Here is a 54755-nt window from a genome sequence, read left to right as displayed (position 1 = left end):
ATTTCGTGCCGCGCATCCGCTCCCATTCGAAAGAAACGGCGGAGGCAGCCTCCATGCTTTCCGGCCGGATGGTGGATGCATACAGCAATATCCAGACGCTCAGGCTGTTCGGGCGCGACGATGCCAACGACCGCTACATGCGGCAGGGCTTCGATATCTTCCAGAACGCCACGATGACGTTCACGCGGTTCATCACCGGTGTGCGCGCCTCGATGGCGCTGCTGTCGGGTGTGATGATCACGTCGATGGCGGCGCTGTGTATCGACCTTTGGCTGTCCGGCAAGATCAGTTCCGGCGCTGTCGCCTTCACGCTGGCACTGGTTCTGCGCCTCAACTTCCTGCTCGGGCGATTGATGACGCAGTTCAACGGCATCATGCGCAATTTCGGCACGGTGCAGAATGCGGCGGAGCTGATTTCGCAGCCGATCGGCCTTGTGGACGCGCCGGATGCGACAGTGCTGGACGTGAAAAGTCCAAGTATCCGCTTCGAAAACGTCAGCTTCCATTATGGGCGGGCGAACGGGGTCATCGACAATCTCAATCTCGATATCAAGGCGGGGGAGAAGGTCGGCATCGTCGGACGCTCCGGCGCGGGCAAATCCACCCTCGTCAATCTGCTGCTGCGGTTTTACGATGTTGAGAAAGGCCGCATCCTCATTGACGGGCAGGATATCGCCAAGGTCACCCAGGAATCACTGCGCGCCCATATCGGCATGGTCACGCAGGATACGTCGCTGCTGCACCGTTCTATCAGAGACAACATCATGTTCGGGCGCACGGATGCCACCGAAGCGCAATTGCTGGAGGCGACGCGCCGGGCCAAGGCGGATGAGTTCATTGCACGGCTGGAAGACCAGCGCGGCCGCACGGGTTTCGACGCGCATGTCGGCGAACGTGGCGTGAAATTGTCCGGAGGCCAGCGCCAGCGCATCGCCATTGCCCGCGTGATGCTGAAGGATGCGCCGATCCTCGTCCTCGACGAGGCGACGTCTGCGCTTGATTCGGAAGTAGAAGCGGCGATCCAGAGCAATCTCGATGAGTTGATGCAGGGCAAGACAGTGCTGGCCATCGCCCACCGTCTTTCAACAATTGCTGCTCTCGACCGGCTGATCGTGATGGATCAGGGCCGTATCGTCGAGCAGGGCAGCCATTCAGATCTCGTCTCGCAGGGCAGACTTTATTCGGAACTCTGGGCGCGACAGTCGGGCGGTTTCCTTGCTGTGGACGAGGCGGCCCAATAGGGTCTTTTGGCAGCTATTTCCCGATCATGAAATCCGCCATCAGGCCGAAATGATTGGAACCGAGGCTGTCGGGGAGACGGGTGGTTTTCAAGAGCGTGGCCGGTTCGCGGGCGAAGATATGGTCAATCGCGATGCCGAAGCGACCTGCCTTCGTCGGCCATGTGGCGGGTTCCCATGGCGCTTTCTTCAGGTCGTTGGCGGCGAGGAAGTCGCGCATGTCGGGAGCGATGCTGGCCGAATTGAAATCTCCGGCCAGAATGAGCGGCCCGGTGACACGAAAGAGAATTTCGCTGACTTCGTCCAGCTCGTCCCGGTGATAGTCGTCGAAATAGGGTTTGGTGATGTGACCTGCAGCGAGCGTCAGCTTCGTGCCGTCGAAATCGATGCTGGCGATGGCGAAACGGTCGCGGCGCAGATCGCTGAGGCTATGGAAACGGCCCTCCAGCAGCGGCCGCTTCGATAGGATCAAGAGATCACAGGTCGGTGTTCCCGCATAGCAGCCAAGCCTGTGGGGGTAGGTTTGCTGCAGACGCGGCAGAACCGATTCCAGCGCAGCCGCCTCAAACAGATAGACCGCATCCGCGTCTGATTCGAGAATCCTGTCGGCAACCGCATCCGCATTGGCGGCGTTATCCATCAATACGTTGAAGGACAACAGCCGGAAGGGTCTGGCGCCAGGTGCCGCATTGGCGCTTGTCGAGAATTCCATGAGCATGGCGACGGCGTGGATGGCGAGTGCAAGCGACCAGATGATGAGGAAAGCGGAAATCGCGTCACGCGTCAGCCAAAATACCAGGCATGACAGCAGGATACAGACGAAGGCGATGTGAAGCTGGAAACTGGTGACGAAGGCTAAAAGCCAGAAATCCGTCACATAACGCAGGCTGGCGATGAAAAGTACGGCAGCCACGACCGTGGAGACCATGCACGAGAGCTTCGCCGTCATCCGAATCCCTGCTTTCCAAGCTCTCCCTTGATGTCTCGTAACATGCCGCAAGGGTGGGCACAATGTTGCCCGCTTGCCGGGGCTTAGGAAAAAAACAGAAACAAATCCGCCCCTTCTGGCAGAATTACGGCAGCTTTGTGTGCTTTGCTCTTGCCAAGTCAGTCAATATTTTGCGATCAAACAGAATGACGCGGTTTCTCAAACGCCGCGAGGATGACCGAGACGGTGGGACGGAGATTGTCTTGGATCAAATCATAGCGGGAGGACTCATGCGATTTACGGCAAAAACAGCGCAGAGGATGGTGTAGCGGTGAGCGAGCACGTAACCAATCACGACGCCTCGGGTGAACCGACCCGTCGCGATTTTCTTTATCTAGTAACCGGAATGACGGGCGCCGTTGGTGCCGCCGCAGTGGCATGGCCCTTTATCGACCAGATGCGTCCAGACGCATCGACGCTGGCGCTTGCCTCCATCGAGGTGAATGTCGCGGCGGTCGAGCCGGGCATGTCGCTGACCGTGAAGTGGCGCGGCAAGCCGATTTTCATCCGTAACCGCACGGAAAAGGAAATTGGCGAAGCCAATGCTGTCGCTCTTGCCGATCTCAAGGATCCGGTGGCGCGCAACGCCAACATTGCCCCCGACGCGCAGGCGACGGACATTGACCGTTCCGCCGGTCAGGGCAAGGAGAACTGGATCGTCATGATCGGTTCCTGCACCCATCTCGGTTGCGTTCCGCTCGGCCAGGCCGGCGATTTCGGCGGTTGGTTCTGTCCCTGCCATGGCTCGCATTACGATACGGCGGGCCGCATACGTAAGGGTCCGGCGCCGCAGAACCTCGCCATCCCGACATTTGCATTCACATCCGATACCGTGATCAAGATCGGATAAGGGGACAGATATTTATGAGTGGTCATTCCAGTTATCAGCCGTCCACCGGCATCGAGAGGTGGATCGATTCGCGGCTTCCCTTGCCGCGCATGATCTATGACAGCTTCGTTGCCTATCCTGTCCCGCGTAATCTGAACTACGCCTACACATTCGGCGCGATGCTGGCTGTCATGCTGATCGTGCAGATCCTCACTGGCGTCGTGCTTGCCATGCATTACGCCGCTGAAACGACGGTTGCCTTCAATTCCGTCGAAAAGATCATGCGCGACGTCAACCACGGCTGGCTGTTGCGCTACATGCACGCCAACGGTGCATCGTTCTTCTTCATCGCGGTTTACCTGCACATCGCCCGTGGACTTTATTACGGCTCCTATAAGGCGCCACGCGAAATCCTCTGGATTCTCGGCTGCGTGATCTACCTCCTGATGATGGCGACGGGCTTCATGGGCTACGTGCTGCCGTGGGGCCAGATGTCCTTCTGGGGCGCCACGGTCATCACCGGCTTCTTCTCGGCTTTCCCGGGCATAGGTGAGTGGATTCAGCAGTTCCTGCTCGGCGGCTTTGCGGTGGACAATCCGACGCTCAACCGCTTCTTCGCGCTCCACTACCTGCTGCCCTTCATGATCGCGGGTGTCGTCATCCTGCATATCTGGGCGCTGCATGTGACCGGCCAGACCAATCCGACCGGTGTGGAAGTGAAGAGCAAGACCGATACGGTACCCTTCACGCCCTATGCGACGTTGAAGGATGCACTCGGCGTTTCGGTGTTCCTCATCGCTTATGCGTGGTTCGTCTTCTACATGCCGAACTTCCTCGGACACCCTGATAACTACATCATGGCGGATCCGTTGAAGACACCGGCGCATATCGTGCCCGAATGGTATTATCTGCCGTTCTACGCGATGCTGCGCGCCATCACTTTCAATATCGGGCCGATCGATTCCAAGCTCGGTGGCGTTCTCGTCATGTTCGGCGCAATCATCGTGCTGTTCTTCCTGCCCTGGCTCGATACCTCGAAGGTTCGCTCCGCGGTATATCGTCCCTGGTACAAGCTGTTCTTCTGGCTGTTCGTGGTCAACGCCATCCTGCTTGGCTGGCTGGGTTCGCGTCCGGCGGAAGGCCTTTATGTCATCATGTCGCAGATCGGCACGCTTTATTACTTCGGTTTCTTCCTCGTCATCATGCCGATCCTCGGTCTGGTCGAAACGCCGCGGCGTATTCCGAATTCGATTACCGAGGCCGTTCTGGAAAAGAACGCCGCCAAGAAGACTGCCGCGCCAGCGGCCGCCCAAGTCTGAGCGCGAAGGAAGGATGACGACAATGAAGAAGCTTGTAACGAGCATCGCGCTTATCGCTGCCATCGGCTGTTCCGCCGCCGCTTTTGCGGCCGAGGAGAGCCACGATCTCGCCACCAAGACCGAGCATGCGATCGCCGGCGGTCACTTCCCGGTCATCAAGCCCGAGGAGCAGAGCTGGTCTTTTGCCGGACCTTTCGGCAAATACGACAAGGGCCAGCTGCAGCGCGGCCTGAAGGTCTACAAGGAAGTCTGCTCTGCCTGCCATTCGATGAGCCTCGTTTCCTTCCGCACGCTGGGCGATCTCGGTTATTCGGAAGAGCAGGTGAAGGCCTTTGCTGCGGAATATGAAGTGCAGGACGGGCCGAACGCCGACGGCGAAATGTATAATCGCAAGGCTGTGCCTTCCGACCATTTCCCCTCGCCATTCCCGAACCACGAAGCGGCTGCTGCTGCCAATGGCGGAGCTGCACCACCGGACATGTCGCTGCTTGCCAAGGCGCGCGGCGTGGAGCGTGGCTTTCCGCAGTTCGTCATCGACATGATTCCGATCATCGGCGGTTATCAGGAAGGCGGCCCGGACTACATCCATGCGCTGCTGACCGGATACCAGGACGCGCCTGCCGGCGTTGAAGTGTCGGAAGGCACGCATTTCAACCCGTATTTCGCCAGCGCCGTGGCGCTGAAGATGGCGCCGCCGATCAGTGCCGATCAGGTGACCTATGACGATGGTGCGCCGCAGACGGTGGATCAATATTCCAAGGACGTGTCCGCTTTCCTGATGTGGGCCGCAGAACCGCATCTGGAAGCGCGCAAGCGCACCGGCTTCATGGTCATGGTGTTCCTGTTCATCTTCACGGCGCTGATCTATCTCACCAAGAAATCGGTCTACGCCAACAAAGAACATTGAGCGGCTTCAAATGCCTGCAATCATTGGCCCCCATGGTCTTGCCCTGGGGGCCTTTTCATGTGTCGAAGGAGGATGAGAAATGGCGAAAGTCCGGAGCGGTGGCTGCCTGTGCGGTTCCGTCCGTTTCGAGGCCACGGGTGAACCCGGCAATCCGCACAGCTGCTCCTGCGATATCTGCCAGCGGCACTCCGGCGCTTCCAGCCTTGCCTGGGTGGAGTTTGCGAGCGATGCAGTGGTCTGGACGGGAGAGCGCGGTGCGCCCATGGTTTTCCGGTCTTCAGATTATTCCAGCCGTGCGTTTTGCGCGGTCTGCGGCAGCACGCTTGGCGCCATCGACGATGCACCGACTGTCGACCTCGTTTCCGGCTCTTTTGACGACAGAAATGACGAGGCGCTACGGCCTCTGTCGCATTCCTTCGCGGATGTATGCCCAGTCTGGGCGCGGATCGAGGGAATGTCGGGGCAGGAATGAGCGGCGGTCCTTTTTAGTTGGTCCGCAGCCACCAAGTTGATAGGGTGGCCCGAACCTTCTGATCCATTTCCCAATCTAACTGGAAATACCATGACCGTTATCGCTTCGGAGCTTTCCGCTGCCATCCGCTCCATTCCCGACTATCCGAAGCCGGGCATCATCTTCAGGGACATCACGACTCTGCTTGGCAATCCGCGCGCTTTCCGCCGTGCCGTGGACGAGCTTGTGCAGCCCTATGCGGGAACGAAGATCGACAAGATCGCGGGGATGGAAGCGCGTGGCTTCATTCTGGGCGGAGCGGTGGCGCACCAGCTTTCCGCCGGTTTCGTGCCTATCCGCAAGAAAGGCAAGTTGCCGCACACCACCGTGCGCGTGGCCTACAGCCTTGAATACGGCGTTGACGAGATGGAAATGCATGTGGACGCCGTGCAGCCGGGCGAAAAGGTCATTCTGGTCGACGACCTGATCGCGACTGGCGGCACCGCCGAAGGTGCGGTGAAACTCTTGCGGCAGATGGGCGCGGAAATCGTTTCGGCCTGCTTCGTCATCGATCTGCCCGATCTCGGCGGCCGCAGGAAGCTGGAAGACCTCGGTGTGGAAGTGCGGACACTGGTGGAGTTTTCAGGCCATTGAGGCCGGTTTCCGGCTAGGAATGTTGCGACAGGCCGGTGTTTTGTCCGTTCTTTCGTAGTGCGATCCATGTCCAGTGGACGCCCATGGCGCGATTACCCGCCTGAATGGAAGCAACTTCTACCTGTCGTATCAACGTGAACCCCAGACGGGCTGCATTGCCCGTCGTTTCCGCTGGTGAAATGGGAAAAGCACGGCGGCCTTTGGGTGCGGGGCCGTGACGCAGGGACATGATCAGCAATCCGCCTTCTGCCGTCATCTCCGAGAGGCTTTCCATGGCGGTCTGCCGTGCCTCGTCATCGATATGGTGCCAGACGCCGCACAGCGTAACCAGATCGAACGGGCCGTGGCGGCGCGCTTTCATCAGATCGGGCAAACAGTCGTCAAGCCAGGTTATCTTGTGCGAGAGGTGCAATCTCTTTCCGGGTTCACGCAGTTCCTTGACCGGCTCTATCGCCAGAACATCATGGCCGCATTCGGCAAACCAGGCGGCATCGCGACCGGTGCCGCTGCCAATATCCGCCACGCGGGCCGGTGAGACCGGCAACAGATCGATGACCGGTGCGTAGATTTCCCGGCAATCCAGTCCATCGAACCTGGCAATTAGGTCCGGCGTTGCCGCTTCAGCATAACCCTGTAGGATATCGTTCATTCTTGCCTTCCCGCCGCGACGCCGATTCCGAGGGTATCGCGCGCGGGCTATCTCGGCCAGCCGCTATTCGAACTCCAGAACCCCGCTCTGGAAGGTCATCACGGTTTCTCCGGACTGGTTCACGCCCTCGTTGAAGGTGGTGTTCAGCCAAACCCCGGCTCTTGATTCCAGTGGTCGGGCATCGAGCAAGGTGACGAAATAGGTCACGTCGTCTCCGGCGAAAACCGGCTTTTTCCATTTGAGTTCACGAAAGCCGGGGGAGGGGCCGAGTTTCGGCGGTTCAAGGCCAAGTTGTTTCAGCCTCTTCACTTCCTTGCCCCAATGGGAAAGGAAACATTTCATCCAGCCAGCGCCGGTGTGCCAACCGGAAGCGCAGAGCGCTCCGAAGACGCTGTTTTTCGCCGCTTCGGCATCGAGATGAAAGGGCTGCGGATCGAAATCGCGGGCGAAACGGACAATGTCTTCGGCGGAAAAATGCAATGTGTCGAGGGTGACGCGTTCGCCGATCGGGGAAAGTTCTGCCAGTCTCATGCCGCAAGGCCTCCGTCCGCACGCATCAGGAACATCACGGTGTTTTCGCCGTGCGATACCAGAACGCCGCGCTGGTTATAAAGCTCATGGCGAAACTTCACGAGGCCGATGCCGGGGCGTGAGCTGGAGGTGCGCTGTTCCAGAACAATGGATTTTCCCGAAAGCGTATCGCCAGCCAGAACCGGCTTTTTCCAGTCGACATAATCGATGCCGGGGCTGCCTTGCGATGTCGAATCGCTGATATAGCTCTCCGCCATCATTCGCATCAGCAGGGCGCAGGTGTGCCAGCCGGATGCCGCCAGCCCGCCGAGAATGCTCTGGCGGCCAGCCTCTTCGGACAGGTGCATGGGCTGGGGGTCGAACTCGCTGGCGAATTCGATGATTTGTGCTGCAGAAATCGATTGCGGTCCCAGGGGAAATTCCCGTCCAACGGAAAAATCCTCATAGGCATATGTCGCGACCGGCGCCATGGCTTCCTCCCTTGCCTAGTCGATGTCACCGGCATCTAAAATGATTTTTCCCTTTACGTAAAGGTCAAATCGAGAGTGCGTTTGCGGTGTACGTAGATGCTATTGAGAGAGCCAGTGCGGCATGCTGCCTTCTCCCAGAGGAGGAGAAGGTCGCGATAGCGGAATGAGGGGCAAGGGTCGTGTAATTCGCCAGCCTTGCCTCCTCATCCGATCCTCCGGGCTATCTTCCCCCGCCGGGGAGAAGAAACAAGCCACGGATGTGTGTCACTTCGGTCAACGAGTCAAAAGACGCGATGTGACCGCCGCCGCGCTCAAGACCAGATCAGGTATTAAAGCGGAAGTGGATGACGTCACCGTCCTGGACGACATATTCCTTGCCTTCGTCGCGTCCCTTGCCGGCTTCCTTGGCACCAACTTCGCCCTTGTAGGCGATGTAGTCGTCATAGGCGATGGTAAAGGCGCGGATGAAGCCGCGTTCGAAATCGGTATGGATGACGCCGGCGGCAGCGGGCGCTTTGGTGCCGCGCACGATCGTCCAGGCGCGCGTTTCCTTGGGGCCGACGGTGAAATAGGTGATGAGGTCGAGCAGGTGATAGCCGGCGCGGATCAACCGGTCGAGACCGGCTTCGGTGAGCCCGAGGGCCGAGAGGAATTCTTCGGCTTCATCGGCCGGAAGCTGCGCGACTTCGGCCTCGATCGCCGCCGAGATGATCACGCATTCGGCGCCCTGTTGCTTTGCCATCTCCGCGACAGCCGCGGTGTGCTCGTTGCCGGTGGATGCGTCGGCTTCAGAGACGTTGCAGACATAAAGCACCGGGTGCGACGTCAGGAGATTGAGGCCCTTGAGGATTTCGATTTCCTCGTCCGCCAGTGTCTTCAAAAGCAGACGTGCCGGTTTTCCGTCGTTTAGCAGAGCAATTACGGCTTCCATCACCGGCAGTTGGGCCAAGGATTCCTTGTCCTTGCTGGTGGCGCGCTTGCGCGTCTGCTCGACACGGCGTTCCAGGCTTTCGAGGTCGGCGAGCATCAATTCCGTCTCGATCGTGTCGGCATCGCCAACCGGATTGATGCGGCCTTCCACATGGGTGATGTCGTCGTCCTCGAAGCAGCGAAGCACATGCACGACGGCATCGACTTCGCGGATATTAGCGAGGAACTTGTTGCCGAGACCTTCACCCTTCGATGCGCCGCGCACCAGGCCGGCAATGTCCACGAAGGAAATGCGGGTCGGAATGATTTCCTTCGATCCGGCAATGGCCGCGAGCTGCTGCATGCGGGGGTCCGGCACGGCAACTTCGCCGGTGTTGGGCTCGATGGTGCAGAAGGGATAGTTGGCGGCCTGCGCGGCCGCCGTTTTCGTCAGCGCGTTGAAGAGGGTGGACTTGCCGACATTCGGCAGCCCGACGATACCGCATTTGAAGCCCATGGCTTGAAACCTGTCCGTTTGAAAGAATTCGTTGAGGAGCCTTTTGCGGAAAGGGCAGGGCAAGGTCAAGCCCGGGGGCCGATTTGGGCGGGCAAAGCCCCGCGAATGGAGCGGAATTTTGCGCGAGTGCGGGGCCGGGGTTGTCGATGCTGCGGTTGCGGCGCAATATGCGCCGGTCGAGCAACCGATCTTTCGTCATCAACGGGGATTTTCCCCATGGGCTACAATTGAGTGACAATCACGGGCGACAATGATGAGTGACAGTCCTGTTGATCTCAAACCGAAACCGAAAGTCAAACCGAAGCTGGAGCGGCCTAAGCTCTACAAGGTCATTCTGCTGAATGACGACTATACGCCGCGCGACTTCGTCACCCTGGTATTGAAGGTCGTCTTCCACATGGGCGAGGACACCGGCCACCGGGTGATGATGACGGCGCATCGCTTCGGGAGCGCGGTCGTCGTTGTCTGCGAGCGCGACATTGCCGAGACCAAGGCCAAGGAGGCGAACGATCTTGGCAAGGAGGCCGGGTTTCCGCTGATGTTCACCACCGAGCCGGAGGAGTGACGGTTTTATGCTCAATCCCGCCGGATCTGAAAACCCGTCTTGTTCTGAATGAAACCGCAGTTTTCGTAGAAGGCATGCACCTCAGGACGCTGCCGGCCGGTCAGCAGCATCACCTTGTAGCAATTTGCGGCAAAGGCGGTCTCGATGGCTTGGCGCACGACTGCGCGGCCATATCCCCGGCCGCGACGGCTTTCCAGCGTCACCACATTTTCGATGAAGGCATAGGGACGGGCAGCGCGCGTCAGGTTCGGGATGACGAGAAGCGTGGCGGTTGCAACGGGTTCCTGGTCTTCCATGGCAAAGAACACGGTGAGGCCGGGTTGGCCGAGCATGGCGGCGAAAACCGTGCTTGCCTCTTGCGTCGTCAGTTGCGGGTCCGAAGGGTTCAGCGCCTGGTAAAGTTCGAGCAGTTTCGGCAGATCGTCCGGGCCAGCTTTGCGAAGGCTCATGGTCTCTGAAGACATCTGCGCTCAATCCTTCTTGCCGAACATCCGCTTCAGCATCTCCGCCATCGGCCCGGTTTCCGGCAGTTTTTTCGGTTGGGCGTTGTTGCGCGCCTGATGGATGTGGGATTGCGCGGCGGGCTTGGCCGCCTTGGCCGGTTTTTCCGTTTCCGGCTTGCTGCCGGTGGCAAGCGCCAGCTTGTTCATCAGCTGCGAATCCTCTGATTTCACCAGCATCGCGGCATTGTCGGCAATGGCGTCCAGCAGCGGATCGAGCCAGACCCGGTCGGTCTTGGCGAAATCACCGAGAACGTGGCCATGCACCCGCTCCTTGTCGCCGGGATGGCCGATGCCGAGACGCAGGCGGCGGTATTCCTTACCGCAATGGGCGTCGATCGATTTCAGACCATTATGGCCGCCATGGCCGCCGCCGGTCTTGATGCGCGCCCGGCCTGCAAGCAAATCGAGTTCATCATGGATGACGATAATGTCTGCCGGTGCAAGCTTGAAGAAACGCATGGCCTCGCCGACGGATTCTCCCGACAGGTTCATGTAGGTAAGGGGCTTCATCAGCAGAACTTTCTCACCGCCTATTTCGCCTTCGGAAATCTCCGCCTTGAATTTCCGCGCCCAGGGCGAGAAGGAAGGCAGGCGCTGCAGCGCATCCACGGCCATGAAGCCGATGTTGTGACGGTTTCCCGCATATTGGGCGCCGGGGTTACCAAGGCCTGCGATGATCTTCATGGGGCATGTCCGCTTTTTTGCCTGACGATGCTGTTGTCACCACCCCGAAATGTTCCGGCTGTCAATCTTTTTATGGATTTTTTGATGTCGCGAGCGGGCGCTCAAGGGCTGACGAGTTTGTAGCGGTCGAATATGCTCTGTTGCGTTCCATCGGCGATCAGTCTGTCCAGGCGCGCTTGCAATTTTGCAATGACCTCGTCTGGAACGCTTTTGTTGCAGGCAAGACCCAGCTGTTGCCGCGCCAGCGTTATCACTTCCCTGAATTTGCCTGGGGGTTGGCTTTTGAAAGTGCTTTCCGACATGGGCATCAGGTCGATGCGGCCTGCGTTCAGCTTGTGAAGCGTGATCTGGAAATCAGCACCGACATCCACATGCTCGAAACCGAGGTTGCCAAGAAGGACCTCGGTGTAGTCGCCACGCTGGGTGCCGACCCGGTATTTCCTCGCGTCTTCCAGACTGGAGACGTTGATATCCGCATTCTGGCGCGCCACGAGGATGTTGCGGTCGCTATGGATCGGTGAGACCCATTTGAAAAGCTTTTCCCGTTCGGGCGTTCTCGCCGTGGCAAAGACGCAATGCATGGCCTTCGTTGTGGCCAATGCGATTGCCCGCGCCCAGGGCATGACGGCAACCTCGTAATCGGTGCCGGTATCCTCAAGTACGATCTTGAGCTGGTCGATATAAACGCCCGCCACGCTGCCGTCGTCGTTTTGCAGATTATAAGGTGGGTAAACCTCGGTGGTCAGGAAAAGCTTGGCTGCGCTGGCCGGGCCGGCAAGAGCAAGAAAGATCAGACAAAAGCGGATCAATCCCATGGCTGCTCCCACCCGTTTACGCCTGTCGCGCCGCGGCGCGGTCTGCGCCGTTATCCGCATTCAATGCAGCGATCAGCCGTTCGATGGGCTGCGGTCGCGCGAAATAATAGCCCTGTCCGTAATCCGCGCCTATCACTGTCAGAAGCTCCTTCTGCTCTTCCGTCTCGACGCCTTCGGCGATGACGGAGCAATTCATCTTGTGTGAGATTGCGGCGATACCCTCGACCAGCATGCGGCTGCGCTGCCTTATCTCCACCGTGTCGTCGCAGATCGAGCGCGTGAAGGACTGATCGATCTTGACGATGTCGACCGGAAAACGGCTGAGATAGCTTAGCGACGAATAACCGGTGCCGAAATCGTCCAGCGCGATGCGGCAGCCCAGCTGGTGAATGGCATTGAGGATCGCCCGGATTTGCGGATCGTCCTTCATGATGACCGCCTCGGTTATCTCGATAATCAGCCGTTTAGGAAGAATGCCGTAGCGGTGAAGGACGCCGGCGATACGGGTCGGCAATCCCGGTTCGAACTGCAGCGGCGAAAAATTCACCGCCACATAGGATTGCTCCATGCCGGGCAGGTGCGACAGTCTGGCCAGATTGGCGATTGACTGGTCGAGGATGACATTGCCGATGCGATGGATGGTGCCGTTTTCTTCCGCAAGGCTGATGATCGTGGCGGGAGAAAGCAATCCCTTGTCCGGATGGTTGAGACGCAACAGTGCCTCGAAACCCGCCGTCTGGCCCGTTGCAAGATCTTGAATCGGCTGGAAATAAGCCTCGAACCAATTGTCGGAAAGCGCCTGCGCGATATCCCTTTCCAGTTCCGCATGTTCGCGCGCCCGGTCCATGATCGAGCTGTCGAAGATCTGCGAGCCGTTCTTGCCCGTTCTCTTGCGGGTATACATGGCCATGTCGGCATTCTGCAAAAGTTCGGATGCGCTTGCGGCATGCAGCGGGTAGATCGCCATGCCGATGCTGGCGCTGAGACGGATGCTGTTGCCTTCGATCTCGAAGGGCGTGTCCAGCATGGTGCAAATCCGCTCGCAGAACAGCTGGGCGCGCTCCTCCACCTTGTCGCCAGCAAGCAGGATGGCGAATTCGTCGCCGCCCAGACGCGACGCGCTGTCCAGCGGTGTCAGCAGTGGTTCGATTTTCAGCGTGAATTCCCGCAGAACCGCATCGCCCGCCGCATGGCCGAGATTGTCGTTGATGGCCTTGAACCGGTCGAGGTCTATGAAAAGGCATGCCAGTTCGCTGCCGTTCCTGTCGGCGTCACGGATCTGCACGTCGAGAATGGCCTCGAAACCCTGGCGATTGAAGAGACCGGTCAAATGGTCGGAAATAGCCTGCTGGCGGTTGCGCTTTTCCGACTGGCGCAACTCCGTCACGTCAGTCATGACGCAGAGATATGTGCCCTGATGTGCGTTGCCGGAATCAAGGGCTTTTTCAAGGATGAGGGCGTCCATAACGCTGCCATCCATGCAATGAAAACGCACCGTGATACCCGCATGTGCGGCGTCGGGCGAATGTTGCGCCGCCTTGCGCTGCAGGAAAAGGGACCGGTCATCCGGGTGGATGAGGTCGGCGAAATTCAGGCCGAGTATTCTGGCCCGATCATAACCGGTCGCCTGCACCCAATAGTCGCTGACCGCGGCAATCCGGTCGTATCTGTCAAGCGAGAACAGCATGGCGGGTGTGCGATTGTAGATTTCCGTCTTCCGCTCATGGGCATGCTTGATTTCCAGCTCTTCCTTTTCAAGCTGGGTCTGCATTTCGTTGAAGCTTTTTGCCAGCCTGCCGATCTCGTCCTTCGAGCGCCAGTCGACATGGTGGCGCGAGCCGACGCGGCGTGTCGCTTCTATCGCTGCCGCCAGCCGCATCAGCGGGCGGATGACCATGAAGCGGTTGCCGGCGATGGCCGCAAGAACGGTGGTGAGAATGGCGAGAATGAAAATTGTGATGAAGGCCAGTTCGGTGCGGCTGAGAGAGGTCAGAAGACCGATATCGTCGTAATAGACTGTCAGTTGCCCGACGGTGACGACACCGTTTGTGGTTTTGTAGGTCACTTCGCGGGTCGTGGAGGCTGCATCCTGAATGATGTCGCTGCCGGCCGTCTGGATGATGTCCAGCTGGCCAGAGGTATCCTTGACCTCGACCATGCGGATCACGGGGTCGGAAACGAGGGTGCCGGTAATCTGATTTATGGTGTCGTCGTCGAGATCCCATAGCGGGCGGGCAAGCGCCTGCGCATTGGTTGACAGCAGGATCTCGAGGTGATTGCGCTGGCTACGGATAGCCTCGTGATAGGAGAGGGTCAGCAAAAGGGTGAAAAGCGGGGCGACCACTGTGAGAAGTGCACCGGAAACAATCGCGATAAAGCGACTTTCGACGGAATGAGCCATGTTCTATTGCAGTACCCTCTACCCCAGATAACTGCGCCCCGTTTCCGCCCCGTCCGGAGAGACATCCTTGAGGTTTTCGGCAACGGCCTTGTATCCTCACTGTATTTCTTCAACCCGTCCGGTGTTTTCACGATAACGCAATGGGCATCGTTTCATGGAATTGTTAATTCACGCTGAAACGGGACCGGCATCCTGGACGCGGCGAGAGGTTTTTGCTTTTAAAGTTCATAAAAACTAAAAGGCCCGTTCCGAAAAACGGAACGGGCCTTTTAGCTCAAATCTATCTGGCCTTATGGCCGCAGATTATTATTCAGAAGCTTCGCCGGCTTCTTCTTCTTCTTCAGCAACGCCGCCAGCCGGAGCAACGATCGTTGCGATCGTGAAGTCACGGTCGGCGATTACAGGCGAGATGTTCTTCGGCAGCTTCACATTCGAAATGTGAACGCTGTCGCCGATCTTCAGACCGGAGAGATCAACCGTGATGAATTCCGGAATGTCGTTGGCCGGGCAGTGGAATTCCACCGTGTGGCGAACGATGTTCAGAACGCCGCCGATCTTGATTTCCGACTTTTCTTCGTTTTCGAAGTGAACCGGAACTTCAACGTTGACGAGCGTGTTGCCCGAAACGCGCAGGAAGTCGACGTGCATGGTGAAGTCGCGGACCGGATCAAGCTGGTAGTCCTTCGGCAGGACCTTGATCTTCTTGCCGTCGACGTCGATTACCGCCACAGTCGTCATGAAGCCGCCAGCGTGGATACGCTTGGTTACTTCGTTGGTCGACAGAGCGATGGAAATGGGGGCCTGCTTGTCACCATAGATGACAGCGGGAATCAAACCGTTGCGGCGAAGTTCACGAGAGGACCCCTTACCAACTCGTTCGCGCGCCTCGGCCTTGAGCTCATACGATTCTTTGCTCATGGCAATTCCTTTCGAGGTTATATGGAGAGTTCATGCCCGCGGGCGCTGAACTGGAGAGGCTAAAAGCCATCTCGCCCGCGTTGCCTCCAAGGGTGTCTACACGGGTGCGGGCGCTATAATACAAACGGAAGACAAAGACAAGAGCGGCCGTTTTCCACGGATGCTATGCTGTGATTTTATTAGACTTGTCTAATTCACTCGTGCATTGCAACTTTTAATATATGCTTATCCATTCATATAAACCGGCTGCAAACTTGGCAAGTGATAAGGCTGCCTGGAATTCCAATTGCGTAGATGACAATGCTTAAAGTTCTCCAGTGCCTTACCGTCGATCATGACTTCCGATACACCACAGCAGCGGTCCTCGTCTGCATGCTGGGAAGCTTCGTCACGATGCGTCTTTTCTCGAGGGCGCGTCAGGCGAGGGGTTGGCAAAAGGTCAACTGGCTGTTTCTGGCTGGTGTCAATGGTGGGTCGGCGATATGGACCACCCATTTCGTGGCGATGCTGGGTTATGTCGCTGCCGGGGAGGTGGGGTACGATCCCTATCTGACCGGGCTTTCGCTTCTTATCGCCATTGCTACAACGACAACCGGCTTTGCCATTTCCGCCTATGGCGGACGCACAGCCCTGGTGGAAGCGGGTGGTGCGACAGTCGGTCTCGGTATTGCGGCCATGCATTATACCGGCATGGCTGCCTATCAGATACAGGGCATGATTTTCTGGAACCAGACCTACGTCATCGCTTCGCTGGTGCTCGGGGCTGTATTCGGTGCGCTCGCGGTCAATCGCATCGCGCGCCCAGTCAACCGGTTTTGCCAATATAGCTCGGTTGCGTTCCTGATCCTGGCCATCGCCTCCATGCATTACACCGGCATGGCCTCGATGTTGTTCGAGTTCGATCCGCGCATCGTCATTTCGGAAAGTCTGCTGCCGCCCGCCATCATGGGTGGGGGCGCCATCGCCGTGACGCTTCTCCTGCTGGCGCTCGGGCTTTCCACCTATGTCATCGACGCCCAGTCCACCCAGCAGGCGGTCGCCCGCTATCGTCATCTTTCGTTGCACGATCCGCTGACGGGCATTCCGAACCGCGCGGCATTTATCGAACATCTCAACCGCCGCACGCGCCATCTCTCCATGGGCGCGCACACGGCGCTTTTGTCCATCGATCTCAACCGCTTCAAGGAAATCAACGACGTTCACGGCCATGCGGCGGGCGATGCCGTGCTGCGCGCCATTGCCGACCGCGCAAGTTCCGTTCTGAAAGCCGGGGAGTTTCTGGCGCGTATGGGCGGGGATGAATTCGTGGCGATGACCCATTCCTATTATACCCGCGCCGATGGTGCGGAATTCGCCCAGCGGCTGATCGAGCAGATCAGCAGGCCGGTCGAATGGAATGGGCAGACATTTTCGGTCGGCGCGAGTGTGGGCATATCGGTGCGCAATACCGGCGCCATTGACGCCGACACGCTGATGGCGCAGGCCGATGTCGCCATGTATCGGGCAAAAGGCGGGAATTCCGACACGATCTGCTTTTACGACAAGTCCATGGATGAAGCCGCACGCGAACGCAACGCGCTTGCCGTGGCCATGCGCAGCGGTCTCGCCAACAGCGAGTTCGAGCTTTATTACCAGCAGCAGAATGATACCAAGAGCGGCAGCATCGTCGGTTTCGAGGCGCTGTTGCGCTGGAAACATCCGGAACGCGGTATGATCTCGCCCGTCGAATTCATTCCGATCGCGGAGCAGACCGGCTTTATCGTCGAATTGGGCGAATGGGTTCTGCGCGAAGCCTGCGCGCAGGCGGCTCTCTGGAAAAAATCGCTTTCCATCGCCGTCAATGTCGCCCCGCAGCAGCTTGCGGACAATGATTTCCCCGAGAAGGTCGAGAAGATTCTTAGGGAGACGGCGCTTGCGCCTGAGAGGCTTGAGCTTGAAATCACCGAAGGCAGCATCATCGCCGACCACCGCCACGCGCTGATCACGATCCGCAAACTCAAGGCGCTCGGCGTCAAGATCGCCATGGACGATTACGGCACGGGCTATTCCTCCCTGTCGACCCTGCAGAGCTTTCCCTTCGACAAGATCAAGATCGACCGGGCATTTATCGATGGCCTGTCGACCAATGTGCAGTCGGAGGCGATCGTTCGCTCCACGCTCATTCTGGCGCATAGCCTCAATATTCCGGTGCTTGCGGAAGGTGTCGAGACGAAGGCCCATATCGAGTTCCTTCGCCGCGAAGGCTGCCTGCAGGTGCAGGGCTTCTTCTTCGGCAGGCCCGGTCCCTTGACCTCCATCGCCAATCTCGTCGACGACACGTTCCTCTCGACGGAGGACGAGCCGGAGGTCACCACCACCGGCCAACGCTATTTCAAGGCGGTATGATATCAGGCGCAGCCCGCGGTTGCGCTGACGGATGCAGGTCGCAAAGTTTTTAGTTGAAACGTGAACGCTTCCAGCGCACCATTGCCGAAAAGCTTTGGGAGGAGCGAATGCCGACAGACATCGCCCATGCGGACCGCGTGTATGAAACAGCGCGCCAACGTTCCGCAGCCGCAAGTTCTCCGATTATCGCCTCATGGCGCCGTTGCATGGTCACGCACCGTCTTGCGCCGGAGGAAAACCGCAAGCCGATCTTTCTCACCGATGTCGAATTCCGCCGCGCACGCGAAAGTGCGGCGGGCCTGATTGCCGAAAGCACGGATGAACTCGACCGTATTTTTCATAGTGTCGGCAAATCCGGCTGCTGCCTGCTTTTGACAGACGCCCAGGGCGTCGCGCTGGAGCGCCGGGGTGCTGCCGGCGACGATCGTGATTTCCGGGCGCTCGGTCTCTGGTCCGGCGCCGTCTGGAGCGAAGCGAGCGTCGGAACCAACGGTATTGGAACGGCACTTGCCGACGAGCGTTCGGTGGTGGTCTATCGCGATCAGCACTTCTTCACATCGAACACGGAACTCTGCTGCACCACGGCCCCGATACGCGACCATACCGGCCGGGTGACGGGCGCTCTCGATATTTCCACGTGCCGCGACGATATCAACGAAATGACGTTTTCTTTCGTCACGCAGGCGGTGCGGGATGCGGCCCAGCGTATCGAGGGCAATCTCTTCCGCCGGGCCTTTCCCGGCGCGCGCATCGTCGTGGTGCCTACGGGTTTCAGTCCGGCACTTTCATTGCTTGCCGTCGATCAGGACGATCTCGTGCTTGGGGCGACGCGCGCGGCGCGGCTTGCGCTGAAGCTCGATGACCATCGCATTGCGCAGGGGCTGCCCGCCGCCGATGTCTTGCAGGAACAGCGTCACGACGGCGGTTCCGATCTTGAGGAGGCGGAACGTTCGGCTTTGCGCCGGGTTCTGTCGCGCACCAATGGCAATGTCACGCAGGCCGCGTCCCTGCTCGGCATCAGCCGCGCCACGCTTCATCGCAAGATGAAGAAATTCGACGTGCATTGAGGCTACCCGAGACCATACCCGCTCAATTCAGCGGGATCGGAGCGGGTTTGTCGCAGATGTGAGACAATGTGCGCTGCGGAACCGCGCGGTGCCACTACCCGCCACGATCATCTAGGCCCACCTTCCTGTCATGCGGTCCGTCGCGGATCGTTTTCATCAGGGAGGATGAAATCATGAATATTCAGGTTCAGCACAAAGCTGGCGAAGCGCCCTTCAAGCTGAAATACGGAAATTTCATCGGCGGCAAATGGGTGGAGCCGAAATCCGGCCGCTACATGGACAATCTGTCGCCGGTAACGGGTCACAAGATTTGTGAGGTTCCGCGCTCCGATGCGGCCGATATCGAACTCGCACTGGATGCCGCCCACCAGGCGCGGGAGAAGTGGGGCAAGACGAGCGTTACCGAACGTTCCAACATCCTGCTCAAGATCGCCCAGCGCATCGAGGACAATCTGGATCTCATCGCACGGGCCGAAACCTGGGATAACGGCAAGCCGCTACGCGAGACCACCAATGCGGATATTCCGCTGACGATCGACCATTTCCGCTATTTCGCGGGCTGCATCCGCGCGCAGGAAGGCACGATCGGCGAAATCGACAATGACACTGTCGCTTATCATTTCCATGAGCCTCTCGGCGTCGTCGGCCAGATTATTCCGTGGAACTTCCCGATCCTTATGGCCGCATGGAAACTTGCACCGGCACTCGCCGCCGGCAACTGCGTGGTACTGAAGCCGGCGGAACAGACGCCTGCTTCTATTCTGGTGGTGATGGAGCTTATCGAAGACCTGCTGCCGCCGGGCGTGCTCAACATCGTCAACGGCACTGGTGTTGAAGCGGGCAAGCCGCTGGCGCAGAGCAAGCGCATCGCCAAGATCGCCTTCACCGGCTCCACCCCGGTCGGCAAGGAAATCATGCGTTATGCGGCCGACAATGTCACAAACATCACGCTGGAACTGGGCGGCAAGTCGCCGAACATCTTCTTTGCCGATGTGATGAATGAAGACGACGCTTTCCTTGACAAAGCGCTTGAAGGTTTCGCCTTCTTCGCGCTCAACCAGGGCGAAGTCTGCACATGCCCGTCGCGTGCGCTGGTGCATGAATCGATCTACGACCGCTTTATGGAAAAGGCGATCAAGCGCGTTCAGGCCATCAGCCAGGACGACCCGCTCAATCCGTCGACCATGCTGGGTGCGCAGGCCTCGCAGGAACAGTTCGACAAGATCATGCGCTATCTGGATATCGGCAAGAAGGAAGGCGCAAAGGTTCTGACCGGCGGTGACCGCAAGACGCTCACGGGCGATCTTAAGGACGGTTATTACATTCAGCCGACGGTCTTCGAAGGCAACAACAAGATGCGGGTTTTCCAGGAGGAAATCTTCGGTCCTGTCGTTTCGGTCACCACCTTCAAGACGGTGGAAGAAGCGCTCGAAATCGCCAATGACACGGTTTACGGTCTTGGCGCTGGCGTCTGGAGCCGCGATACCAATATCGCCTATCGCGCTGGTCGTGGCATCGAAGCGGGCCGCGTGTGGACCAATTGCTACCACGTCTATCCGGCCGGTGCCGCCTTTGGTGGTTACAAGCAGTCGGGCATTGGTCGCGAGACCCACAAGATGATGCTCGATCACTACCAGCAGACCAAGAACCTGCTCGTATCCTACAGCCCGAACAAGGTTGGCTTCTTCTGAGTTCCTCCCCGGAAGCCGGCGACGGATCATCCTGATTTCCGGCCGCCGGCGAGTTCCCAGGGGCTTCGGTCCCTGGGAACCCGGATGAAGTTCAGCAAAATAAAAGGCCGGAGGTTTTGCCTCCGGCCTTTTTTTGCTGCGGACTATGCCGCGTAACGCTGGTCGCGGTTTCGGGTGGCACCTACGGAGAACTGGCCCACCTGTTCGGTCAGGCCATCAGCTTCGCTTGCGAGCGAGAAGGCCGCAGCCGTCGTTTCCTCCACCATCGCCGCGTTCTGCTGCGTCACATGGTCAAGTTCGTTGACGGAGGCGTTGATTTCGCCGAGGCGGCCGGATTGTTCGCGCGAAGCTGTGGCGATTTCACCGATCTGTTCGTTGACCGACTGGATGCGTTTCTGGATCTGCTCGAGGCTTTCCCCGGTTTTCAGCACCAGTGCCACGCCGCTTTCCACATCGCCCGCAGAGGTGGCGATGAGCGTCGTGATATCCCGTGCGGCAGCCGCCGATTTCTGCGCGAGTTCCCGCACTTCCTGTGCCACAACCGCAAAGCCCTTTCCGGCCTCACCGGCGCGGGCAGCCTCAACCCCGGCGTTCAGCGCCAGGAGATTGGTCTGGAAGGCGATCTGGTCGATGACGTCGATGATCTGGCGGATCTTGGACGACGACGTCTCTATACGCTCCATGGCGACGATTGCTTCTTTGACGACAGCGGTGGATTTATGGGCATCCTGCATGGTTTCCGCCGTCGTTCCGACTGCGACGTCGCAGCGGGAGAGGGAAACGTTGACGGCCTGCGTCATGTCTCCAAGTGCGGCGGCTGCTTCCTCTAGGGCGGCCGCCTGGCGTTCCGTGCGCCGCGACAGATCTTCCGATGCGCTTTTCAGCTCGCCGGAGCCGGAGCGGATGGCATTGGCGCTTTCGCCGATGCTTGAGATCGTCGTATCCAGCCCCGCTATGGAGTTGTTGAAATCGACGCGCAGATGGTCGAGCGACGGCACGAAAGGTTTTTCAATGCGAAGATCGAGCCTGCCCGCAGCAAGATTGGCAAGGCCGGTCGCAAGCGCATCGACTGCTTCTTCCAGCTCCTTCGCACTTCTTGCCTTTTCCATCTCACGCTGGGCGCGTTCCTCGTCCAGTTCCTCGCTTTTGCGATGGGACTCGGTTTCCATGCGCTGCTTGTCGAGAATGCCCTGGCGGAAGGATTCCAGTGCGCGCGCCATGGTGCCGATTTCGTCGCCACGGGAAACGGCCTTGATCTCAATATTATGGTCACCACCGTTCAGACGTTCCATCAACCCGGCAAGGCCGGTCAGCGGCTTGGTCAGGCTGGCGGAAACGAAAATGCCGATGAGTGTCATGACGGCAAGCACCGCAAGTGTTGCAAGCGTTGCCCAGAAGGCGAGATCATTGGCCGCTGCCAGCACCTTGCTCTCCTGCTGGCCGATGGCCAGAAGATGCTTCTGTCCGAAAACGGAGACCGGACGATAGGCGTAGAAGATGCTGCCCGCAGGGGTCTTCGCCATGACCGTTCCGGCTTCGCTGGCACCTGTAAGTGCCGCGAGACTTTCGGAAACGGCGACTCCAGCCCCACCGGAGAGCACGCCCGCGCGAAGTTTGCCTTCAGCGCTCAGAAGAACGGCGTCGTCGATGGACTTGCCGGTTTCCTCAGGTGTTACCACCGCACCGATACGGTCTGCGGAAATGCGCATGATGACGGCGCCCTTGCGCTGCAACTGGCCCCAGTTCGAGACCGCAAGCGGCATGCCGATCAGGGCCGAGTCATTGGTGCTGTCATCGTTGAACCCAGTTGTGCTGATGACACCGTCCTTGCCGGCCTCGATGCGGTCGAACAATTCCTTGATCGTGCTGTTTTGCGGTTCCGTCACATTGGTCAGGAAGTTCTTGCCCTTGGTCACGGAATAGATAATGAGGCCTGCCTTGTCGATGACGTAGATGTCGCTGACCCGGGTGTTGCGCCAGACGCTGGCAATGGCCGCGTTGATCGTGGCGTGGCGAATGGCATAGAGCAGCCGCAAACCTTCACCGTTGAAGGAGGCGCGCTCCTCCTCGGATACGCCCTCGCGGCGGAATGCCTGAATGATCGCATCCTTTTCCGTCGGTACGACCGTGGTCATGGTTTCCAGCGCCTGAGCGATCGCAGCGTTCTGCGACAGCTCGGAAATGCTTTGTTCGACGCGCAGCGTATAGGCATCAAGCTGTTTGGACTGGTTTCCCGCAACCGTCTCGAGCCTGATCTTGCTGGCGTCGATCAGGCCGGACTTGCCCATTTCGTATGACAGCAGCCCAACGGCCAGGCACGAAACCAGCGTCGCGCCCGTGACGAGCGCTGCGAATTTGGCCTTGATTGACAATGATTTAGCTTTGACAGCAGTCGGATTTGCACCCGGCATCCTGTTTCCTCCCCCCAAAAGAACGTTGCGGTACCGTCGCAACAATTGTTTACGGTCGCGTTAAGCTTGGCGGTGAATTGTATGATTATTTCCCGCATACCGTGAAAAAATCCAAGGCCCTGGCCGGCCATTCTCCGTAATAAAACTGCAATGGAACGGGCGCATACCGTGCGAAGTTCAACGGCTGTTCATATTCATGCAAGCTTTTCGCGCTCCTGCTCTTGCCACTATCGACGATGTTTGCGGAACACCCGCGGCTGGATATGACGGAGCCCCTTTGAGATCGATCCCGGATTTCGCGGTTATCGTACCCATGCACAATGAGGAAGCGAGCGTTGAAACGCTTGTCGCTGAGATCGTTGCTGCCTGCCAGCCGGTCGGTCCGTTCGAGATTATCGTGGTGGACGACGCATCTTCCGATCGCACGGCGGATGTGGCGCTTTCGCTTGCCGGGCGTTATCCGATGCTGCGGCTGGTGCGGCATGACCGGCAGGGCGGGCAATCGGCTGCGATCCACAGCGGTGTGCAGGCAGCGCGCGCGCCGGTTGTCTGTATGCTTGACGGAGACGGGCAGAACCCGCCGGACAATCTGCCGGCGCTTCTTGCGCCGCTTCTTGCCTCGAACGCGCCGAGCCGGCTTGCGCTTGTGGCCGGGCAGCGCGTCGGCCGGCGCGATACGCTTGCAAAACGTCTTTCCTCCCGCTTCGCCAATGGCTTGCGGGCGCGGATATTGAAGGACGGCACGCGGGATACCGGCTGCGGCCTCAAGGCTTTCCGTCGCGACGCCTATCTCGCCTTGCCCTATTTCGATCACCACCACCGCTATTTTCCGGCGCTCTTCAATCGCGACGGCTGGCAGGTTGCCCATGTCGACGTCACGCACCGGGCGCGCCTGCATGGCAATTCCCATTACACCAATATCGGCCGCGCGCTTGTCGGCATCCACGACCTGATCGGCGTTGCCTGGCTGTTGCGGCGGCGCAAGCGGGCAAGTTGGGCCGAAACCTTCAAAACGGAGACATCGCCGTGAACGCACCGGCCTTATGGTCCATGCTGCATGTGAACAGCTGGAAGGAATTTCTCTGGGTCTGCACCGGCTTTATGGGCCAGATGCTGTTCACCATGCGTTTTCTGGTTCAATGGATTTCGTCGGAACGGGCGAACCGCTCGGTCATTCCGGTAGCCTTCTGGTATTTCTCCATCGTCGGCGGCCTTGTGCTGCTATTATACGCGATCTGGCGTCGCGATCCGGTTTTCATTCTGGGACAGGCCTCCGGCCTGTTCATTTATGCCCGAAATCTCTGGTTGATCCATGCAGAACGCCGCCAGCATGCATGAGGCCGCAGCTCTGCCTTACGCGCAGGCGAATGAACAGCGCCAATGGATGACGTTTGCGCTTGCGGCAATCGTGCTCGTCACCGTGCTGCGCGTCGTCGGGCTTGCTTTCAACCGCACCGATCTTTTCGTTGATGAGGCGCAATATTGGCTGTGGGGCCGGGAGATGGCGTTCGGCGCCTATTCCAAGCCACCGCTGATCGGCTGGATCATTCGCGCCGCCACCACTCTGAGCGGCGGCGAGAGCACCTTCGACGTGCGGCTCGCCGCGCCGGTCATCCATGGCATAGTGGCCGCGGCGATCCTTGCGCTCGGGCGCATGATCTATGATGCGAAGCTCGCCTCGCTGGCTGCAGTCATCTATCTGACGCTGCCCGCCGTGACGCTCGGCAGTCTGCTGATCTCGACCGATACGCCGATGATGCTGTTCATCGTGCTGTCGATGATCTGCGTGCGCAAGCTTGCGGAAGCACGCGCTGCCGGTGTGTCCGCGATGCTCTGGAGCATTGCGCTTGGTCTAAGCTTCGGCCTCGGGCTGATGTCTAAATATGCGATGATCTATTTTCTGCCCTGCTTCATCGCTGCCGGCTGGCTGTGCGTGGGCTGGCGCATCCGTTGGCGTGACGCCGGTATTGCTGTAGTTGTCTGCGCCGCCGTCGTCGCTCCCAATCTGTGGTGGAATGCCGCACATGATTTCATGACCGCGCGCCACACGGCGGACAATGCCAACTGGCATGGCGTTAAGCTGAAAATCGGTCCGGCGCTCGAGTTCTTCTTCTCGCAGGCGGGTGTTGTCGGGCCGTTCGTCTTCATCGGCATGATCGTCGCGACGTTCAGGGCGAAAACCGCTGAAACCCGGGCGCTTGTTGCCCTTTCGATACCGATCGTGCTTCTGATCACGGCACAGGGGCTGATGTCGCGGGCGCTCGCCAACTGGGCGGTGGGGGCTTATGCCGCGGGCGTGCTTCTGGCGGTGCCTGTCCTGGCATCCCGGCGCTGGCTTACCGTCTCCACCCTTGTGCTCGGCGGCATCGTTGCCATCGCACTGCCGTTGATGACGATCGCCGGAACGGAATTGCGCTTGCCGAATGGCGACCTGGCGATGAAGCGCTATCTCGGCAGCTCGGAGCTTGTGTCGACCGGCCTTTCAAGGGCGCGAGAGGCGGGGGCGGATGCAATCGTCGCTGCAGATCGCTCCATTCTGGCCGAGCTTTTTTATCAGCTGCGGGACGAAAAGCTGCTCATGCCGCGCGCTCTGCCTGAAACCGGCGTTCCTTCCAGCCACTACGCGCTTCTTTACCCGCTGAAAGCCGGAGAGGCGACAAATCCCGTCTATCTTGCGAGGGCGGACAGCCTGCCGGGCTGTCTCGATGGCCAGGCGCCGCTGTCGACCTGGGTTGCCGGGCCGGGCTCGTTCGAGGGCAAGGAAATCGGTCTCTGGCGTCTGCCGCCACAATGCATCCCGAGGGTTGCCGATGGACAATGATCTTTCGCATATGCGGATCACGATCTGGGTTACGTTCGCCACATTGGCGCTCGTCATCCTGTTCGCGACCTTCCCGTCCATCGACCTCGAGTTTTCTTCCCTGTTTTTCTCGCCCGAAGCGCGCCTGTGGGCTGGAAGCCTGCCGGTTCCGGAATGGTTTCGCGATACGTTGCGGGAGTTAACGGAACTGGCCGCACTTCTGGCCTCCATCGTTCTGGTCGGCAACATCAGGCTGGGCGCGATGCAGCGCACCGGCTGGCGCGTCTGGGCCTTTCTCTGCGGGCCTGTGGTGCTCTGCGCCGGGCTTCTGGTAAACGGGGTGCTGAAGGCCAATATCGGCCGCGCCCGCCCGTTCAGCGTCAGCGATTTCGGTGGACATCAGCTTTTTACGCCGCCTTTCCAGTTCAGCACGCAATGTTATTCAAACTGTTCGTTTTCCTCCGGGGAAACGGCGCTCATAGCGAGCTTTTTCCTGCCGCTCTGCGCGCTTGTCTGGAACCGCCTGCAATGGGGCGGGCGTCTTTTCATGGGCAGCACTGCCGCCGGCGCCATCATCCTCATGTCCGGTCTGCGTATTGCGGCTGGCGGGCATTTTCTCAGCGATGTGGTGATGTCCGTGCTGTTTTCCGCACTGACGACGCTGTTCCTTTACCGGGCGCTGGCAATTGCCCGTCATCGTCATCTATTTACCGGCGATGCCGTTACGGCCGATGCCATCAGCCTTTGGCGCAATGGCAGCCATGCTGTTCGCACCCGCGCTCGGCGCTGGTGGCCGAAAATCAAGGCCGCCGCCACACGGCTGCAACGACCGCCGGATGCGGGCACGGCATCTTCCTGAGTGGTGCAGATGGAGTGCTGCGATCTGTGCGGATGCTGAGATAGCTGGCAAAATTGATAAGCTCTCTTCTCATCATGCCAATCTTTAACCACATCCAGCAACAGAGCGGACGCGCCGTAAGAAAGGATCTTACGGATCAAAGACTTGATCGCACTGGACCCCGGACTAAATCCGGGGTGACAGTATGCGGATGCAGTGATTTTGCAGATGTACGAGAGAAAAGACTGCTTCAGTCGAACAGGCCGGAAACCGACTGTTCCTGCGCGGTGCGGTTGATCGCTTCGCCCAGAAGGCCCGCAGTGCTGATCACGCGGATATTGTGCGCGGACTGGACGCTGGTGGTCGGCTGGATGCTGTCGGTGATGACGAGTTCGCGCAGCTTCGATGAGGCCACGCGGGCAACGGCGCCGCCGGAAAGCACGCCGTGCGTGATATAGGCGGTGACGCTGGTTGCGCCCTTTTTCAACAGCGCTTCGGCAGCATTGCAGAGCGTGCCGCCGGAATCGATGATATCGTCGATCAGGATGCAGTCCTTGCCGGATACGTCGCCGATGACGTTCATGACTTCGGATTCACCCGGACGGTCACGGCGTTTGTCGACGATGGCCAGCAGACAGTCCAGACGCTTCGACAGGGCACGGGCGCGCACCACACCGCCAACGTCAGGCGAAACGACCATGACGTTGTTGGTGTCGTAGTGGTCCTTGATATCGCGGGCCAGAATGGGCGCTGCGAAGAGGTTGTCGGTCGGAATATCGAAAAAGCCCTGGATCTGGCCGGCGTGAAGATCGAGCGTCAGAACGCGGTCGGCGCCTGCTTCGGTGATCAGGTTGGCGACGAGCTTGGCGGAAATCGGTGTGCGGGGGCCGGCTTTGCGATCCTGGCGGGCGTAACCGAAATAGGGAAGTACTGCCGTGATGCGTTTTGCCGAGGAGCGGCGCATGGCATCGATCATGATGAGCAGTTCCATCAGATGATCGTTTGCCGGAAACGAAGTGGACTGGACGAGAAAAACGTCCTCCCCGCGTACGTTTTCACTGATTTCTACGAAAATTTCCTGGTCAGCAAACCGCTTTACGGTGGCATTTCCCAAGGGAACGTTGAGATACTTGCAGATCGCTTCGGCAAGGTGCCGGTTCGAATTGCCTGCGAAAACCTTCATTGCGCCCGCCTGTTTCCATGCAATCGCCTTGCGCCACGGGAAAGTGTCTGCCGTAACCAAGCGTCGTTCAAGGGGAGGAACATCCGGCTGAAAAGCCTTTGCCGGATACGCCTTGTTGCCATGCGCGCCTTAATAGCGTTGTTGCTTCCGATTGCAAGAGGACTCCGTGCTTTCGCAATGATTTTCATGAAATCTCTGTGACTTCTCCCGCCGTTTCATCTCATCCCCTTTGAGACTGCTTCCATGACGAATACTCGTTGAGCGTTTTTGCGGCGATATCCTGCATGACCCTGTCGGTCGCGGCGGCCCAGGGATCGCTGCCCTTGGCTGCCACCGTTTCCTGCCCCTGCAGGCGATGGAGCCTGACACCATTGGCATCCAGAACGTCCCAGACGTAGATGATGTTGACCTTGCTGCCATCGGCGAAGGCGGAGAAATATCCCTTGAGGATGTTCTCTGCCGAATTGTCGTTGGAGGCGCGGATTGTCAGCCCCTTTGCCCGCGCCTCGGCGCCCAGTTGCCGCGAAAGCGGCGTGACGGCCTGAACGGGCGCGCCGATGATCGGCAGGAAGCGGATGGTATTGCCGGAAGCGGCGGGGGCAAGTGCGGCCGTCTGCTGTGGAGGCGGCGGCTGGGTGCTGGCGGGTGAGTGGCCTGCAGATTGTCCGGTAGACTGGGTCTGACCAAGAGGTTCGCCGTACTCATTGCCGTTGGAAAGCGCCTGTGCCTGCGCCTGCAGGGAGTTCTGCGGTGCATAAGCGGGCACGGAAGAGGCGGTTGCCGGTGCGCCTGCGGGCGCGCGGTCGGCGGCGGCAGCCATCTGGTCGAGATCGCCCTGCGTCACCGGTGTCGATTGCGAGCTATTGTGGCCGACATTCACCTGCGGCGTCAGCGCCTCCGTGGTGTTGCAGGCCGACAGGGTCAACGCCAGCGCCGGAATGACGAGGACCGAAACGACAAACGTCTGGAAAGGGCGGGTAAACCCCGTCCGGCTCATGCGACGTTTCCTCTCATGTTCCGCTCCTTCTTGCCCAAGGTGGCGGCAATGTAGGGCCGGTTTTCCCGCTCTGTCAAACCCGGTGCAGATTTAAGCTGTGAGAAGATCGAGGCTATGGCGCGAGAGCGGTTCCGGCGCGCCTTCCGTGGTGAGGTAGGTCTGGCCGAGGGTCATGGCGGTGCCGGAATCAGAATCCATCACGATCATGTGCACGAACAGGGTCATGTCGCTGGCGATTTCCTGAGAGTTGCCGGCATGGAACATCTGATGCTCCATCCATGACGGTGAGAAACGCGCGCCCAGCGAATAACCGCAGGAGTTCAGGCGATGGCGGGTCAGTCCACGCTCGTCCATGACGCGGGCGTGCACGTCGAAGACATCGCCGAAGGTCTTGCCGGGCCGCAGCACTTCCTCGATGTCGGTGAGGTTTTGCAGGCAGGCGCTGTAAAGCTCCTTCTGGCGGAAGTCCTGTTCGCCGATCACCACCGTGCGCATCATGGCGGCGTGGTAATGGGCGCTGACACCCGCCCATTCCAACGTCAGCTGATCCTTGTCATCGAGCCTGCGGCGCCCGGCCTTGTAACGGCACAGCAGCGCGTCCGCGCCGGAGCCGATGATAAATTCATTGGCGGGATAGTCACCGCCGCCGGCCAGAACCGCTCCCTGCATTGCCGAGAGGATCGCGGCTTCGTCCGCACCGGGCTTGATGAGCTCCATTGCAGCGTCCAGAGCCTCATCCGCAAGTCTGCCTGCCTTCCTCGCATAGGCGATCTCGGCTGGGCTCTTGATGAGCCGCAAGCTGCTGACCAGATAGGAGGCGTCGATCATCTGGCAGAAGCTGGCAAGCTGGTTGTCCAGCAAGCGGGCGACGCGCCCGGTCATGCCGTGGGTGTCGTATTCCACGCCGATCTTGGCGCCAAGGAGATCGAGATCGCTGAGGAGGTTCTTAAGATCGAGCGTCGGGTCGGCATTGGGCCGGTCTACCCAGACGAGAATATTTTCGATCGTCGAAGTATTCCGGGCCTGCCGCATATCCGCCGAACGGGTCAGAAGCATCATGGAGCCGTCCGACTTGACCACCAGCGTCTGGAAGAAGCAGTAGCCGAAGGTGTCATAGCCGGTAAGCCAGTACATGCTTTCCTGGGCGAAAAGCAGAATGGCGTCCAGCTTCTCTTCCGCCATCTTCGCAATCAGCCGTTCGCGGCGGGCATCGAATTCCGAGAGCTCGAAGTGCAGGGCCATTTAGTCCTCCAGAATTGCGATTGCGGAAATCTGCCGCCCGTAGTCGGGCTCGGCACGGTGGGTCGTGCGGCGGTAGGAATAGAAGCGTTCTTCATCGGGATAGGTGCAGAGGCCGAGGTTTTCCGCTCTCACGCCCGCATTGACCAGCCGGTCCACCGTAAATTGCTTGAGGTCGAATAGCGCATGGCCGCCTTTGTCCGAAGCGGTGAAATAGGCCGCATAGGCAGGATCGAAATCGGTGAAGCGCGCCATATACTCAGGCCCGACCTCATAATTGGCCTGGCTGATGGAGGGGCCGAGGGAGGCGGAGATGCGCTCGCGGCTGGCGCCCAGCTTCCTCATGGTCTCGATCGTGTTTTCGAGCACGCCGAACAATGCGCCCTTCCAGCCGGCATGGGCGGCACCCACAACGCCCGCTTCAGCGTCAGCAAAAAGGATTGGGCCGCAATCGGCGCTCAGAACGCCGAGCACGAAACCCGGTGTCGCCGTCACCATCGCATCGGCCTGCGGGCGGCTGCCGTCATAGCTTTCATCGACCACAAGGACATCAGGAGAATGGACCTGATGCACGGTGGCGAGACGTTCCGGAGACAAGCCGAACCATTGCGTGACGCGCCGGCGGTTTTCCTGCACCAGTTCCGGCTCGTCATTCGAACCGAGGCCGACATTGAGGCCCTGATAAAGCCCCTCGGAGACACCGCCTTGCCGGGTGAAGAAACCGTGACGGACACGGTTTTCACTCAAGGCGGCAAGCAGGGGGCTCTGGATGGGGAGCGGCAGCGTTTCGTTCTGCATGGTGCGGGAGTTCCTTGGAGAATGTCGCTGTTGGCCAGTGGGATGCGTTAAGCGAGATGTTTCCTGTTGCCGCGGCGTTGCGCGGCGTTTGTCTGGTGCAGTGTGTCTGCGTTCGCTTGCTTCGTTCTGGGCCGATGTTGGCCCAGAGGTGATTGCACTGTCAATCCACCGCGCGAAACGGCATGAGATGGAGCGCGGGACTTGAAACGGCGATGACCTTGAAAAGTTCCCCCATCCTGCCAGCCCCTTCGCCAGCGAGACGGTTGACCGCTTCGGCGATTTCAAGCGTCTGGTCGGGTGTAGCTTTTGCGGCAAGGGCGGTTGCCCGTTCCTTCAGGCCAAGACCATAAAGAAAGTCGCCCTGCCTGATGCCGCCATTGACATGAACGCCGTTTGCTTCAGCCGTCCTGATAAGGCTTTCGAAATCGACATGGCTGGTCAGATCGGCTTGCCCGGGATGAGAAAGCGGCGGGTCGAAGGCATGGTTGCGCATGGCCTGCAATGTGTCGCCATATCCGGCGACCAGATGGCCGTAGTCGATCGCGAGTGCGGTGCCGCCATATGCGGACAGGCGCTGGCAGATTGCGGTCATTACGGCTTCGCGGGCGGGTGAGATCTCGAATATGCTGCCTATCGGCTGCCGTTCCGGGCCGGGCGGCAGCAGCGTCGGGTCGATGCCGGCAAGCCCAGTCGAGAAGACCAGTTCACCATCGGTACCAAGACTGACCACCCGTTCGCGGAAACCCTGCGGCGTTTTCACGAATTGCCGGATTGGGATGGCGTCGAAAAGCTCGTTGGCGACGAGGAGCAGGAAACCTTCCGGCACCGCATCGAAACTGTCATGCCATGTCAGCCGTTCGGCATGCGCAGCGAGCGTCTCTTTCTGGATGGCGCAAAGGCGAGGGCTGGTCTCCACCAGATGCACCCGCATCGTCTCGTAAAGTGGTGGGGCGATGCGGCGGATGACGCGCAGCATGTCAGACATCATGGTGCCGCGGCCGGGGCCGATTTCCACCAGACGAATATCTGCGGGTGCGCCATGGCGCTGCCACGCGTGAACCACGAAAACGCCGAGCATTTCGCCGAAAAGCTGACTGACTTCCGGAGCGGTGATGAAATCACCCGATCTGCCAAAAGGCTCGCGGCTCCGGTAATAACCGTGTTCAGGATCGGCGAGGCAAAGCGAGAAGAAATCGGTGACGCTGAGCGGGCCGTTCAGGCGGATGAGGGATTTGATGCGTTGCGCAAGCGGTGTCGTCATGGCAGGCCATTCCGCTTAAGCGCGTATTTTCGCGCGCCGCGCACGCAAGACGGCCCAGAGGCCAAGAAGGAACATCGGCGTGGAGAGTACCATGCCCATGGTCAGCCAGTTGCCCGCGAGATAACCGATCTGGGCGTCCGGCTCGCGGAAGAATTCCACGAAGATGCGCGACAGCGCGTAACCGCAAACGAAGATGCCGGTTACGATGCCAGGTGTCTTGAGCGCCCTGAAAACGTAGATGGTGACCGCCAGAATGACGAGGAGAACGAGGCCTTCGAGTCCCGCTTCGTAAAGCTGGCTGGGGTGACGCGCAAACGGCCCGCCGGTGGGGAACACGACCGCCCAGGGAACGTCGGCGATACGTCCCCACAATTCGCCATTGATGAAATTGGCGATGCGTCCGAACAGCAGGCCGACAGGTGCGACGGCTGCGATGATATCGAACATGCTCCAGACAGGGATGCCGTTCTTGCGGGCGAAGAGGATCATGGCGATGGTCGTGCCGATCAGGCCGCCATGGAACGACATGCCGCCGTTCCATATCTCAAGTGCTCTTATAGGGTTTGCGGCGACGGCGCCAAGATCGTAAAACAGGATGTAGCCGATGCGCCCGCCAAGCACGATGCCGCCGGCTGCCCACAGGATGAAGTCGTCAAGATGCTGCGCCGAGATCGGCGATGTATCGTTTGGCCACAGGCGAGGCGTAAGCGCAAGGCGGCGGGCATAAAACCAGCCGAGCATGATGCCGGCGACATAGGCAATGCCGTACCAATGGATCGCCAGAGGCCCGAGAGACAGGGCAACCGGATCGATATTCGGAAATGGCATGATGGCAAGTTGGGTGGGAGCGGCTAACAATCCGTATATTCCGTCATCGTTGCTGGGCGGACAACAGAATGACCCATTGCCTCAAGGAGCCGGGCGATGATGCTCTCCGGTCTCTTTACGCGAGGAAAATGGCGATTGCCGCAGCGCCGGTCAAGATTATTCTTCAAGGGACGCTTTGCGATGCCGAAGGCCATTGCAAGCCATGTGGATTTTTCGATTTTGCTTGCAAGGCGGCTGTCGAGTGCCTACCTGAAAGGCATCAACAGCAGGGAACGGAACGCTCCCTGAACCGACGAAGGAACAGGGCCATGACCACGACAGGCACCAATCGTTTTCTGGATGAATTCGCAAAGCTGATGACCGATGCGGCGGGCGCTGCGCAGGGAATGCGCAAGGAGGCCGAGGCTGCCTTGCACGCACAGGCGGATCGCTGGCTGAACAGCCTCGACGTGGTCAAGCGCGAGGAATTCGACGCGGTGCGCGAGATGGCGATCAAGGCGCGCGATGAAAACGATGCGTTGCGCGCTCGCATCGAGGCTCTGGAAGCAAAGCTTTCTGCTGCCAAGGATTGATTCTTTTCGCGCTTTTTCATCAAGAGGTCCCGGATCGCCTGCGATTCCGGGACTTTTTGTTTGCGGGCCATGCAACCCGAAATTATTCCCTGTCGATCCGGACCTGCCTCCATCGTTAATTTTTTGAGGCCTGTGGACACTTCCAAAAAACGCAATTGCCAGAGTCGCTTATGTATCTCGCCTGAGGTGATGGGGGAGAAGATATCCACTGTTCAAAAAGTAAAAATGCTGCCCGAGGGGTGGCAGCAGGACTCGGCCATTATACACTGATTTTAAATGATGATTCGAAACGAACCTGGTAAGCTCCACACAGGGTGAATGTGTAACTCTGTTGGTGTCGGGCAATCGTCTCAAGTGTTGAATCCGGTTTGTGTGTGCGTTTTGGGCCCGGCGTTCAAAGCAGAACATCCATACCGGATGAGAAGGTGCCGCATGAGCCTGATAGAATTTGAAATTGAGCGCCAGTCCAATCCCGTGGACATGATCGAGATTGTCGCCGCCTCGAACGACTGGTCGTTCGAACGTTCCGGCGAAGACGAGATCGCCATGACGGTGGCGGGCCACTGGGCCGATTATCACGTTTCCTTTTCCTGGATGGAAGATTTTGAGGCACTGCATCTGGCGTGCGCCTTCGACATCAAGGTGCCCGATCAGCGCGTCAACGAAGTCATTCGCCTGTTGTCTCAGGTCAACGGCCAGGTACTGATGGGTCATTTCGATCTGTGGCGGCAGGAAGATGTTGTGATCTTCCGCCAGTCGCTGCTTCTGGCTGGCGGTGCGGAGCCTAACAACCAGCAGGTGGAAGTGCTGCTTTCCAGCGCGCTTGAGGCATGCGAACAATATTATCAGGCATTCCAGTTCGTCGTATGGTCGGGGCTGGATGCGAAAAGTGCAATTGAAGCGGTCATGTTCGAGACCGTCGGAGAAGCTTGAAAATGGTCTACAGGGCTTCCGGTCCTCTCGTCCTCGTTGGGGCGGGCAATATGGGCGGCGCTTTGCTTTCGGGCTGGCTGAAAAAGGGCGTGCCGGGTTCGCAGGTTATCGTCATCGATCCGCGCCCCTCCGACGCCATGCGCACGACAATTGCGGAAGCGGGCGCCACGCATAGCGAAAGCGTGCCTGATGGCGTGAAGGCGGGCATTCTGTTTGTCGCGGTAAAACCGCAGATGATGGAAGCAGTGCTACCCTCCCTCAAGCCCTTGCTCGGACCCGAGACCGTCGTCGTTTCGATTGCGGCCGGCACCACCATCGGCACTTTCGTTTCGCATTTCGGCTCGATCGCCGCCGTGCGGGCCATGCCGAACACGCCGGCCATGGTTGGCCGTGGCGTGACGGGCGCCTACGCCAACGAATTGGTGACGCCGGCGCTAAAGGCAGTGGTTGATGGATTGCTGAAGGTCAGCGGTCCGGTCGAATGGGTGGAAACCGAAAGCGATATCGATGCGGTTACCGCGGTTTCGGGAAGCGGTCCGGCCTATGTCTTCTATCTGGTTGAATGCATGGCGGAAGCCGGTCGCAAGGCAGGTCTGCCGGCGGATATAGCCATGCGGCTGGCGCGTGAAACCGTGGCCGGTGCGGGCGAACTCCTGCATCAGTCTTCTGACGAGGCGGCGCGCCTGCGCCAGAACGTGACCTCGCCGGGCGGTACAACGGCCGCCGCACTTTCGGTGCTGATGGCCGAAGACGGTATGCAGCCCCTGTTTGACAAGGCGATCGCTGCGGCGAAAAATCGCGCCGAAGAACTGGCTGGTTGAAGACGAGCAGGCTGGCGGGAGCAGGGCATGAGCAGTGAAATTTCCTATGCCGATTTCGAGAAGGTCGATATCCGTGTCGGCACGATCGTTGAGGCAGAGCCTTTTCCGGAAGCACGCAAGCCGGCGATCAAGGTGAAGATCGATTTCGGCCCCGAGATCGGCATCAAGAAATCCTCGGCGCAAATCACGGTGCACTATACCCCGGAAAGTCTGATCGGCCGGCAGGTGCTGGGTGTGGTGAATTTTCCACCGCGCCAGATTGGCCCGTTCCGCTCCGAAGTTCTGACATTGGGGTTTGCCGATGGCAACGGCGACATCGTGCTTGCCGCGGTCGAGCGGCCGGTGCCGAACGGCGAGAAAATGTGCTGAGAAAGCGCAACAACACGCAACCCAAAGATTGCGCAGGCTGAACACTCTTTCTCCGTCATTCCGGTTCAAGGCTGGAATGACGGAAGCGGGCGAGCCGCGTCACATTTTTCTCTCCGCTGCTCTACGCCGGAATTTTGACGATTACCCGCAATCCGCCCATCGGGCTGTCGTCCAGCGATACGTCACCGCCATGGCTGCGGGCGATGTCTCGGACGATGGAGAGGCCGAGCCCGGTGCCAGAGGCGTTGAGGTTGCGTGCCTCGTCCAGCCGGAAGAACGGCTTGAAGACATCCTCCCTTGACGCTTCCGGAATACCCGGCCCGTCATCATCAAACGTCATGATGATGGAGCGTGGAGCCTTGCGGATGTCGATATGGAGCTTGCTGGCATAGCGCCGGGCATTCTCCGCGAGATTGGCGACGAGGCGGGAGAGGGCATTCGGGCGCGCGATGATCTGGTCGATATTATAAAGCTCGTAGCTGAATTTCTTGCCGTGCAGCTCGAAATCATAGTCGATTTTTTCCAGAAGTGCCGGAAGCTCAAGCGTGCCGACATCCTCCTCGACATCGGTGCGGGCAAAGGTGAGGTAGGCCTCCAGCATCGACTGCATATCCTCGACATCCTTGTCCAACCCTTCCAGATCAGGATTGTCGCCGGCAAGCGCGAGTTGCAGCTTGAAACGGGTGAGGATGGTGCGCAGGTCGTGGCTGACACCGTTCAGCATGGCAGTGCGCTGTTCCATCTGCCGCTCGATGCGTTCGCGCATCAATATGAAGGCAAGTCCCGCCCGCCGCACCTCGTCTGCGCCGCGTGGGGAATAGGCGCTGATCTTCTGGCCCCTGCCGAAATTTTCGGCCGCCTTGGCAAGCGCTTCGATAGGCTTGATCTGCCCACGCAGAAACAGGATGGAAATGGCGATCAGAACCAGCGATGCACCGACCATCCAGACAAGGAAGATATGCGTGTTGGAGGCATAAGCGGCGCTGCGACTGGTAAAGACGCGGAGCGTCTTGTCTTCGAGCTGGACACGTATTTCCACTAGGGAACCGTTGCCATAAGTATCGATCCAGAATGGCCGGCCGATTTGCTGGGTCAGCTGATTGGCGAGGATCGTATCCAGAATGGAAAACAACGGTTCTGGTCTCGGGGCCGGCAAATCGGCCTTCGGCTCAATGTAGATGCTGAGACCCAGCTTCTCGCGAGCGATGCGGATGACGCGCTGATAGTCGTCTTCTTCCTCATCAGTTTGCAGAAGCTCGATGATCGCTGCGATATCGCGCGTTACGGCGGAGGAAAGGCGCTCGGTAACCAGCTGCCAGTGACGCTCCATGAAAACGGCCGCGACAACGCCCTGAAGCAGGATCATCGGCAGGATGATGATCAGCAGCGAGCGTGTATAAAGCCCGGTGGGCAGCCAGTGGCGAAGCCATCTGGTAAATGCGCGCCAGGTCTTCGCTACGCCGCTATTCCTGACAGTGATTAGAAAATCGAGGCTCGCCATGGCTGTGCGCCCGCCTTTCGTTTGTCCTTCTCAATCCACGCTCAGGCGGTAGCCGATGCCACGCACCGTTTGCAGATAGACCGGGTTGGCAGGGTCGTCCTCGATCTTGCGGCGAAGGCGGTTGATCTGCACGTCGATTGTTCTTTCGCCCACTTCGGATTCCGCCTCGACCAGCTCGTGCCGTGGAATGGTATCGCCTGCGCGAAGCGCAAAAAGCAGCATGATCTCCTGTTCGCGATCCGTCAGGCGGATCGTTTCAGGGCCGCGCCGCAATTCCTTCCTGGGGATAGAGAAGCTGTAGGGGCCGAACATGATCTGTTCGATCTTGGGCGTATCCGGCGAAGTGTTGCGTCGCAGGATGTTGTTGATACGAAGGACAAGTTCGCGCGGATCGAAAGGCTTGGCGAGATAATCATCCGCGCCGGCTTCCAGCCCAGCAATTCGCGAATCCGCCTCCGAGCGGGCGGTCAGGAGAATGACCGGCACGGATTTGTTCTCATTCAGCGAGCGGGTGAGCGAAAGCCCGTTTTCCCCCGGCATCATCACGTCGAGAATGAGAAGGTCGAAACGGATGCCTACCATCTTGCGCCGGGCTTCTGCCGCATCGGCTGCGACGGAGATGCGGTATCCCTTGTCGCCGAGGAAACGTTGCAGAAGATTGCGAATGCGGGCGTCGTCATCGACGATCAGAAGGTGGGCCGCATCGTCATCGGCGGGAGGGAGTTTTGTCGTTGCCGTGGCCATCGTCAGTCGCCTTCCCCCGGTGTCGGGCTGCGCATCTGCGCCAGAAACTTGCGAACGCAAGCGCGGGCGTCGGGTCCAAGCCCTTCCAGCGCACGGTCGATCCGGCGCGACTGCGGCTCGCTCAGCGCCAGCGCCAGTTCGCGCCCTGTCAGCGTCGGATAGAGCCTGCGCTGGCGGCGGTCTTCCGGGCCAGCCATCTGGCGGATATAACCGTCGTCGATCAATTGCTTGAGCACGCGGGCAAGGCTCTGCTTGGTGATCTGCAGTGTGTCGAGCAGATCCGCCACCGTCATGCCGGGCTGCCTGCTGACGAAATAGACCACCCGGTGATGCGCGCGCCCATATTCCAGTTTCGAAAGAATGACATCTGGATCGGAGACGAAATCGCGATACGCGAAGAACAGCGCCTCTATCGTATCGAAGTCGATCTTGCCGTCGTCAACCTTCGGGAGTGCCGGTGTCTGCCTGGCGGCTGCGGTTTTGAGCGATTGCGGTGGCACTGCGGTTCCTTCATATTCTGCGGCTGACATACGTCGATGCGCCAATATTCTGTAAACATAGCCGAAAATGCGTCCGCTCGGGAGGATGCCGCGATCATTTTCTGTTGCGGTGGATAATATGCTGCGGGTGCCGGTGCAACTGGAATCCTGACTGGCCTTTACCGGAAATAGAAAAGAGCGCGGAAAGCCCGCGCTCTTCATTGGTTTCATGCTGCCGGTATCGAGTTCGCGTCTACTGGTAGACGTAGACAATCCGGCGCGTCGATGGCTCCACCAGAACAGGCACGTCGTTCACCTGAACGTAGCGATACTGGTAATCAGGGATTTCCACGAGCCGGGTATCGGAGGGCAGGGTGCTGCCGACCGCTACCTCACCATCAAAGGTGACAGTGTCCGCAGGGTGCTCGTCAATATAGGAGATGACTGTTTCGGGCGGATTGACTTCTCCGACGCGGCCAAGGTTCGGATCGCCGGGGTTGGGTTCTGCCTGTACGCTCGAGGTCTTCTCGTAAGTCACGACCGGCACGCTGATATCGGAGCGGCGCTGTTCCAGAATGACGGGAGAGCCCTCATACATAACATTTAGATAATCCGCATGTGCCCAGCCGCGCAGGCCGTTGACTTCGATTCGGCACCAGCTGCTGCCGTCCATGCAGCCATCGAGAACCGCGTTGCTGCCACGGGTGGCAAGGCCAAGCTCGGGATAATCCTCGCCTGGGCCCGAACGAACGGAAACGTCCGATGCTGTTGTGGCGACCATGGCGGCGTTTGCGTAACCGGCCATCAGGGCGAAAGCGCCGCCAGCCATGAGCATTTTAAGCGTCTTGTCCATGTGTCTCACTCCTTTTAAGACTGGACCTACAACGTCGCAGCCTTCAGGGCGTTCCACATTTTTCACAGATACCTCCCGTCTCGAGCGGGAACATTTCCGATATCTAATTGAATTAACTCATAGTTTTTGGGGGTGGCAAGGTCACCGGAAACCGTTGCTTTTGCCTCCGCCATTGTGCCGGAACCGGCCGCAGGTTATAGGAGGCGGGATTTGTCAGACAGGGAGACACGGGATATGGGAAAGTTGCAGGCGGGCATTATTCCGGTCACGCCGTTCGAGCAGAACTGCACCATTCTCTTCGATGAGGATACGAAGGAAGGCGTTGTCGTCGATCCCGGTGGGGATGTGGATGTCATTCTTCAGGTCGTTTCCGAAAACGGCATCGCGCTCAAGGAAATCTGGCTGACGCACGGCCATCTCGACCATGCCGGCGGCGCCAAGGAACTGCGCGAGAAGCTTTCCCTGCCGGTGATCGGCCCGCATGAGGACGATCGGCCGCTGCTCGAGAGGATCGAGACCCAGGCCGAGAAATATGGCATAACCGGCCTTCAGAACGTTTTGCCGGACAGGTGGCTGAATGAGGGCGACACGGTATCTTTCGGGGATCATGTCTTTGAAGTCTACCATTGCCCGGGCCACGCTCCAGGTCACGTCATCTATTATAATCGCGACCAGCAATTCGCCCATGTCGGCGATGTGCTGTTTGCGGGGTCGGTGGGGCGTACCGACCTGCCGGGCGGAAACCACGAGCAATTGATGGCGTCCATTCGCGACAAGCTGCTGCCGCTGGGTGATGATGTCGGATTTATCTGCGGCCATGGCCCCGGCGGGCGGCTTGGCGAGGAGCGGCGCACCAACCCCTATCTCAAGGGGATCTGAGTTTCCGGGCGCGTATTGACGCCTCCGGATTGGGCATAAAAAAACCCGGCATTCCTGCCGGGCTTCAACTAGAAATGAAAGCCGTTTTAGGGTTAGCCAGCAATCTGCAGATTGACTGCCTTCGGGCCCTTGCCGCGACGATCCGGTTCCGTGTCGAAGCTCACTTTCTGATTTTCTGAAAGTCCGGACAGGCCGGAAGCCTGTACGGCAGAGATGTGAACAAAGATATCAGCGCCACCATTGTCTGGCTTGATGAAGCCGAAGCCTTTGTCTGTGTTGAAGAATTTTACGGTGCCAGTTTCGGCCATGCATCAGGTCCTTTTCGCTCTGCCCGCGTTCAGCTACAGGCAGCATTACAGTTTTGCCCCGCGAGGGCGTTGGCAGGCAGCTCTTGACTATTGAGAAAAAGGACCTTCACAGCGGGAAGTAATGGCGTTCTCATCCAACGTTTTTCGTCCCACCGCCCGAGGTTTATAGCGTCCCCAGTGCGCAAATTTATAGGCCTTCCCATGCTCGCAAATTGCCCGAACCGCAGTAGATTGCTGCGTTTATGGAAAATTGGCAAGCAAAAGTTTTCACGGGCTTTTTGTCGGATAAAAACCTGCGGTAGAATTCCTGCGCGTAGTCGCACATTTTTTCCGCATATTTGATAATTGATGAAATAATTGCCGGTTGCCTTCGGTTTCCGGGCAAAATTTTGAATGCGGTGGTACGATTTTTCCTCGAAACAGAAAAATCAGTTCTTTCTGCGTCAGGCCGTTCCAACGACGGTTTTTTGCCATTTACGCGTCAGTTCCGGCACCAGTTCGACGATCAATATAGCGGCGAAAATAATCACGCAGCCGATATAACCGGCGTTGGAAATGGTTTCCTTCAGGAAAATCGACGCCAGCAAGGCACCGAAAAGCGCCTCTGAAGAGAGAAATATCGCAGCCTGCGGTGCGGTCGTATACCGCTGGGCGACGACCTGCAAAACGAAGGCGAGGCCGGAGGATACGAGGCCGACGTATAGAATTTCCGCCAGCGACCCTTCTATGGACGCCATGCTAATGGGTTCTACCGCAAGGCCGATCATGCAACTCAAGAGAGAGCAAATCGCAAACTGAGTGCATGAGAGCGCAAGCGGCCGTCCGCTTTCGGAAACGAAACGACCTGCGAGCGTAATCTGGATTGCCCAGAAGAAGGCGCAGATTATGCTGAGAATATCGCCCTGCGTCAGCGCCTCGAATGCGCCGCCCGAGAGCAGGAATATTCCGCCCAGCATCATCAGGGCGCCGGGCCAGACGATCCAGTGGGGATGGCGCCGGTAAAGAACGACGGCGATCACGGGTACGAAGATGACGTAAAGTCCCGTCAGGAAGCTGGAATTGGTGACGGTTGTAGTCAAAAGCCCGACCTGCTGCGTCGTCGCGCCGCCGAACAGGGCGAGGCCCACAAGGATGAAGCCGCCGATTTCCCTGCGACGTGGCGGCGATTTTTTCGAGCGGTTTTCCATCAGGGCGAATGGCAGCACGGCGATGGCGGCAATGGCGAAGCGCAGACCGACGAACCAGAATGGCCCGATCGAGGCCATGGCGGACGATTGTGCGACGAAACCGCCTCCCCAGATCGCCGCGGCGAGCAGAAGCAGCATGTTGGCCTGAATACGCGTCATTGATGGCACCAGCACAGCAGGGGCCCGAAGATCATTCCGTCGCGGCCTTGGCATTTCGGGGATTTTTGAAACGTCGTTCTGACGACTCCCCCTGTGCTTTAGCAGCAACACGCCGATGCCGCAAGTCGAGGAGAGGGCGGCTTACTTGTGGCGGCGGGCCTCGTCCTTCAGGCTTCGCCGGGTAAGCGCGAGGCCGCCTATGCCGAGGCTTATGAAGGCTGCGGCGGAGAAGATAACCAGCAACAGGTGGCCGCCCGCCCGCGCGGTTGCCGTCACCTGCGGAATAGAGGATGTCTGCAGGGTGTCGATTGCCTGAGAGGCTGCATTGGCCGAGGTTGCGATCCCGGCGGCCATGGTGACGACGACAAGAAAGGCGGCAATGGCCATCCAGAGGGAAAACAGCGTTCTCTGCGCCCTTAACCGTTCAACTGATGTCCTGTCGTTGGTAAACATGGCGATCGCCTCTTGTCCCTGTTCTCAAAGGATAAAAGAGGCTTCGAAATGGACGGCTTGGAGACCGAATTCAGGCGTTCCGCAGTATTTATTGTGGCAATATCGTGGCAAAGCCGATTTCGAGACAATTTCGCTGTCAACGGCCTCAAAGGCCGCGTTTTCCGAAGGTTCGGGTCTGGCGCAGGGTATGCGGCTCGGCGAGGCGGTCTTCACGCGGGAATGCCGGTGTCGCAGTACTTCTGTCCGACCTTGGCGAGGGTGAAAAATATCCGCTGCCGAGTTCGGGAAAGCGAGCGTCGAAACTCGTCGGCGCTAGTTCGGGTTTTGCCAACACGTATCCCTGCATCAGCAGGACGCCGAGGTCCTCGCAGATATCCACCTGCCTGCCGGTTTCCAGTCCTTCGAACACCGGCTCTATCCCATCGTCGCGAAACTGGCTGACGATGACGCGCAGAAGGGCGGCGCCTGCCGAATTCTGCATGAAATCACGCACCCAGCCTGCCTCGAATTTCACATAGTCCGGCTTGATGAGTTTCACCCGGTCAATGTCGGAATCGCCCGCGCCATAATCGTCCAGCGCCACGCGAAAACCGATGTCATGCATATGATAGGCGAAGTCGGCGACCATCTGCGTATCGGAGACTTTTTTCTCGGAGATTTCGCAGACGATGCGGTCTGCCGTCATGCCGGCCTCGTGGGCGGTAAGGCGCATGCGCTCCACTTCCTGACGCATCTTGGCCGGGGTCTGGAACAGGCCCGGATGGAAGTTGACGAAGACGCGGGCGCGCGAACGATTGAGCCTGCCGGTATTGAGAATGTGGATCGTGCGCAGAATACTGTCGATATTCTCTATATCTTCAGGCGCCACCAGCGAGAAGAATTCACCCGGTGTCACAGGTTCGCCGTTGCGATGGGGGCGCACCAGACCCTCGAAGGAATCGATGTCGAGAGCGCCGTTCATCGTTCGGCGAAAGATGGGCTGCAGGGCGGATTTCAAGTTGAAGGTGCCATAGGCCGTGGACCATGTGCCATCGACCTCGCGGACAAGACTGGAAAAGATGCTTTTGGGCGCCATTTTTCAACCAGCTACAGAGACACGACCTCTAGCCGGAGAATATAGCGCATCAAGCGTTACTTCCGGGTTAAGGAAGGTTTAAATTCTTCCCCGTGTCACATATGCTGCTTTTGACCTTGAAAGAGCGCCTGTCTTTCGACATAGAAAATGCCGCAGAAGACAGGATTTTCCGCCTCTGCCGATGTCAACCACAACAGGACCGATTAAAAATGGCCTTCCTTGCCGACATTCTCTCCCGCGTAAAGCCATCCGCCACCATCGCTGTTACCCAGAAAGCCCGTGAGCTTAAAGCGAAGGGCCGCGATGTGATCAGCCTTGGCGCCGGCGAGCCGGATTTCGATACGCCCGAAAACATCAAGGAAGCCGCCATTGACGCCATCAAGCGCGGCGAAACGAAATACACGCCCGTTTCAGGTATTCCTGAACTGCGCAAGGCGATCGCCGACAAGTTCAAGCGCGAAAACGGTCTGGACTACAAGCCGGAGCAGACCATCGTCGGCACCGGTGGCAAGCAGATCCTTTTCAACGCCTTCATGGCCACCCTCAACCCGGGTGACGAAGTCGTCATTCCTGCACCTTACTGGGTCAGCTATCCGGAAATGGTGGCGATCTGCGGCGGTACGCCTGTCTTCGTCGACACGACGCTCGAAGACAATTTCAAGCTGAAGCCGGAAGCGCTGGAAAAGGCGATCACGCCGAAGACCAAGTGGTTCGTTTTCAACTCGCCGTCCAACCCTTCGGGCGCTGCCTATTCGCATGACGAGCTGAAGGCATTGACGGACGTGCTGGTCAAGCATCCGCACGTCTGGGTGCTGACTGATGACATGTACGAACACCTGACCTATGGCGACTTCAAATTCGTCACGCCGGTTGAGGTGGAGCCTTCGCTCTATGACCGCACGCTTACGATGAACGGCGTCTCCAAGGCCTACGCCATGACCGGCTGGCGTATCGGCTATGCAGCCGGCCCGCTTCCGCTCATCAAGGCCATGGATATGATCCAGGGCCAGCAGACCTCGGGCGCCAGCTCGATTGCTCAGTGGGCGGCTGTCGAAGCGCTGAACGGCACGCAGGATTTCATTCCGGCCAACAAGAAGATTTTTGAAGGCCGCCGTGATCTCGTCGTCTCCATGCTCAACCAGGCGAAAGGCATCAATTGCCCGGCTCCGGAAGGCGCATTCTACGTCTATCCGTCCTGCGCCGGCATGATCGGCAAGACCGCGCCGTCCGGCAAGGTCATCGAATCGGATGTGGATTTCGTCTCCGAGCTTCTGGAAGCCGAAGGTGTTGCCGTCGTGCAGGGATCGGCGTTCGGCCTCGGCCCGAACTTCCGCATTTCCTACGCCACGTCGGAAGCACTGCTGGAAGAGGCCTGCAAGCGCATCCAGCGCTTCTGCGCCGATTGCCGCTGATCGGTTTGCGATCTTGAACGAAGAAGCCCGGCAGCGATGCCGGGCTTTTTTTGTTGCGGCTAAAGCCCGAGAAACAGCAGCATGATGAAGGTGGCGAAGAGGATGAAATGCGTCATTCCCTCGATCGCGTTGGTTTCACCGTCATTGAGGTTGATGGCGGCGGCGATGAGGGTGATGAAGACCATGACCGTCTGGACCGGCGTCATCGCCATGATGAACGGCTGACCGGTGTAGAGTGCGATGCCCTCCATCACAGGGACGGTGAGGATGACCGTCGAAAGCGATGCGCCCATGGCGATATTGACCACGGCCTGCATGCGGTTGCGCAATGCGGACCTGAGCGCGGTCAGGATTTCCGGTGATGCGGAGATCGTCGCGACCACGACTGCCATCAGTGCCGGTGGCGCGCTTGCGCCCTCGAGGCTCTGGCTTAGGAAGGCCGCCATGAATTCCGCCAGCACGCCGATCAGCACGACGCCCGCGATGATGAGACCGATGGAGAGGGACACGCTGCCCTCATCCTCGTCCTCCGTGTGATCGCCGGATGGATGACCGCTGGGATGAGCCTTGCGGGGATAGGCGTAGCTGAAGAAATAGCTGTGCGGACCAACCTGCATTTTCAGGAACAGCGCATAAAGCGCGATCATTGCAACGATGGTGAAGGCGGAATAGACGTGCCAGCTTTCCTTTGGGATGAATTCCGGCACGATCATCGAGATGCCCATGGCAGTCAGGATCATGACGCCGTAGGTCTTGCCGGAATCGTCATTGTAAGGCTGCTCGCCGTGGCGAAGGCCTCCCAGCAGGGCGGCCAGTCCCAGAATGCCGTTGATGTCGATCATCACGGCGGAATAGATCGTGTCACGCACGAGCGTCGGCGAGTTGGATTCGCTCATGATGATGGCAAGGATCAACACTTCCACCGCCACGGCAGACAGCGTCAGTATCATCGTGCCATAGGGGTCGCCGACCTTGGCGGCGAGGATTTCGGCGTGGTGGGCAACCCGCATCGACACCAGAACGATCATCCCGATCAGGGCGATCGCGGCAATCAGCGACGCCGTTTTGCCGGCCTCGAATATCGCATGTTCGGCCATACAGGCGACGGCTGCCACCGGTATTGCCAGCAGCAACATGCGCTCCTGCTTTAAAATAGAACCCGCCATCGATTTCCCTTCCCCTGAGAGTGTGAGGCTGTGACGTATCGTCGTTAAGATCAAGCAGGATTTGCGCTTGAGTGCTTTTGGTAGGATAGTAGTACGGTCAAGGACATGCTGCTCATGCCGTGTTGTCCCCCGTTGGGTGCAATGCTTGAAGCGCGGTTGTGGTTGCGATGTCGCCTACTGAAACAGGAGGAACATGCATGACAAAAGTGGTATATGAAGTCGTGGAACATGACGGTGGCTTCGCCTACCGCATGAACGGCGCTTATTCCGAAACATTTCCTACCTATGCCGATGCGGTCGAGGCCGCGCGCATCGTTGCTGCCGAACAGCAGGTGGGCGGCGATGATGAGGAAATCAGCTATCAGGACGAACGCGGCCAGTGGCATGAGGAATATAGCCAGGGCGGCGACCGGCCGGAGGCGGAAGTGGTCGACAAGATTTCACCGCCGGCCAGACCGTTTTGATGGAGTGCGTCAGCATTTCCGGTGAGAACAGCATCACGCTCCATGCTTCGCCGGTATGTCTTGCGGATTTGCGGGCGCAAGGCCGCGCGTCATCGATGCTGTAATGGCGCTAGCGTCGTTGCGGCGGGGCGCCCGGATCGGTTTCCTTCAGGTGGGCCTTCAGGCCGTCGACAAGGGCGCTGAACACGGCACGGCATCGCGGCGAGGTCTTGAGATTTTCATGCATCGCGACCCATGCGTGCAGCGGGATGTCGGTTTTCGGAAGGACCTGGACAAGCCGCGGATCCTTGCGCGCCAGGCCGATCTGACAGACGCCGATGCCTGCGCTGGCGCGGATCATGGCAAGCTGGGCGAGGTTGCTGTCGGCGCGAATTTCGAAGGAAATTTCTTCGATATCGGGTATTTCCGGATCGAGCGAGCGCATGCGCTGGATCGCCGCCCTGATGAAAGGCGTCTTGCGGTCGAAACCGATCATACGGTGGTTGTTCAGTTCTTCCATGTTTTTCGGGGTGCCGGCTCTTGCCAGATAGTCGCGTGTGGCATGAAATCCCAGACGGAAATTGCCGATATAGCGCATGACGATGGCATCCTGCTGCGGTTCGGTCATGCGGATGGCGATATCAGCCTCGCGCCGCAAAAGGTCTTCCAACGTGTCGGAGAGTGAAAGTTCTATTTCAAGCCGGGGATGAATCTCCTGCATGGCAGCGATGATCGGCGGCAGCATTTCAACGCCGATGATATCCGATGCGCTGATACGAACGGTTCCTTCGATCTTGCCGACCTCGCCGGAGGCCGCCCGCATAAGGGCTGCGGCCGTCGCCGCCAGATTTTCCGCATAGGGCCGGAGCGCCAGCGCCGCTTCCGTCGGCATCAGCCCGTGCGGCGAGCGGATGAACAGCGGAAAGCCGATGGCCTCTTCCAGCGCTCCGATATGGCGCCCAGCTGTCGGTTGGGTAATGCCGAGTTCGCGGGCGGCGGCGGAAAGCGAGCCGTCGCGCAGCACGCTGAGGAAGGTGCGGTAAAAATCCCAGCTGACATCGCGGCTTCTGATTATAAGATTTTGTATAGCGGCTCCACTCATTTGGACAATTTCGTATATCGCCTGATAGCCCGATACTCCAGCCCAGAAGAAGGAGTAATGGCAATGATATATGAAATCCACGCAAATACAGCAGAGAATAACCGGCCTCTGGCGCTGATTGTTGGGGCGAATGGTGGCGTCGGCAGCCATGTCTCAAAGATGTTATTGCAGCGCGGCTGGCGGGTGCGGGCGATGACTCGCCGATCGGCACCAGTTGATGCCGTCGATGGCGTCGAGCGCGTGACTGGCGATGCCATGAACCGGGAGGATGTGGTGAAGGCGGCAAAAGGCGCCGGGCTCATCGTCCATGCAGTCAATCCTCCGGGATATCGCAACTGGAACAGCCAAGTGCTGCCGATGCTCGAAAATACCATAGCCGCTGCCGAGGCCTGCGGGGCAAGGATCGTGTTTCCAGGCAGCATCTATAATTTTGGCCCGGATGCCTTTCCGCTTCTGACGGAGGACAGTCCGCAAAAGCCTTTCACCCGCAAGGGCGGCTTGCGCGTTGAAATGGAGCGGCGTTTGAAAATGGCGTCGATGCGCGGCGTGCCGGTCCTGATCGTCCGCACCGGTGATTTCTTTGGTCCTGACGCGAAGAACAACTGGTTTTCGCAGATGCTGGTGCGACCGGGCAAGCCGGTTCGCAGTGTTCAGAATCCAGCAGTACCGAATGCCGGGCATCAATGGGCCTATCTGCCGGATGTTGCGGAGATAATCGGGCGGCTGCTCGATCGCTCGGACGAGCTTCAGACGTTTGCCGTCTACCACATGGAGGGTGTCTGGGATTTCGACGGGCTGCAACTGGTTGGGGCAATCGAGCGGGCCGTCGGCCATCCGGTCAAGATGCGGCGGCTTTCCTGGTTAGCCGTCGGGCTGGCTGCACCGTTCGTTCCCCTGTTCCGCGAAGTCATGGAAATGAAATATCTCTGGCAGATGCCGATCCGGATGAGCAACCGCAAGCTTGTCGAATTCCTCGGGGCGGAACCGCGAACGCCGATCGATGCGGCGGTATCGGCAACATTGGCGAGCCTTGGGTGTCTCGCCGAGGTGCAGCAACCGGCGGGCCTTCATCATGCGACCGATGCCGGGGGTAGGGTGTGATGGTCACAGTGGCTAATGGATTTTCCCGGCGGCGCCGTATGTTCGCCGTGATTTCGGCAGGCGTGCCGGTGTTGATTTTCGCGCAGGTGCTGCTGGCCGGGCTGTCGATCTATTATGACGGATCGCTGCTTGTGGTTCACAAAGGGCTTGGCATGCTGATCGCCGTTCCCATTGTATCTCTAGTCGTGCTCGCCCTTCGTCATGATGACCTCCGGCCAAACCTTGGGCGCGCGCTCGTGCTCCTCGCTCTCTACTGCCTTCAGGTGGCGTTGATGAGCATCGGTCGGGAAACGGGCAGTGGCTTTCTGCAGGCGCTGCATGTGGCCAACGCCTTCGTAATGGGCGCATTTTCAGACTTTGCTGCGCGGCAGGCGCGAGGCCTGTCCTGAAACGGCAAAACGCCGCACCGCTGTGGAGCGGTGCGGCGTTTCAAGTTTAGCACTGATCAGCCAAGAGCCGGGTAGTCGGTATAGCCTTCAGCCCCGCCACCATAGAAGGTCGGCTGGTTCGGCTCGTTCAGCGGCGCGTTGTCCTTGAGACGGCGCACCAGATCCGGGTTGGCGATGAAGGCCTTGCCGAAGGCCACGGCATCAACCCTGCCGCTTTCCACCGCCTCGATGGCGCTCTCACGGTCGTAGCCATTGTTGGCGATCCACAGGCCCTTGCCGCCCGCATTGCGATAGGCGGCCTTGAAGGCTGCGTAATCGAAGGGCTTGTCGCCCTGCTTGAAGTCGCGCGGACCACCGGTCGCACCTTCAACAACATGGATGAAGGCCAGATTGCGTTTGCCGAGTTCTTCCGCAACGTAATTATAGAGTGGCTGCGGGTCGGCCTCGAAAATGTCGTTGGCGGGTGTGACGGGTGACAGGCGAATGCCGGTGCGGCCTGCGCCAATCTCTTCCGCAACCGCATCGACGACTTCGAGAAGGAAGCGGGCGCGGTTTTCGATCGAGCCGCCATATTCGTCGGTGCGCTGGTTGGTGCTGGATTTCAGGAACTGCTCGATCAGATAACCGTTGGCGGCATGGATTTCGACACCGTCGAAACCGGCCTCAAGTGCGGCGCGCGCGCCGGTCCGGTAATCTTCAAGGATAAGACCGATATCGTCGATGGTCAGTGCGCGGGGCTCGGAGGTTTCCGCAAACGCGCCGGTGCCGTCATCATTGATGATATAGGTCTTGGACTTGGCGATAATCGCGGAAGGGGCGACCGGCTGTCCGCCATGCGGCTGGAGCGAGGTGTGGGAAATGCGTCCCACGTGCCAAATCTGCGCGACGATCTTGCCGCCGGCGACATGCACGCCATCCGTGATCTTTTTCCAGCCCTCAACCGCTTCCTTCTTGTAGAGGCCCGGAACATCCGCGTAACCCTGGCCTTGCTGGGAAATCGGCGTGCCTTCGGTCACGATCAGCCCGGCTGTTGCGCGCTGCTCGTAATAGGTGGCGTTGAGATTATTGGGAATTGCCCCCGGCGAGCGGTTGCGGGTGAGGGGAGCCATGACGATACGGTTGGCGAGAGCGATATCGCCGGCCTGTGCCGGTTCGAAAAGACTTGTCATGCGACTTCACTTTCTGGTCGGTTGGCGAAATTGCGCGGCTGGCGCGCTTTCCTAATGTATGGGCATAGGAGAGAAAACCGCCTTGCAGTTTCCGGTCCGACGCCCCGGTCTTATAAGCTTGGGAGGCTCAAAGATTGGCTTGCAGATAATTGCGGAAGGCGTCGATGGTTTCCTCGTTGCGTTCGAAAAACACCCATTGCCCAACTTTCTTTGACCTTATCAGGCCAGCTGCCTGCAAAACCGCCAGATGTGAGGAGACCGTCGATTGCGACAGGCCGCTGATCTGGAACTGATTGGCGCATACGCCCATGCTGAGCGGATGGTCCTGACAGAAGTGACTTTCAGGGCTCTTCAGCCACTCGAGGAACTTCAGCCTTGCGGGGTGTGAAAGGGCTTTGAGGATTTCCTCCGGGTTCATCTGCGTTTCTCTAATATCTGACATGTTCGATATTTATATCGATATTTTCCGATATACAATTCACGTCTCTGTGAGGTAGTCACCCGGGCCGAGAACGGCGCGCAAAAAAATGGCCGCCGGATTTCTCCGCGGCCAATGAGTTTGAAGGTTAAAACCTCCAGAGGGGAACAGCTGTCGCGTGCATAGGCAGGCGTGACAGCTGATTGAAATATGGGAGTGGCAAGAATGCAAAACAAGGTTGCATCATGCGATATTTCGCCAAATTGGAGAAAATTCTTGCGGGTAAAAAAAGAGGGCCGCCGGATAAATCCAGGGCCCTTTAAGTGTGAAGGTCAAAAACCTCCAGAGGGGAACAGCTGATGCGGTGGAACTGGGAGGAAAAGCCACCGTGTGCATCAACTGAGAGCGATATGGTGCTTTTTTGTGCACGAAACAACTCTTTTTTGTGCAGGTCAGGCATGCGTGCGATGCAGGTCTAGATATTTCCGGTATAATTTATGTGCAAAGCTGAAGTGCGGCGCGGCTGGCGCGCCGCCATCTTGGGAAGGCCAACCCCATGAATTAGTATGATATTTTGTGGCGCTGGCCTATTTAAACGTCAGAAGTTCCAGTTCCGTGCCTTAGCAACGACGAAGTCGCGGAAGGCTTTCAGTTTTGCAGCGTTTTTCATCTCGTCCGGGTAACAGAAGTAGGTGTCGAACGAGGGGATATCGGCGGCAAGTGACAACTGAATCAATCCCGGATCGCGCCCGACGATGTAATCCGGCAAACAGGCGATACCTATTCCCAGCAGGCAGGCGCGCTTGATCGAGGTCTGGCTGTTGATCTGAAGATGCGGAATGCGGGTGTTGTCCGACGAGCGTCCCGCATTTTCCAGCCAGTTGACATCAAGCAGATAGTTTGGTGCCGGTTCGCCGAAGGAGATGATGCGGTGGTTGTCCAGATCCTCGATCGACTGCGGCTCGCCGTGGCGGTTGATGTAGGACGGCGCCGCATAGACGTGCATGTGCACCGTGAACAGCTTGCGCTGGATAAGGTCGGACTGTTGCGGCTGGCGCAGGCGGATGGCGCAATCGGCGTGGCGCATGTTCACATCCAGTTCCTCATTGTCGAGGATCAGCTGGATCGACATTTCCGGATAGAGCTGCAGGAATTCCTGCACCTTGTCCGTGAGCCAGCCCTGGCCGAGACCAACCGTCGTCGTCACGCGCAGCTTACCGCTCGGCTTCTCCGTCGTTTCGGTCAGTTGCATCTTGACGGTTTCGAGCTTTAACAACACGTCATGGGCGGTGCGATACAGCAGTTCGCCCTGCTCGGTGAGGATAAGACCTCTGGCGTGGCGGTGAAACAGCTTCACGCCAACATCCTGTTCCAGCGCGCTGACCTGGCGGCTGATGGCCGACTGGGACAAATGCAGCTTGTCGGCAGCGTGGGTGAAAGACCCCGCTTCGGCTGCGGCATGAAAAATGCGCAGTTTATCCCAGTCCAATGGCATTGCCATGCCTATCCTGCCTTTCGGTTATTCGGCTGCTACCGCAAGCGGCTGCTGCGCGGTGAGGTACCGTTCTGCTTCAAGGGCGGCCATACAGCCCATACCGGCGGCGGTGATGGCCTGACGGTATATGTCGTCGGTAACGTCGCCGGCGGCGAAAATACCTTCCACGTCGGTAGCGGTGGAATCGGGCGCGGTCCACATGTAGCCATTGTCCTTGAGCTTCACCTTGCCCTTGAACAGTTCGACGGCCGGCGCGTGGCCGATGGCGACGAAGACGCCGTCGATGGGCGTATCGCTGATCACACCGGTCTTGGTGTCACGCAGTCGCACACCCGAAACAGAGGGTGGCATTGGCGGCTTGGCGGGAGCGCCGGTGATTTCGGCGATTTCCGTGTTCCACAGAATCTTGACGTTTTCCTTGGCGAAGAGCCGTTCCTGAAGGATTTTCTCCGAGCGGAAACTGTCGCGGCGGTGCACGACGGTTACGGACTTGGCGATATGGGCGAGATAGAGCGCTTCCTCCACCGCAGAGTTGCCGCCGCCGACCACGATCACATCCTTGTTGCGATAGAAGAAACCGTCGCAGGTGGCGCAGGCGGAAACGCCGAAGCCCTGAAAGTGCTGCTCACTCTCGATGCCGAGCCACTTGGCCTTTGCGCCTGTTGCGATGATCAGCGTGTCGGCGGTCCAGATCTGACCGGAATCGGTCTTGACCACAAAGGGGCGCGTGTTGGTTTCGACTTCGGTCACGAGGTCACTGACGATTTCCGCACCCACATGCGTCGCCTGCTTCAGCATCTGGTCCATCAGCCAGGGGCCCTGGATCGGATCGGCAAAGCCCGGATAGTTTTCGACGTCGGTGGTGATCATCAGCTGGCCACCCTGTTCCATGCCGGCAATCAGCACGGGTTTCAGCATTGCGCGGGCCGCGTAGATCGCCGCGGTATAACCGGCGGGACCAGAGCCAATGATCAATACCTTGGTATGGCGGGCAGACATGGAAACAATCCTTTTTAAAGTAGCGGGGCCTTTCGGCAGCAGAACATTCCAGCCGCAGCACGGTGGACAGGCCGCAACCCCTTCGTTGCCCGGTATTTAAGGTTGTCTAGTGCCTTTATTCAAGGGCAGCCTTGCGTTACCAACAAGGCAGTTGTGGATGCGCGCGCAATTTTGTGACCGGCCGGCGGCATATTGTTGCGAATCCTGCGCCTGGTAGTACAAGGAAGTTCTCCGGCTTAACGAGGAACCTCTCCGTGACCAGCGTCGAACTCGATGCCATCGATCTGAAAATCCTGCGCGAATTGCAGCGCGACGGGCGCATGACCAACGTGGAGCTGGCCGAAAGGGTCGGTATTTCCGCGCCGCCGTGCCTCAGGCGCGTCCGCAAGCTGGAAGAAGCCGACGTGATCGAGGGTTATCACGCCATGTTGAACGCGCCGAAGCTCGGTTTCGATCTCGTTGCCTTCTGCATGGTCGGCCTCAAGCGCCAGTCGGACAGCAATCTGAAAGCCTTTGCAGCGGCGACGGCCGGATGGTCGCTGGTGCGCCAGGCCTGGATGGTATCCGGCGAAAGCGATTTCCTTCTGCATTGCATCGCCAGAAACCTGACCGAGTTTCAGGATTTCGTCATCGAGGTTCTGACAGCGGACGAAAACGTCGACACCGTGCGCACCATGCTCACCATCCGTCAGGTCAAGCGCGTCGGTCTGGTGGAAATCTGATCGGCGGACCTTTGAGTGATTGCGCCCGCGCTTACCCGCGCCGCAACGCGTCGTAGATATTGCCGAGGCTTGTCGCCTCTTTTTCCAGCGGAAATGCAGTGCGCACATGCGAAAGTCCGGCACGGGCATGGTCCCTGGCGAGAGCAGGATCGGCAAGATAGGTTTTAATGGCATCCCGCAGGGACGCGTAGTCGCCGGCCTCAACGACCATGCCTGTCTCGCCCTTGACGATCATTTCCTCATAAGCGCCGGCATTGCTGGCAACGACAGCCGTCTCGGACGCCATGGCTTCCAGTGGTGTCAGGCCAAAGCCCTCGTTGCGTGACGGTGCGACATAGAGGGTTAGCCGCCGATACCAGGGCTTGATGTCGTCCACCTCGCCCTGAAACGCGATGCGGTCCGCAAGGCCGGCTGCTGCGACATCGGCCACGAGCTTGTCGGCGAAGGCCTTGTGCTCTGCGGTCACGCGGCCGGAGATGACGGCTGTCCATTCGGGATAGTCGGGCAGAAGTTCGATCATGGCGCGCACGAAAAGGTCTGTTCCCTTCTGGTGGCGCACCCGTCCGAAACATCCGATGAGATATTGCCCCGGCAGGCCGGTCGAAGCGATCGTATCCTCCGGGCCGGTTGCGGGATGAAACAGCTCGGTATCGACGCCATGCATGACGACGCTGTGTGGTACTTCCAGAAACGAGCCTGAGCGGCCGCTTGTCGCGACGACCGCATCCATTTTTGAAATCAGAAAGCGGGTATAGGCGGAATGTCGCCTTTGCGCCGCGGAGGTGAACATCAGCTTCACCTTCATGCGCAGCACGTCACGCATGAGAATGCCCGGCAACATTTCGAGATTGCGGCGGGCGTGCCAGATGCGCGGACCGCTGAGCGGGCCGTTTTGCCAGAGCCGCCACAGATCACGAAAGCGCACATGTGGCAGGTGCTGCGGCAGGCCCGGGCCGATGACGGCCACTTTCTGACCCAGCCGGTTTTGTACCGGAATAAGCTGCACGATGGTGGAGGTAACGCCGGAGAGCCTGCGCTTGAAGTTCGGCGCAAGCACCTGCACATCTTTCAGACTGGCGTGGGACAAGATGGGCTTCCGTCTTTGCGGCTAAGGCAGGATGTTCAGTTCAGGATATCAATGCAATGCGCCCGAGGGGCGC

56 protein-coding genes (1 of these 56 cut by a window edge) are annotated in these 54755 nt (G+C 58.9%); 24 read left to right on the top strand and 32 right to left on the bottom strand.

Annotated features, from left to right (window positions below; genetic code table 11):
• Positions 1–1241 carry the 3' portion of an ABC transporter ATP-binding protein gene (locus ACQZ6D_RS06245; protein WP_003513518.1) on the top strand. It extends 736 nt beyond the left edge of the window, so only the last 1241 of its 1977 coding nucleotides appear in the window; its start codon lies off the left edge, out of view; its stop codon occupies positions 1239–1241.
• A gap of 13 nt (positions 1242–1254) precedes the next feature.
• Here ACQZ6D_RS06245 and ACQZ6D_RS06240 read toward each other — a convergent pair whose 3' ends face one another.
• A complete protein-coding gene (locus ACQZ6D_RS06240) occupies positions 1255–2187 on the bottom strand; it encodes an endonuclease/exonuclease/phosphatase family protein (protein WP_065702306.1) in 933 nt (310 codons plus the stop codon).
• 310 nt (positions 2188–2497) lie between these two features.
• Here ACQZ6D_RS06240 and petA point away from each other — a divergent pair, with 310 nt between their 5' ends.
• The 5 genes from petA (at position 2498) to ACQZ6D_RS06215 (ending at position 6386) form a co-directional block, all read left to right on the top strand.
• Complete coding sequence (gene petA, locus ACQZ6D_RS06235) at positions 2498–3076, top strand: ubiquinol-cytochrome c reductase iron-sulfur subunit (RefSeq protein ID WP_003513514.1); 579 nt, start codon at positions 2498–2500, stop codon at positions 3074–3076.
• 14 nt (positions 3077–3090) lie between these two features.
• On the top strand, positions 3091–4374 hold the full coding sequence (locus ACQZ6D_RS06230; protein ID WP_019565206.1) for a cytochrome b: 1284 nt from the start codon (positions 3091–3093) through the stop codon (positions 4372–4374).
• A 22-nt stretch (positions 4375–4396) separates the two neighbouring features.
• Positions 4397–5281 (top strand): cytochrome c1, encoded by an 885-nt coding sequence (locus ACQZ6D_RS06225; RefSeq protein WP_003513510.1) that lies wholly within the window; start codon positions 4397–4399, stop codon positions 5279–5281.
• 79 nt (positions 5282–5360) lie between these two features.
• Positions 5361–5753, top strand: a complete 393-nt coding sequence (locus ACQZ6D_RS06220) for a GFA family protein (protein WP_065702308.1) — start codon at positions 5361–5363, stop codon at positions 5751–5753.
• A gap of 90 nt (positions 5754–5843) precedes the next feature.
• Positions 5844–6386, top strand: a complete 543-nt coding sequence (locus ACQZ6D_RS06215; RefSeq protein ID WP_019565208.1) for an adenine phosphoribosyltransferase — start codon at positions 5844–5846, stop codon at positions 6384–6386.
• 13 nt (positions 6387–6399) lie between these two features.
• Here ACQZ6D_RS06215 and ACQZ6D_RS06210 read toward each other — a convergent pair whose 3' ends face one another.
• From ACQZ6D_RS06210 to ychF, 4 genes are all read right to left on the bottom strand, one after another.
• On the bottom strand, positions 6400–7035 hold the full coding sequence (locus tag ACQZ6D_RS06210; RefSeq protein WP_065702309.1) for a class I SAM-dependent methyltransferase: 636 nt from the start codon (positions 7033–7035) through the stop codon (positions 6400–6402).
• 63 nt (positions 7036–7098) lie between these two features.
• Positions 7099–7566: a MaoC family dehydratase gene (locus tag ACQZ6D_RS06205; protein WP_003513502.1), complete on the bottom strand. Its 468-nt coding sequence runs from the start codon at positions 7564–7566 to the stop codon at positions 7099–7101.
• On the bottom strand, positions 7563–8036 hold the full coding sequence (locus tag ACQZ6D_RS06200) for a MaoC family dehydratase (RefSeq protein WP_003513500.1): 474 nt from the start codon (positions 8034–8036) through the stop codon (positions 7563–7565). Before ACQZ6D_RS06200 ends, ACQZ6D_RS06205 begins: the two co-directional genes overlap by 4 nt.
• A 322-nt stretch (positions 8037–8358) precedes the next feature.
• Entirely contained in the window at positions 8359–9462 is a 1104-nt protein-coding gene (gene ychF, locus ACQZ6D_RS06195; RefSeq protein WP_003513497.1) for a redox-regulated ATPase YchF, read from the bottom strand.
• A gap of 253 nt (positions 9463–9715) precedes the next feature.
• Here ychF and clpS point away from each other — a divergent pair, with 253 nt between their 5' ends.
• Positions 9716–10027 (top strand): ATP-dependent Clp protease adapter ClpS, encoded by a 312-nt coding sequence (gene clpS / locus ACQZ6D_RS06190; RefSeq protein ID WP_003513495.1) that lies wholly within the window; start codon positions 9716–9718, stop codon positions 10025–10027.
• A gap of 11 nt (positions 10028–10038) precedes the next feature.
• Here clpS and ACQZ6D_RS06185 read toward each other — a convergent pair whose 3' ends face one another.
• The 5 genes from ACQZ6D_RS06185 to ACQZ6D_RS06165 form a co-directional block, all read right to left on the bottom strand.
• Positions 10039–10491: a GNAT family N-acetyltransferase gene (locus ACQZ6D_RS06185; protein ID WP_065702310.1), complete on the bottom strand. Its 453-nt coding sequence runs from the start codon at positions 10489–10491 to the stop codon at positions 10039–10041.
• A gap of 6 nt (positions 10492–10497) precedes the next feature.
• Entirely contained in the window at positions 10498–11214 is a 717-nt protein-coding gene (gene pth, locus ACQZ6D_RS06180) for an aminoacyl-tRNA hydrolase (RefSeq protein ID WP_003513491.1), read from the bottom strand.
• A 101-nt stretch (positions 11215–11315) separates the two neighbouring features.
• Positions 11316–12029, bottom strand: coding sequence for a substrate-binding periplasmic protein (locus tag ACQZ6D_RS06175; protein WP_065702311.1), 714 nt, complete (start codon positions 12027–12029; stop codon positions 11316–11318).
• 16 nt (positions 12030–12045) lie between these two features.
• Positions 12046–14430 carry a bifunctional diguanylate cyclase/phosphodiesterase gene (locus ACQZ6D_RS06170; protein ID WP_003513486.1) on the bottom strand — a complete coding sequence of 795 codons (2385 nt, stop codon included), beginning with the start codon at positions 14428–14430 and terminating at the stop codon, positions 12046–12048.
• A 306-nt stretch (positions 14431–14736) separates the two neighbouring features.
• Positions 14737–15348 (bottom strand): 50S ribosomal protein L25/general stress protein Ctc, encoded by a 612-nt coding sequence (locus tag ACQZ6D_RS06165; protein WP_013636594.1) that lies wholly within the window; start codon positions 15346–15348, stop codon positions 14737–14739.
• Positions 15349–15648: 300 nt separating this feature from the next.
• Between ACQZ6D_RS06165 and ACQZ6D_RS06160 the strand changes: the two genes are divergently transcribed.
• The 3 genes from ACQZ6D_RS06160 (at position 15649) to adh (ending at position 20491) form a co-directional block, all read left to right on the top strand.
• On the top strand, positions 15649–17733 hold the full coding sequence (locus tag ACQZ6D_RS06160; protein WP_026330768.1) for a putative bifunctional diguanylate cyclase/phosphodiesterase: 2085 nt from the start codon (positions 15649–15651) through the stop codon (positions 17731–17733).
• 107 nt (positions 17734–17840) lie between these two features.
• Positions 17841–18800 (top strand): helix-turn-helix domain-containing protein, encoded by a 960-nt coding sequence (locus ACQZ6D_RS06155; protein ID WP_013636592.1) that lies wholly within the window; start codon positions 17841–17843, stop codon positions 18798–18800.
• Between the two features lie 173 nt (positions 18801–18973).
• Positions 18974–20491, top strand: a complete 1518-nt coding sequence (adh, locus tag ACQZ6D_RS06150; RefSeq protein ID WP_003513477.1) for an aldehyde dehydrogenase — start codon at positions 18974–18976, stop codon at positions 20489–20491.
• A gap of 143 nt (positions 20492–20634) precedes the next feature.
• Here adh and ACQZ6D_RS06145 read toward each other — a convergent pair whose 3' ends face one another.
• Positions 20635–22902 (bottom strand): methyl-accepting chemotaxis protein, encoded by a 2268-nt coding sequence (locus ACQZ6D_RS06145; protein ID WP_065702312.1) that lies wholly within the window; start codon positions 22900–22902, stop codon positions 20635–20637.
• A gap of 190 nt (positions 22903–23092) precedes the next feature.
• On the opposite strand from ACQZ6D_RS06145, the gene ACQZ6D_RS06140 reads away from it, so the two are divergent.
• From ACQZ6D_RS06140 to ACQZ6D_RS06125, 4 genes are read left to right on the top strand one after another with little or no spacing between them, the layout of a single operon-like run.
• Positions 23093–23932 (top strand): glycosyltransferase family 2 protein, encoded by an 840-nt coding sequence (locus ACQZ6D_RS06140; RefSeq protein ID WP_035251843.1) that lies wholly within the window; start codon positions 23093–23095, stop codon positions 23930–23932.
• Positions 23933–23952: 20 nt separating this feature from the next.
• The gene (locus tag ACQZ6D_RS06135) at positions 23953–24240 is read left to right on the top strand and encodes a lipid-A-disaccharide synthase N-terminal domain-containing protein (RefSeq protein ID WP_019565216.1); all 288 of its coding nucleotides are present in this window, start codon (positions 23953–23955) and stop codon (positions 24238–24240) included.
• Positions 24215–25723 carry an ArnT family glycosyltransferase gene (locus ACQZ6D_RS06130; protein ID WP_065702313.1) on the top strand — a complete coding sequence of 503 codons (1509 nt, stop codon included), beginning with the start codon at positions 24215–24217 and terminating at the stop codon, positions 25721–25723. The genes ACQZ6D_RS06135 and ACQZ6D_RS06130 overlap by 26 nt, the downstream gene beginning before the upstream one ends.
• Positions 25713–26561 carry a phosphatase PAP2 family protein gene (locus ACQZ6D_RS06125; RefSeq protein WP_065702314.1) on the top strand — a complete coding sequence of 283 codons (849 nt, stop codon included), beginning with the start codon at positions 25713–25715 and terminating at the stop codon, positions 26559–26561. Before ACQZ6D_RS06130 ends, ACQZ6D_RS06125 begins: the two co-directional genes overlap by 11 nt.
• A 229-nt stretch (positions 26562–26790) precedes the next feature.
• On the opposite strand, the gene ACQZ6D_RS06120 is transcribed toward ACQZ6D_RS06125, so the two are convergent.
• The 6 genes from ACQZ6D_RS06120 to lgt form a co-directional block, all read right to left on the bottom strand.
• Positions 26791–27723 (bottom strand): ribose-phosphate pyrophosphokinase, encoded by a 933-nt coding sequence (locus tag ACQZ6D_RS06120; protein ID WP_003513466.1) that lies wholly within the window; start codon positions 27721–27723, stop codon positions 26791–26793.
• Positions 27724–27943: 220 nt separating this feature from the next.
• On the bottom strand, positions 27944–28720 hold the full coding sequence (locus ACQZ6D_RS06115) for a hypothetical protein (RefSeq protein WP_038491763.1): 777 nt from the start codon (positions 28718–28720) through the stop codon (positions 27944–27946).
• A gap of 90 nt (positions 28721–28810) precedes the next feature.
• Positions 28811–29962 carry a M24 family metallopeptidase gene (locus tag ACQZ6D_RS06110; protein WP_065702315.1) on the bottom strand — a complete coding sequence of 384 codons (1152 nt, stop codon included), beginning with the start codon at positions 29960–29962 and terminating at the stop codon, positions 28811–28813.
• A complete protein-coding gene (gene pgeF, locus ACQZ6D_RS06105) occupies positions 29963–30757 on the bottom strand; it encodes a peptidoglycan editing factor PgeF (RefSeq protein ID WP_003513461.1) in 795 nt (264 codons plus the stop codon).
• Between the two features lie 160 nt (positions 30758–30917).
• On the bottom strand, positions 30918–32018 hold the full coding sequence (locus tag ACQZ6D_RS06100) for a class I SAM-dependent methyltransferase (RefSeq protein ID WP_019565221.1): 1101 nt from the start codon (positions 32016–32018) through the stop codon (positions 30918–30920).
• A 15-nt stretch (positions 32019–32033) separates the two neighbouring features.
• On the bottom strand, positions 32034–32846 hold the full coding sequence (gene lgt, locus ACQZ6D_RS06095; RefSeq protein WP_029658791.1) for a prolipoprotein diacylglyceryl transferase: 813 nt from the start codon (positions 32844–32846) through the stop codon (positions 32034–32036).
• 308 nt (positions 32847–33154) lie between these two features.
• Here lgt and ACQZ6D_RS06090 point away from each other — a divergent pair, with 308 nt between their 5' ends.
• From ACQZ6D_RS06090 to ACQZ6D_RS06075, 4 genes are all read left to right on the top strand, one after another.
• On the top strand, positions 33155–33418 hold the full coding sequence (locus ACQZ6D_RS06090) for an accessory factor UbiK family protein (protein WP_013636582.1): 264 nt from the start codon (positions 33155–33157) through the stop codon (positions 33416–33418).
• A 432-nt stretch (positions 33419–33850) separates the two neighbouring features.
• Positions 33851–34351: a type III secretion system chaperone family protein gene (locus ACQZ6D_RS06085; RefSeq protein ID WP_006311131.1), complete on the top strand. Its 501-nt coding sequence runs from the start codon at positions 33851–33853 to the stop codon at positions 34349–34351.
• Between the two features lie 2 nt (positions 34352–34353).
• A complete protein-coding gene (gene proC, locus ACQZ6D_RS06080; RefSeq protein ID WP_306625902.1) occupies positions 34354–35172 on the top strand; it encodes a pyrroline-5-carboxylate reductase in 819 nt (272 codons plus the stop codon).
• A 27-nt stretch (positions 35173–35199) separates the two neighbouring features.
• Positions 35200–35541, top strand: coding sequence for a tRNA-binding protein (locus tag ACQZ6D_RS06075; RefSeq protein ID WP_003513443.1), 342 nt, complete (start codon positions 35200–35202; stop codon positions 35539–35541).
• Between the two features lie 121 nt (positions 35542–35662).
• Here the strand turns inward: ACQZ6D_RS06075 and ACQZ6D_RS06070 are convergent, their stop codons facing one another.
• The 4 genes from ACQZ6D_RS06070 to ACQZ6D_RS06055 form a co-directional block, all read right to left on the bottom strand.
• Positions 35663–37042, bottom strand: a complete 1380-nt coding sequence (locus ACQZ6D_RS06070) for an ATP-binding protein (protein ID WP_003513442.1) — start codon at positions 37040–37042, stop codon at positions 35663–35665.
• A gap of 30 nt (positions 37043–37072) precedes the next feature.
• Entirely contained in the window at positions 37073–37786 is a 714-nt protein-coding gene (locus ACQZ6D_RS06065) for a response regulator (RefSeq protein WP_019565223.1), read from the bottom strand.
• Positions 37787–37788: 2 nt separating this feature from the next.
• Entirely contained in the window at positions 37789–38316 is a 528-nt protein-coding gene (locus ACQZ6D_RS06060; protein ID WP_003513440.1) for a MarR family winged helix-turn-helix transcriptional regulator, read from the bottom strand.
• Between the two features lie 202 nt (positions 38317–38518).
• Positions 38519–39118, bottom strand: coding sequence for a DUF1236 domain-containing protein (locus ACQZ6D_RS06055; protein WP_003513439.1), 600 nt, complete (start codon positions 39116–39118; stop codon positions 38519–38521).
• Positions 39119–39352: 234 nt separating this feature from the next.
• On the opposite strand from ACQZ6D_RS06055, the gene ACQZ6D_RS06050 reads away from it, so the two are divergent.
• Complete coding sequence (locus ACQZ6D_RS06050; protein WP_448729736.1) at positions 39353–39997, top strand: MBL fold metallo-hydrolase; 645 nt, start codon at positions 39353–39355, stop codon at positions 39995–39997.
• 92 nt (positions 39998–40089) lie between these two features.
• On the opposite strand, the gene ACQZ6D_RS06045 is transcribed toward ACQZ6D_RS06050, so the two are convergent.
• The 4 genes from ACQZ6D_RS06045 to ACQZ6D_RS06030 form a co-directional block, all read right to left on the bottom strand.
• Complete coding sequence (locus tag ACQZ6D_RS06045) at positions 40090–40305, bottom strand: cold-shock protein (protein ID WP_003494703.1); 216 nt, start codon at positions 40303–40305, stop codon at positions 40090–40092.
• A 443-nt stretch (positions 40306–40748) separates the two neighbouring features.
• Positions 40749–41651, bottom strand: coding sequence for a DMT family transporter (locus ACQZ6D_RS06040; protein WP_448729735.1), 903 nt, complete (start codon positions 41649–41651; stop codon positions 40749–40751).
• Between the two features lie 141 nt (positions 41652–41792).
• Entirely contained in the window at positions 41793–42104 is a 312-nt protein-coding gene (locus tag ACQZ6D_RS06035) for a hypothetical protein (RefSeq protein WP_083211489.1), read from the bottom strand.
• 145 nt (positions 42105–42249) lie between these two features.
• Positions 42250–43179, bottom strand: a complete 930-nt coding sequence (locus ACQZ6D_RS06030) for an EAL domain-containing protein (protein WP_035198647.1) — start codon at positions 43177–43179, stop codon at positions 42250–42252.
• A gap of 209 nt (positions 43180–43388) precedes the next feature.
• On the opposite strand from ACQZ6D_RS06030, the gene ACQZ6D_RS06025 reads away from it, so the two are divergent.
• Positions 43389–44591 carry a pyridoxal phosphate-dependent aminotransferase gene (locus ACQZ6D_RS06025; RefSeq protein ID WP_003513431.1) on the top strand — a complete coding sequence of 401 codons (1203 nt, stop codon included), beginning with the start codon at positions 43389–43391 and terminating at the stop codon, positions 44589–44591.
• Between the two features lie 59 nt (positions 44592–44650).
• Here ACQZ6D_RS06025 and ACQZ6D_RS06020 read toward each other — a convergent pair whose 3' ends face one another.
• On the bottom strand, positions 44651–45757 hold the full coding sequence (locus ACQZ6D_RS06020) for a calcium:cation antiporter (RefSeq protein WP_065702318.1): 1107 nt from the start codon (positions 45755–45757) through the stop codon (positions 44651–44653).
• A 197-nt stretch (positions 45758–45954) separates the two neighbouring features.
• On the opposite strand from ACQZ6D_RS06020, the gene ACQZ6D_RS06015 reads away from it, so the two are divergent.
• A complete protein-coding gene (locus tag ACQZ6D_RS06015; protein ID WP_003513427.1) occupies positions 45955–46221 on the top strand; it encodes a DUF2188 domain-containing protein in 267 nt (88 codons plus the stop codon).
• Between the two features lie 109 nt (positions 46222–46330).
• Here ACQZ6D_RS06015 and ACQZ6D_RS06010 read toward each other — a convergent pair whose 3' ends face one another.
• The gene (locus tag ACQZ6D_RS06010; protein WP_003513416.1) at positions 46331–47302 is read right to left on the bottom strand and encodes a LysR family transcriptional regulator; all 972 of its coding nucleotides are present in this window, start codon (positions 47300–47302) and stop codon (positions 46331–46333) included.
• 63 nt (positions 47303–47365) lie between these two features.
• On the opposite strand from ACQZ6D_RS06010, the gene ACQZ6D_RS06005 reads away from it, so the two are divergent.
• Positions 47366–48403: an NAD-dependent epimerase/dehydratase family protein gene (locus ACQZ6D_RS06005; protein ID WP_065702319.1), complete on the top strand. Its 1038-nt coding sequence runs from the start codon at positions 47366–47368 to the stop codon at positions 48401–48403.
• Positions 48403–48792 (top strand): DUF6220 domain-containing protein, encoded by a 390-nt coding sequence (locus ACQZ6D_RS06000; RefSeq protein ID WP_025594112.1) that lies wholly within the window; start codon positions 48403–48405, stop codon positions 48790–48792. The genes ACQZ6D_RS06005 and ACQZ6D_RS06000 overlap by 1 nt, the downstream gene beginning before the upstream one ends.
• Positions 48793–48848: 56 nt before the next feature.
• Here the strand turns inward: ACQZ6D_RS06000 and ACQZ6D_RS05995 are convergent, their stop codons facing one another.
• The 4 genes from ACQZ6D_RS05995 to trxB all read right to left on the bottom strand — a co-directional run bounded on the left by ACQZ6D_RS05995 (position 48849) and on the right by trxB (position 52873).
• Positions 48849–49961, bottom strand: coding sequence for an alkene reductase (locus tag ACQZ6D_RS05995; protein ID WP_065702320.1), 1113 nt, complete (start codon positions 49959–49961; stop codon positions 48849–48851).
• 127 nt (positions 49962–50088) lie between these two features.
• Positions 50089–50379 carry an ArsR/SmtB family transcription factor gene (locus ACQZ6D_RS05990; protein WP_003513408.1) on the bottom strand — a complete coding sequence of 97 codons (291 nt, stop codon included), beginning with the start codon at positions 50377–50379 and terminating at the stop codon, positions 50089–50091.
• Positions 50380–50977: 598 nt separating this feature from the next.
• On the bottom strand, positions 50978–51874 hold the full coding sequence (locus ACQZ6D_RS05985) for a LysR family transcriptional regulator VtlR (RefSeq protein ID WP_003513405.1): 897 nt from the start codon (positions 51872–51874) through the stop codon (positions 50978–50980).
• 24 nt (positions 51875–51898) lie between these two features.
• On the bottom strand, positions 51899–52873 hold the full coding sequence (gene trxB / locus ACQZ6D_RS05980; protein WP_448729734.1) for a thioredoxin-disulfide reductase: 975 nt from the start codon (positions 52871–52873) through the stop codon (positions 51899–51901).
• Between the two features lie 254 nt (positions 52874–53127).
• On the opposite strand from trxB, the gene ACQZ6D_RS05975 reads away from it, so the two are divergent.
• Entirely contained in the window at positions 53128–53595 is a 468-nt protein-coding gene (locus ACQZ6D_RS05975) for an Lrp/AsnC family transcriptional regulator (protein WP_003513401.1), read from the top strand.
• 31 nt (positions 53596–53626) lie between these two features.
• Here the strand turns inward: ACQZ6D_RS05975 and ACQZ6D_RS05970 are convergent, their stop codons facing one another.
• The gene (locus ACQZ6D_RS05970; RefSeq protein ID WP_448729733.1) at positions 53627–54682 is read right to left on the bottom strand and encodes a glycosyltransferase family 4 protein; all 1056 of its coding nucleotides are present in this window, start codon (positions 54680–54682) and stop codon (positions 53627–53629) included.
• Positions 54683–54755 lie beyond the last annotated feature (73 nt).

It is taken from the genome of Agrobacterium sp. 22-3639C2 (genome assembly GCF_053522105.1).
This window is presented reverse-complemented; position numbering and strand designations above follow the sequence as displayed.

Coding starts and splice junctions, on each gene's coding strand:
- ACQZ6D_RS06240 (WP_065702306.1), bottom strand. CDS start 2,187: ATGACGGCGAAGCTCTCGTGCATGGTCTCCACGGTCGTGGCTGCCGTA.
- ACQZ6D_RS06230 (WP_019565206.1), top strand. CDS start 3,091: ATGAGTGGTCATTCCAGTTATCAGCCGTCCACCGGCATCGAGAGGTGG.
- ACQZ6D_RS06225 (WP_003513510.1), top strand. CDS start 4,397: ATGAAGAAGCTTGTAACGAGCATCGCGCTTATCGCTGCCATCGGCTGT.
- ACQZ6D_RS06220 (WP_065702308.1), top strand. CDS start 5,361: ATGGCGAAAGTCCGGAGCGGTGGCTGCCTGTGCGGTTCCGTCCGTTTC.
- ACQZ6D_RS06215 (WP_019565208.1), top strand. CDS start 5,844: ATGACCGTTATCGCTTCGGAGCTTTCCGCTGCCATCCGCTCCATTCCC.
- ACQZ6D_RS06210 (WP_065702309.1), bottom strand. CDS start 7,035: ATGAACGATATCCTACAGGGTTATGCTGAAGCGGCAACGCCGGACCTA.
- ACQZ6D_RS06205 (WP_003513502.1), bottom strand. CDS start 7,566: ATGAGACTGGCAGAACTTTCCCCGATCGGCGAACGCGTCACCCTCGAC.
- ACQZ6D_RS06200 (WP_003513500.1), bottom strand. CDS start 8,036: ATGGCGCCGGTCGCGACATATGCCTATGAGGATTTTTCCGTTGGACGG.
- ychF (WP_003513497.1), bottom strand. CDS start 9,462: ATGGGCTTCAAATGCGGTATCGTCGGGCTGCCGAATGTCGGCAAGTCC.
- clpS (WP_003513495.1), top strand. CDS start 9,716: ATGAGTGACAGTCCTGTTGATCTCAAACCGAAACCGAAAGTCAAACCG.
- ACQZ6D_RS06185 (WP_065702310.1), bottom strand. CDS start 10,491: ATGTCTTCAGAGACCATGAGCCTTCGCAAAGCTGGCCCGGACGATCTG.
- pth (WP_003513491.1), bottom strand. CDS start 11,214: ATGAAGATCATCGCAGGCCTTGGTAACCCCGGCGCCCAATATGCGGGA.
- ACQZ6D_RS06175 (WP_065702311.1), bottom strand. CDS start 12,029: ATGGGATTGATCCGCTTTTGTCTGATCTTTCTTGCTCTTGCCGGCCCG.
- ACQZ6D_RS06170 (WP_003513486.1), bottom strand. CDS start 14,430: ATGGCTCATTCCGTCGAAAGTCGCTTTATCGCGATTGTTTCCGGTGCA.
- ACQZ6D_RS06165 (WP_013636594.1), bottom strand. CDS start 15,348: ATGAGCAAAGAATCGTATGAGCTCAAGGCCGAGGCGCGCGAACGAGTT.
- ACQZ6D_RS06160 (WP_026330768.1), top strand. CDS start 15,649: ATGCTTAAAGTTCTCCAGTGCCTTACCGTCGATCATGACTTCCGATAC.
- ACQZ6D_RS06155 (WP_013636592.1), top strand. CDS start 17,841: ATGCCGACAGACATCGCCCATGCGGACCGCGTGTATGAAACAGCGCGC.
- adh (WP_003513477.1), top strand. CDS start 18,974: ATGAATATTCAGGTTCAGCACAAAGCTGGCGAAGCGCCCTTCAAGCTG.
- ACQZ6D_RS06145 (WP_065702312.1), bottom strand. CDS start 22,902: ATGCCGGGTGCAAATCCGACTGCTGTCAAAGCTAAATCATTGTCAATC.
- ACQZ6D_RS06135 (WP_019565216.1), top strand. CDS start 23,953: ATGCTGCATGTGAACAGCTGGAAGGAATTTCTCTGGGTCTGCACCGGC.
- ACQZ6D_RS06130 (WP_065702313.1), top strand. CDS start 24,215: ATGCAGAACGCCGCCAGCATGCATGAGGCCGCAGCTCTGCCTTACGCG.
- ACQZ6D_RS06125 (WP_065702314.1), top strand. CDS start 25,713: ATGGACAATGATCTTTCGCATATGCGGATCACGATCTGGGTTACGTTC.
- ACQZ6D_RS06120 (WP_003513466.1), bottom strand. CDS start 27,723: ATGAAGGTTTTCGCAGGCAATTCGAACCGGCACCTTGCCGAAGCGATC.
- ACQZ6D_RS06115 (WP_038491763.1), bottom strand. CDS start 28,720: ATGAGCCGGACGGGGTTTACCCGCCCTTTCCAGACGTTTGTCGTTTCG.
- ACQZ6D_RS06110 (WP_065702315.1), bottom strand. CDS start 29,962: ATGGCCCTGCACTTCGAGCTCTCGGAATTCGATGCCCGCCGCGAACGG.
- pgeF (WP_003513461.1), bottom strand. CDS start 30,757: ATGCAGAACGAAACGCTGCCGCTCCCCATCCAGAGCCCCCTGCTTGCC.
- ACQZ6D_RS06100 (WP_019565221.1), bottom strand. CDS start 32,018: ATGACGACACCGCTTGCGCAACGCATCAAATCCCTCATCCGCCTGAAC.
- lgt (WP_029658791.1), bottom strand. CDS start 32,846: ATGCCATTTCCGAATATCGATCCGGTTGCCCTGTCTCTCGGGCCTCTG.
- ACQZ6D_RS06090 (WP_013636582.1), top strand. CDS start 33,155: ATGACCACGACAGGCACCAATCGTTTTCTGGATGAATTCGCAAAGCTG.
- ACQZ6D_RS06085 (WP_006311131.1), top strand. CDS start 33,851: ATGAGCCTGATAGAATTTGAAATTGAGCGCCAGTCCAATCCCGTGGAC.
- proC (WP_306625902.1), top strand. CDS start 34,354: ATGGTCTACAGGGCTTCCGGTCCTCTCGTCCTCGTTGGGGCGGGCAAT.
- ACQZ6D_RS06075 (WP_003513443.1), top strand. CDS start 35,200: ATGAGCAGTGAAATTTCCTATGCCGATTTCGAGAAGGTCGATATCCGT.
- ACQZ6D_RS06070 (WP_003513442.1), bottom strand. CDS start 37,042: ATGGCGAGCCTCGATTTTCTAATCACTGTCAGGAATAGCGGCGTAGCG.
- ACQZ6D_RS06065 (WP_019565223.1), bottom strand. CDS start 37,786: ATGGCCACGGCAACGACAAAACTCCCTCCCGCCGATGACGATGCGGCC.
- ACQZ6D_RS06060 (WP_003513440.1), bottom strand. CDS start 38,316: ATGTCAGCCGCAGAATATGAAGGAACCGCAGTGCCACCGCAATCGCTC.
- ACQZ6D_RS06055 (WP_003513439.1), bottom strand. CDS start 39,118: ATGGACAAGACGCTTAAAATGCTCATGGCTGGCGGCGCTTTCGCCCTG.
- ACQZ6D_RS06050 (WP_448729736.1), top strand. CDS start 39,353: ATGGGAAAGTTGCAGGCGGGCATTATTCCGGTCACGCCGTTCGAGCAG.
- ACQZ6D_RS06045 (WP_003494703.1), bottom strand. CDS start 40,305: ATGGCCGAAACTGGCACCGTAAAATTCTTCAACACAGACAAAGGCTTC.
- ACQZ6D_RS06040 (WP_448729735.1), bottom strand. CDS start 41,651: ATGACGCGTATTCAGGCCAACATGCTGCTTCTGCTCGCCGCGGCGATC.
- ACQZ6D_RS06035 (WP_083211489.1), bottom strand. CDS start 42,104: ATGTTTACCAACGACAGGACATCAGTTGAACGGTTAAGGGCGCAGAGA.
- ACQZ6D_RS06030 (WP_035198647.1), bottom strand. CDS start 43,179: ATGGCGCCCAAAAGCATCTTTTCCAGTCTTGTCCGCGAGGTCGATGGC.
- ACQZ6D_RS06025 (WP_003513431.1), top strand. CDS start 43,389: ATGGCCTTCCTTGCCGACATTCTCTCCCGCGTAAAGCCATCCGCCACC.
- ACQZ6D_RS06020 (WP_065702318.1), bottom strand. CDS start 45,757: ATGGCGGGTTCTATTTTAAAGCAGGAGCGCATGTTGCTGCTGGCAATA.
- ACQZ6D_RS06015 (WP_003513427.1), top strand. CDS start 45,955: ATGACAAAAGTGGTATATGAAGTCGTGGAACATGACGGTGGCTTCGCC.
- ACQZ6D_RS06010 (WP_003513416.1), bottom strand. CDS start 47,302: ATGAGTGGAGCCGCTATACAAAATCTTATAATCAGAAGCCGCGATGTC.
- ACQZ6D_RS06005 (WP_065702319.1), top strand. CDS start 47,366: ATGATATATGAAATCCACGCAAATACAGCAGAGAATAACCGGCCTCTG.
- ACQZ6D_RS06000 (WP_025594112.1), top strand. CDS start 48,403: ATGGTCACAGTGGCTAATGGATTTTCCCGGCGGCGCCGTATGTTCGCC.
- ACQZ6D_RS05995 (WP_065702320.1), bottom strand. CDS start 49,961: ATGACAAGTCTTTTCGAACCGGCACAGGCCGGCGATATCGCTCTCGCC.
- ACQZ6D_RS05990 (WP_003513408.1), bottom strand. CDS start 50,379: ATGAACCCGGAGGAAATCCTCAAAGCCCTTTCACACCCCGCAAGGCTG.
- ACQZ6D_RS05985 (WP_003513405.1), bottom strand. CDS start 51,874: ATGCCATTGGACTGGGATAAACTGCGCATTTTTCATGCCGCAGCCGAA.
- trxB (WP_448729734.1), bottom strand. CDS start 52,873: ATGTCTGCCCGCCATACCAAGGTATTGATCATTGGCTCTGGTCCCGCC.